This window comes from Xanthomonas protegens (assembly GCF_038442435.1).
Taxonomy (GTDB): domain Bacteria; phylum Pseudomonadota; class Gammaproteobacteria; order Xanthomonadales; family Xanthomonadaceae; genus Xanthomonas_A; species Xanthomonas_A sontii.
The window spans coordinates 56644-114314 of the sequence record NZ_JAQJCQ010000010.1 but is presented as its reverse complement, the minus strand read 5'-3'; the positions used below and the strand labels follow the sequence as shown (position 1 = coordinate 114314).

Genomic DNA, 57671 nt, shown 5'->3' with positions numbered 1-57671 from the left:
AGCTGCACGAGGCTTCGCCCGGACCCTCATCCGCCCCTTCGGGGCACCTTCTCCCGGTGGGAGAAGGGAAGAGCCGGCTTCGGCTGGTTGCTTTAGCCCCTCTCCCCTCGGGAGAGGGGTTGGGGTGAGGGTAGGGAACGCCGCAGATCATCGAATCGCCAGTGACACCAATCCAGCGGGAGACGCCATGGCCGCACAAGGCAAGTTCCACAAGCGCTTGAGCCTGACCGATCTGACCTTCATCGGGTTGGGCTCGATCTTCGGGTCCGGTTGGCTGTTCTCGGCCAGCCACGTCTCGGCGATTGCCGGGCCGGCCGGCATCGTCTCGTGGATCGCCGGCGGCGTGGCGGTGCTGCTGCTGGGCCTGGTGTACTGCGAACTCGGCGCGGCGCTGCCGCGCGCCGGCGGTGTGGTGCGCTACCCGGAGTACTCGCACGGCGTACTGCTGGGCTGGCTGATGGGCTTCATCACCCTGATCGCTTTCTCCAGCCTGATCGCGATCGAAGTGGAAGCGGCACGGCAATACGCCGCGGCGTGGTTCCCCTGGCTCAACCAGGCCGGCAGCACCCATCCCAGCGTCGCCGGCTGGCTGCTGCAATTGGCGCTGCTGGTCGCGTTCTTCCTGCTCAACTACTACAGCGTCAAGACCTTTGCTACCGCCAACAACATCGTCAGCGTGTTCAAGTTTCTGGTGCCGGTGCTGGTGATCGTGCTGCTGATGGCGCACTTCGATGCGCGCAACCTGCACGTGCAGGGCTTCGCGCCGTTCGGTGCGGCCGGAGTGGAAGCGGCGATCTCCGCCGGCGGCATCATCTTCGCCTACCTCGGGTTGACCCCGATCGTGTCGGTGGCCAGCGAGGTGCGCGATCCGCAGCGCAACATCCCGATCGCGCTGATCCTGTCGGTGGCGCTGTCCACGGTGATCTATGTGCTGCTGCAGCTCGCCTTCCTCGGCGGGGTGCCGGCGCAACATCTGGCCAACGGCTGGGGCGGTATCGACAAGGCATTCTCGCTGCCCTACCACGATATCGCCCTGGCGCTGGGCATGGGCTGGCTGGCGGCGCTGGTGATCTGCGACGCGATGATCTCGCCCAGCGGCACCGGCAACATCTACATGAACGCCACGCCGCGGGTGGTCTACGGCTGGGCGCGCAGCGGCGGCTTCCTGCCGGTGCTGACCAAGGTGGACGCCGCCTCCGGCATCCCGCGCCCGGCGCTGTGGCTGAGCCTGGGCCTGTCGGTGTTCTGGACCCTGCCGTTCCCTTCGTGGGAGGCGCTGATCAACGTGGTGTCGGCGGCGCTGGTGCTGAGCTATGCGGTGGCGCCGGTGACCGTGGCCGCGCTGCGGCGCAGTGCGCCGGAGCTGCCGCGGCCGTTCCGGCTGCGCGGCATGGCGCTGCTCGGGCCGCTGTCGTTCATCGTTGCGGGCCTGATCGTGTACTGGTCGACCTGGAACACGCTGTCGTGGCTGCTCGGCCTGCAGATCGCCATGTTCGCGCTGTACGTGCTGTACCGCCTGCCCAACGCCGCCGGCCGTGCGCGACTGTGGCGGCAGGTGCGCGGCGTGCTGTGGCTGATCGTGTTCTTCGCGCTGGTGCTGGTTGTGTCGCGCCTGGGCACCTTCGGCGGCAGCGGCTGGATCGCGCATCCCTGGGACACGCTGTGCGTGGCGGCGATCGCGCTCGGTTGCTATCACTGGGGTTCGCGCAGCGGCCTGCACCCTGAGGAACTGGCGCTGGAAGAGGATGACGGGGAGTAGTCCGTCGCCTGTATGGATGTGTACGTAGGAGCCGCTCTTGTCCCTTTTTTGGGATTAGCTGCGATGGGCTCTCCTGGTAACGCCCGGTCGCGGCTGAAGCCGCTCCTACGAGGAACAAGCGTGCCATCGAAACTCTCGGAAACAGCATGAACAAGTTCGTTGCATCGATCGTCGTTGCCCTGGCCTGCTGCGCCGGCGCCGCCCAGGCAGCGCCCAGCGTCGCCGACTATCAGCGCTCGCTGGGCCTGCGCGAGGCCTGGATCGGCCTGACCGAGAACGTGACCTGGCCGGCGCAGTGGCGCGACGACGACGCGTTCTACTACCGCAAGACCGTGCCGGGCGGTTTCGCCTTCGTGGTCGAGGACGTGGCCAGCCAGCGCAAGCAGCCGGCGTTCGACCAGCAGCAGTTGGCGCGCGCGTTGAGTGCGGCGACCGGCACCACCTATCCGGCGCTGCGGCTGCCGTTCACGCGCTTCGCCTACGTCGCCGAGGGCGGCCAGCCGCAGGCGGCGATCGCCTTCGAGCTCGATGAGACGCCGTGGCGCTGCACCCTCACCACCTACGTCTGCGCGCGCGCCGACAGCGGTCCGCAGCCGCGACCGCGCGGCTTCGGCGTGGTGCGCGATCTCAGCGTACCGGCCGACGCCACCCCGCGGCGCTCGCCGGACGGACGTTGGGAGGCCTATGTCGACGGCAATGCGCTGATGCTGCGCGCGGTGGCGGACGGGCACGTGCTGCGCCTGGCCGACGACGGCCGCAGCGACGATTTCTACGATCCGGAAACGATTGTCTGGTCGCCAGATTCGCAGCGGCTGGCGCTATACCGGGTGAAGCCCGGTTTTCCCCGCCGCGTCACCCGCGTCGAGGCGGCGCCGCCCGGCGGCGGCCAGCCGGTGGTGCGCACCCAGTTGTATCCCAAGCCCGGCGATGCGGTGGACATCGAGCGGCCGGTGCTGTTCGACCTTGGCGCGCTGGCGCGCGGCGGTGCGCCCAAGCGCCTGGCCATCGACGATGCCTTGTTCGCCAACCCCTACCAGCTCTCGCCGATCCAGTGGCGCCGCGACAGCGCCAGCTTCGTGTTCGACTACGTGCAGCGCGGCTTCCAGCGCATGCGCGCCATCGCGGTGGACGCGGCCACGGGCAAGGCGCACGTGGCGGTGGGCGAGGACGCCAAGACCTTCGTGTATGCCGACCGCAGCTACCACCACGATGTCGATGGCCTGGGCCAGGAGATCCTGTGGATCTCCGAGCGCGATGGTTGGCGCCACCTCTACCTGTTCGATGGTGTCAGCGGCCGGATCAAGGCGCAGATCACTAAAGGCGACTGGATCGTGCGCGACGTGCTGCGCGTGGACGATGCGCAGCGGCGCATCTGGTTCACCGCCAGCGGCATGGACGCGGGCAAGGATCCCTACTACCGGCAGCTGTTCGCGGTGGATTTCGACGGCGGCCACCTGACCCGGCTGACCGAGGTCGATGCCGATCACGACGTGGCCATCGCCGACGACGGGCGCCATTACGTGGACGTGTATTCGCGTCCGGACATGGCCCCGGTGATGGAACTGCATGCCATCGACGGGCGCCTGCTGCAGGTGGTGGAGCGCGGCGACATCCGCAAGCTGCAGGCCGCCGGCTGGCGCGCGCCGCAGACCTTCGTCGCCAAGGGGCGCGACGGCAAGACCGACATCTGGGGCATGGTGGTACGCCCGCGCGACTACGACCCGCACAAGAAATACCCGGTGATCGAGAACATCTACGCCGGCCCCCACGATTCGTTCGTGCCCAAGACCTTCTGGCCGTTCGGCTACCACTCCGGCGGCGACAAGCAGATCGGCATGCAGGCGCAGGCCGACCTGGGCTTCATCGTGGTGATGATCGACGGCATGGGCACCGCCAACCGCTCCAAGGCCTTCCACGACGTGGCCTGGAAGAACCTCGGCGATTCCGGCTTCCCCGACCGCATCGCCTGGCACAAGGCGCTGGCGGCGCAGGATCCGTCCTACGACATCGACCGTGTCGGCATCTACGGCGCCTCGGCCGGCGGGCAGAGCACGCTGGGCGCGCTGGAGCGACACCCGGACTTCTACAAGGTTGGTGTGGCCTATGCCGGGTGCTACGACAACCGCATGGACAAGATCAGCTGGAACGAGCAGTGGATGGGCTGGCCGGTAGACGCCAGCTACGCACGTGCCTCCGGCGTGGACAATGCGGCCAAGCTGCGTGGCGACCTGCTGCTGATCGTCGGCGAGCAGGACAGCAACGTCGACCCGGCCTCGACCGGGCAGGTGGTGGATGCGCTGATCAAGGCCAACAAGGACTTCGACCTGCTGGTCGTGCCCGGCGGCGAACATACCGTCGGTCGCTCCACCGGTCCCATCGATTACGTGCAACGGCGCCAGTACGACTTCTTCGTGCGGCATCTGTTGGGGGAGCCGACGCCGGCGTGGAATCGGCTGTAGTTGGGGCCGGGATTTGGGATTGGGGATTGGGGATTCGTAAAGGCGCGGAGATTCCTGGTCCTGCGGAGCCGGGCTTTTCCCTTCTCCCCTCGGGAGAAGGTGCCCCGCAGGGGCGGATGAGGGTACGAGTGGTGCATTGGCGTTTCGGAGGCATCGCGGCGTCCGGACCCTCACCCCAACCTCTCTCCCGGCGGGAGAGGGGCTAGGCTTTTCCCTTCTCCCCTCGGGAGAAGGTGCCCCGCAGGGGCGGATGAGGGTACGGGGGGGGCACTGGCGTTTCGGAGGCATCGCGGCGCCCGGCCCTCACCCCAACCCCTCTCCCGGTGGGAGAGGGGCTAGGCTTTTCCCTTCTCCCCTCGGGAGAAGGTGCCCCGTAGGGGCGGATGAGGGTGCGGGGAGATCCACCAGGTTTTGGGGCATCGCGCGGCCTCCGTGCCCTCACCCCAACCCCTCTCCCGAGGGGAGAGGGGCTTTGGCTACTGGCGCCGGCGCATCCGCTCTTGCCAATCGCCGCTCCCCACTCCCAAATCCCAAACTAAAGCCCCCGCCAAACCAGCCGATAACCCGGCAAGTCTCCCTGCGTCCCAGGCCCGTCATGACCGCCATCGCCCCCAGTTCCTCGATCGCGCTGTCCGGCATGCGCGCGGCGACGTCCGGATTGCAGGTGCGCGCCAACAACATCGCCAATCTCGCCACCGACGGGTTCCAGCGCTCTGTGCCGGTGAACCAGGCGAGTGCCGGCGGTGGCGTAGTCGGGCAGGTGCAGCAGGCCGGTGGGCCGGGCAGCGATCTGGTCGACGACATGGTCGGCACGCTGACAGAACGCACGGCGTTCCAGGCGAATGCGCGGGTCTTGCGCGCGGGCGACGACAGCATCGGCAGCCTGCTCGACGTGCTCGCCTAAGCCGCTCCGGTCCATCGCGCTGCCGCAGCGCAGCACCGCCGCGACCACGCGGCTATGCGATTTTCCGCACCGATCCTCGGCACAGCGCACAAGACGCTGCGGCGCGCGCGGCGCACGATGCGACGATCGCATTGCATCGGGGACGGTAGATGGATCGGAGAGATTTCCTGCGTCAGGGCCTGGCGGTCGGTGCGGTCGCCGGCATGGACGTGCTGGCCGGGCGTGCCGCCGCGGCACCGACAGCGGCCAGCGCCGCGCGTGCGCCGGCACCGCCACAACTGCAGCCGTTGGCGGCCGATGCGCTGGCCGGGCACACCCTGCAATGCCGTTTCGTCGAAGCGGGCGCGACCTGGGAGGTGTACGAAGACCTGCGCCAGCCCGACGGCGACCTGACCCTGCGCGGGCCGAGTGGGGCGCTGGTGCTGGGCAAGCGCACCGAAGTGGTGTACCCGGCCGCGCAGGCGCCGTATTTCGGCATGGCACTGGCCGAAGTGGCGATGGCCGATGCCGATCTGCTCGCCGATCGGCTGTTGCGCGACGGCGACCCGCGCGCCGATGAGGTGCGCGATGTCGCGCCGCCGCCGGCCTCGCAACTGGATCCCAAGGACTACAACGGGCGCCTGCCGTGGACCACCTTCGTCGGCACCCGCGAATGTGCCGACACCATGCCGGTGTACCCGGACGGGCGCACCCGCTGCTATCGCGCCATCCAGGCGTTCCCGGAGCTGGGCAAGGACGAGCTGGTGCGGCGCCGCAGTGAAGGCCTGCTCGGCGGTTGGATGCCGGCGGTGCGCAAGGTGGTGCCGGCCGGCGAGGGCCGCTACTACGACATCCTGCTGTTCGCCGACGTGCTGGCCGAGGACCGCTTCGTGGTGCAGACCTGGCACCGCAGTGCGCTGGTCGAGCACGGCAAGGTCAGCAAGGTGGTGTACGGCTACAGCTATCCCGACTACCCGCCGCGGCGCGGCCCGCGCAGTGCCGAGGATTTCTACCGCGGCCTGCTCGCCTTCGCCGGCTACTGGCAGGCGCAGCTCGCCGACACCGTGCAGGCGCAGACGCCGGACCCGAGCTGGCGCGACATGGCGCGCTTCGCCTTCGCCCGCGAACTGGTGGTGCGTCCGGGCGGCACCTATCCCAAGTACGGCGCGGTGGATCGCGACTACTACGGCAACGAGTACGACGGCTTCCAGGACACCTTCACCAGTTCGCTGTACGCCAACCTGGAGTGGGGCCGCTTCGCGCAGGCCGCAGCGGTGCTGGACGGCTATTTCAGCGACTTCGTGCAGGCCGACGGCATGGTCAACATGCGCGGCCCGGAGACCGGCCAGTTCGGCCTGACCCTGTCGCTGCTGGCGCGCTACCTGCGCTACACCGGCGATGCCGCGCTGCTGCGCAAGCACCGCGACAAGATCGCCGCCACCGCGCAGGTGTTGGCCGAACTGCACGACGCCAGCCTGCGCCTGCCTGCGTCGGCGCCGGGGCACGGCCTGATTCACGGCTGGAACGAATCCGATGCCTGCCTGTTCCCCGATCCGCAGGTGTGGTGGAAGCCGTACTACGCCAACAGCGCGCTGGCCGTGCGCGGGTGGCAGGACCTGGCCGCGGTGTGGAGCGGCATCGCCGGGCCGGGCGGGCAGGCCGCCGCGGCGCAGTGGCAGCGCCGCGCGCAGCAGCTGTCCGCGCAATTGCTGCGCACGTTGCGCGGCAATGTCCGCCGCGACCTGAAGCCGCCCTACATCGGCCCGCTGCCCGGGGCGAAGCTCACCTTCCGCCAGTCCTTGCAGCAGGAACATCCCAGCGAGCAGGGCTGGCCGCACCGCGCCTATGCCGAACTGCTGCAGGCCGACGTGCTGCCCGACGACCTGGCGCACCTGGTCATCGATTGCGTGCGTGGCCACGGCGGCACCAGCCTCGGTGTGGTCGGCAACATCACCGCGCCGACGCCGGAAGCGCGCGACCTGCTCGGTTTCATCTCCTACGGCTACGCGCAGCAGTTGCTGCGCCTGGACCGCATCGAGGAATACCTGCTGTTCCTGTACGCGCACCGCTACCACGTGCATACCCGGGGCAGCTGGACGGCGGGCGAGGTCACCGGCATCACCGGCGGCATGCCGCTGTTCTGCATCCCCGCACAGCTGACCATTCCGCTGCTGCTGCGCTGGATGCTGGTGTTCGAGGACAGCGCCGGCGAAGAGCTGTTCCTGGCGCGGGCAGTGCCGCGCGACTGGTTGGGCAGCGGCGAGGCGATCGCGATCGAGGCGGCGCCGACGCGCTGGGGTAGGGTGTCGCTGGCGCTGCACGCGGATCCGGCGCGCAAGCGCATCGACGGTAGCGTGACGCTGCCGGCACAGCGGCCGGCACGCACCTGGCTGACCCTGCGCGTGCCGGCCGGCACCCGCCTGCAGGAAGTGCGCCTGGACGGGCAGCCGGCGGCGCTGTCCGGGCCGCGCAACGAGCGTGTGCTGATACCGGCCGGCAGTACGGCGACGGTGGCGATTTCCGCCGTCTACGGCTGAGTGGCGAAAAAGTCGGAAACGTCCCGCCGGCCTGCGGGGCAGTGCGGTATTCCGCACGTTTTCCCGATAAATACGACAAGACGCCGCGTGCGTCCTACGCGCACATTGTGACCGTGCAGTGAATGTCCAGGGGGAGATTCGTTGCACGTCACCGGGGACGCAGCGCATGGGTCGTGCGCGTCGCCGTGCAGGCGGCGTCGGGATCGTCCCATCCGGCGGCGCATGCGTGGACACGTCCGTTTTCGTATCCGCCACACGCGCTGGCGACGGGGCGGCCGCCTGGGGAAGGGCGGCGTTCCGGCGATCGCCAGGCTGCCGCTCAGGAGATTTCCGATGCCGTCTTTGCTCGAACGCGTTGCGCCGCTGCTCCCGTGTTCCTGGCGCGCCGCGCCGCAGCCCGGTCCGCTGGCCGCGGCGATCTGCACCGCGCTGGCCCTGCTTGCGCCGGCGGCGCAGGCGCAGGATGCACAGACCCAGGACACCCAGGCGACCACGCTGGAACGCATCAGCGTCACCGGCAGCCATCTGCGCCGGGTCGATGCGGAAACCGCCAGCCCGGTCATCACCATCGACCGCCAGCGCATCGAGGACAGCGGCCAGGACACCCTCGGCCAATTGCTGCAGCAACTGCCGGCGATGGCCGGCAACATGCCCAACGTCGCGCTCAACTCCGGCTTCAGCCACGGCCGCGCGCTGGTGTCGCTGCGCAACCTCGGCCCCGAGCGCACCCTGGTGCTGGTCAACGGCCATCGCATGGCCGGGCCGGCCAGCAGCGTCGCCGCCGCGCCCGGCGTGGACGTCAACGCGATTCCGGCGGCGATGGTCGAGCGCATCGAGGTGCTCACCGATGGTGCCTCGTCGGTGTACGGCTCCGACGCCATCGCCGGCGTGGTCAACATCATCCTCAAGGACAAGTACGACGGCTTCGCCGCCACCGCCGACTACGGCCTGAGCACCCACGGCGACGGCAACCGGCGCTCGCTCGGCCTGGAGTGGGGCAAGACCTGGGACCGTGGCGGGCTGATCCTGGGCGTGAGCCGCAGCTCGATGAATGCGCTGTACGACAGCGACCGCGACTACGCGCGCACCGCGCAGAACTATCTCAACGGCCAGGTGGTGGAGCGCCGCGGCAACGGCACCCGCGCCTTCCTGCGCAATGGCAGCGTGCTGACGCCCAACGCCAACCTGGCGCCGGGCCAGGTCACCGCGGGCGACTTCCACACCTACAGCCAGGCGGTGGAAGGCTACAACTCCTACACCGGGCAGTACCTGATCACCCCGGTGCAGCGCACCAACGCCTCTGCGCACGCCACGTTCGACTTCACCCCGAACGTGCAGGGCTACCTGGACATGTTCTGGACCCGCAGCGAGACCACCTCGCAGCTCACCGCTTACGGCCTGGAACTGCCCAACGCCGCGCAGAACTACTACAACCCCTTCGGCGCCCAGCTCAGCCGCTACCTGCTGCGTTCGGTGCCGGCCAACACCCGCGTCTACACCTCGACGATGTACCAGACCAACATCGTCGCCGGCTTGCGCGGCAAGTTCGGCGACAGCAGCTGGCAGTGGGATGCGGCGGCCGGCTACGCGCACTACAAGGACACCCTGGTGCGCAACGGCTTCTCCATCACCTCGGCGCTGAACAACGCGGTCGGGGCCTCGTTCCGCGACACCGACGGCACCATCAAGTGCGGCACGCCCGGCAACGTGATCGCCGGCTGTACCCCGATCAACGTGTTCAACCCGGACGATCCGGCCACCATCGCCGGCATCAAGGCCACCCAGAGCGCGGTCGACCTGATCGACGAGAGCACGATGAAGTTCGCCGAGGCTAGCGTCAACGGCGACCTGTTCGCGATGCCGGCCGGCGCGGTGCAGGCCGCGTTCGGCCTGTCGTTCCGCAAGAACGGCTTCTCGCAGGGCACCAGCAATCCGGTGGCGGCGGCCGATGCGGAGGGCAACTGCGATTACAACGACGGCTGCATCATGAACCAGGGCCACGACGAGACCGTCAAGGAGGCCTATGCCGAAGTGCTGGTGCCGCTGCTCAAGGGCGTGACCGGCGCGCAGGCGCTGAACCTCAACCTGGGCACGCGCTACTCGCGCTACGACTACTGGGGCAGCACCACCAACAGCAAGGTCGCGCTGGAATGGCGGCCGATCGACAACCTGCTGATCCGCGCCACCGGCTCGCAGGTGTTCCGCGCGCCGGCGCTGGGCGATCTGTACGGCTCGCCGTTCAACGGCGTGGTCGACGACGCCGGCACCTATACCGATCCGTGCAACGGCTACACCGGTGGCGGCAATCCCGCGGCCTGCGCCAACGTGCCGACCAACGGCAGCTTCGTCAACAGCTCGTCCTTCACCGTGCTCACCACCGGCTCGGCCAACGCCGGCTTCGCGATCAAGCCCGAGCAGGGCCGCTCCTACAACATCGGCGCGGTGTACGACCCGGGCTGGGCCGAGGGCCTGTCGTTGAACCTGGACAGCTGGCGCGTCACCCTGGACGACATGATCAACGGCACCGGCCTGGATCAGGTGCTGCAGAACTGCTACGACGGCCAGAGCGCCTACTGTCCGCTGATCAAGCGCGGCCCCACCGGGCAACTGGTCAGCGTGACCGTGCCGTTCGCGATCAACAGCGGCAAGGTCGACATCCGCGGCGACGACCTCGGCATCAAGTACGCCCTGCCGGAGACGGCGTGGGGCCGCTTCCGCGCCGGTGTCGATGCCACCTACCTGTCCAGCTACAAGTTCAGCGGCGATCCGCACAACTACGTGGGCGAGCAATCCAGCTACGGCAACCTGCCGCGCTGGCGCGCCAACTTCACCCTCGACTGGGAGAACGGCCCCTGGCACGCGAGCTGGAACACGCGCCTGATCGGGCGCACCACCGTCGGCAGCGCCTACGAGGACTTCTGCGTCAACACCGCCGCCGACGGCAGTTGCGTGTACTTCCCGGTCGGCACGGTGACCTATCACGATGCCAGCGTGAGCCGGAAGTTCGAGAGCCTGCATACCACCCTGGCGCTGGGCGTGAACAACCTCGGCAACCGCACGCCGCCGCGCTACTACGGCTACGCCAGTGCGGCCAACACCGACGCGTTCACCTACGACACGCTGGGACGCTACTTCTGGGCACGGATCAGGACCGAGTTTTGAGTCGCACGTCTGCACCCGGTGGCGCCGCATCGCGTGTGCGGCGCGGCGCCATCGTGCTCCTGGTTGGCCTGTCGTTCGCTGCGACTGCGGCGTCAGCCGCCGTCAGCGACCTCGACCGCGACGGCGAAGGCCTGCAGCCCAGCAATGCTGCGATCGGCATGCCGCACTTCAAGGGCGATGCGCATCCTTTGCCGGATAGCGGCGTGGCGTTCGCCCCGGGACAGGGCCAGTTGCAGCGGATGTTCGCCGCCGACCTGGCGGCGGGTGCCGGCAGCGCGCCCGGCCGCGATTTCTGGATCGACCGCCTGCTGGCGCGGCAGGGCACCGGCGGCGGTTTCGGCGACAGCAACAACTGGCTGTTCAGCCGTGGCCGTGCGGCCTACCTGTACACGCACAAGCCGGAAGAGCCCGGCTTCGTCGGCGACGTGGCTTACGTGCACAAGACCGGCCATGACGCGCTGTTCCGCCTGCAACTGGAGCGCGACGGCGTGCCGATAGCGCTGGTCGAGGACAGTGCGCAGCGGCGGCAGACGCCGAGCTATTTCAGCAGCGTGTATGCCGGCGAAGGCGTGCGCCTGCAACTGGTCAAGTTCATCAGCGAGCAGAACGTGGCGGTGGCCGAAGCCACGGTGTCCAGTATCGACGGCGTCGCGCATAGCCTGACTTTGCGCGCGGTTTCGCCGATGGCCACGCATGCGCAAGGCGCCGAATTGACCGGCGCCTTCGTCACCCACAACGCCATCACCACCTTGTTCCCGCGCCTGTCCGGCGATGGTTTCGTGGTCGATGGCGCGAGCATCGCGCGGCCATTGGCTGTACCGGCACACGGCACCGCGCCGACGCTGAAGGTGCAACTGGGGCTGGTCACGCGCGAACTGCCGGCCTCGCTGCAGGAATACTGGCGCATCGCCGCGCAGTCGCCGCAGCAGGCCTATCGCGACCATGTCGTCGCCTACAACCGCTGGTGGGCCGACAACCTGCCGTACCTGGACACGCCCGAGGACAATCTCGACAAGACCCTGTTCTACCGCTGGTGGTTGCTGCGCTTCAATTTCCTCGACGCGGCGGTGCCCGGCAACGACTACCAGTTCCCGGTGGCGATCGAGGGCGTGCTCGGCTACGACAACGCCATCGTGCTCACCACAGGCATGTTCATCGACGACCTCAAGTACCTGCGCGATCCGCTCTACGCCTACGGCTCCTGGCTCGGCGCGGGCGAGACCGCGGGCGGCGGCAAGTACGTGGACAACCCCGGTGCGCCGGAGAACTGGTCCAACTCCTACGCCCAGTACCTAAGCGCCGCCGCCTGGCGCGCCTACCAGGTGCATGGCGGTCCGCCGGCGATCGCCGGGCAACTGGCGCGCTACGCCAGCGACGACGTGGACGCGTTGTTGCGCGCCTACGACCGCAACGGCAACGGCCTGATCGAATACGACTGGGCGGCGATGACCGGCAACGACGCCGACGCGGTGTCCTTCGACTGGGCCAAACACCATGGCGCAGCACGCATGGATCGCAGCGAGAGTGCGTACGTGTACGCCAACGCGCTGGCCGCCGCACAGGCGGCGCAGGTGGCCGGCGACGCCGCTACCGCGGTGCGCATGCAGGCGCTGGCGGCGAAGATCCGCCGCGCCGTGCTGGAGGTGCTGTGGCAGGACCGCAGCGCGCAGGCCGATGGCATGGGCCTGCATGGCGACCTGCTCAAGCAGCGCCAGGCCGATGGGCCACGGCTGCCGGTGGACTGGAAGGAAACCAACAACTACTACCCTTTCAGCGTCGGGCTGATGCCCAGGCACGGCGATGCCGACGACGACCCCAAGTACGTGCGCGCGCTGCGCCTGTTCGCCGACGCCCGGCAATTTCCGCTGTTCCCGTTCTACACCGCCAACCAGGCCGATGCGCAGGCGCGCGGGGAGGGCGGCAGCAACAATTTCTCGGTGATCAACTCCACCGTGGCGTTCCGCCTGCTCGGCAGCGTGTTGCGCAATTACCCGAGCCCGTACCTCGATGCGTCCAGCTACCGCAAGCTGCTGTACTGGAACGCGTGGGCGCACTACATCGACGGCGACAACCGCTACCCGGACCAGAACGAATTCTGGGCGCAGGGCAGCGCCGCCGACGGCGGCCGCATCGGCTACCGCTCGTGGATCCACCACACCCAGCTCGGCGCCACCAACTTCACCGTGATCGAGGATGCAATGGGCCTGCGCCCGCGCAGCGACGCCCTGATCGAGCTGTATCCGATCGACATCGGCTGGGACCATTTCGCCGCCGACCGCCTGCGCTACCGCGACCGCGACCTGAGCATCGTCTGGGACCGCGACGGCCACCGCTACGGTGGAGCCGCGCCACAGGGCTATTCGCTGTACCTGGACGGCCACCTGGCCTTCACCGTCGATCGCCTGGCGCACGTGCTGTACGACCCGGCCAGCGGCCGCGTGCAGGCGGTGCCGGATGCGGTCAATGCAGATGCGGCGTCGCTGCGCGTGCTGGCCGCGCATCGGCTGGCGCTGCAGGCGCCGCAACAGGTGCGGTTTCCCGGTACGGCGCGGATCGGTGCGGTCCTCGCCGACGCGGGGCTCGACATCGCGCTGCCGCCCGGCGCGCGCAATCTGGCGCAGGGTGCGGCGGTCAGCGCCAGCCATGCGGCAGACGGATTCCCGGCCACGGCCGCGGTCGACGGCAGCACCGCCAACGAGCCGTTCTGGGGCACGGCCGGTTCGCCCGCTGCCAGCGATTGGCTGGAACTGGATCTGGGCCAGCCGCAGACCCTGGACGAAGTGCGCGTGTACTTCTATCGCAGCTCCTCGCCGCCGGGCGAACAGCATGGTTTCCCGTCGGGCACGCGCGCCGGCTACGCGCCGCCGTGGCTGTACGTGCTGCAGTACTTCGACGCCGGCGTGTGGAAGACCGTGCCCGGCCAGGTACGCGAGACGCCGATCGCACAGGGCAACCGCAACCGCATCCGTTTCCCGCCGCTGCGCGCGCAGCGCTGGCGTTTGCAGGTCACGCATGCCGGCGCACTGCGCACCGGCATCAAGGAACTCCAGGCCTATGCCAGCGGCGCCGCCGTGCCGGTGGCGCACGGCAACCAGGCGCCGCAGGTCGAGGCCTGGCAGGAAGACGGCAGCGCGGCGGGCGGCGTGATGCGCCTGGTCGGCCGGGTCGGCGACGACGCGTTGCCGAACGGCACGCTGGCGCTGCACTGGCGCACGCTGCAGTCACCGCCCGGCGGCGCGGCGCTGTTCGAGCAGCCGCAGGCGGCCACCACCGAGGTGCGCTTCACCGCGCCCGGCGCCTACACCCTGCAACTGCAGGCCGACGATGGCGCCTTGCAGGGGCACGCCGAGGTCGCGGTGATCGCCGCGCCGACGCCGGCCGGGCAGACGCTGCAGGTACAGGGCGAGGCCACGCCGAGCGCGCAGTTCACCGCCGGTCATCACCGCCTGCAGGCGCTCAACGATGGGCTGCTGCCGGCGCCGGACCAGGTCCCGTCCGCCGACCGCCGTTGGGGCAGCTGGGGACGCGCGCAGCCCGCCTCGGTGTGGGTGCAGTATCAGTGGTCGCAAGCGCAGCGGCTGAGCGCGGCGGCGCTGTATTTCTGGGACGACCAGCCGCAGGGCGGGGTGGCGTTGCCGCGCGCGTGGACGCTGCAATACCTCGACGGCACGCAATGGCGCGAGATCGCCGTGCGTGGCGGCTATCCGGTGCACGGCGATGGCGCGCCGAGCCGGGTCGCGTTCGCGCCGGTGGTCACCACCGCCTTGCGCGCGGTGCTGCAGACCGCCGTGCAGGGCGAGGGCCACTACGCCGTGGGCTTGGACGAATGGCAGGTGTTCGCCGAGCGCGCGGTGGCGACCGAAGCGGTAGACGTGCGCATCGCGCCCGGTCAGGCGCCGACGCTGCCGGCACGCATCGCCGGCTACTTCGCCGATGGCAGCTGGGCCTGGCTGGGCGTGCGCTGGTCGCAAGTCGATGTGGGTGCGCTGGCTGGCGAGGGTCGCGTGCAGGTGCAGGGCCTGGCCGATGGCGACGTGCCGGTGACTGCCAGCATCTGGGTCCGCGCGACCGCGCCTGGCCAGCTCACCACCGTGCAGGCGCCACCGCCGCTGCACGTGCGCGTCGCGCAGGCGCCGGCGCTGCCGGAGCGGGTCTCCGTGCAGTACAACGACGGCTCGCGCGAGCGCGTGCCGGTGCAGTGGCCGCCGCTGGCGCCGGCTTCCTATGCGAAGCCGGGTCGCACGAGCGTGGTCGGGCAGGCGCAGGGCCGCGATGGCACCGGGACGCTGCCCGTGCGGCTGGACCTGGTGATCGAGGCGGAGACGACGCCATGAACCGCCATCCCGTGCGCAGTGCCGTCGCCTGTCTGCTGGTGGCCTGTGCTGCCTACATCGGCGTTGCCGCGGCCATCGCCGCCACACCGGCGGTGCCGTGGTCGCGGCAGGTGCACGCGCAGGGCAATCCGATCCTGGCCGATGGCCGCGCCTATTCGGCCGACCCCGCGCCGCTGGTCGCCGACGGCAAGCTCTACATCATCGCCGGCCGCGACGAGGCGGCGCCGGAGGTTAACGACTTCGTGATCGACCGTTGGCAACTGCTGGTCACCGATGATGTCGGTCGTGGCGACTGGACCCATTACCCGACGCTGCTGCGTCCGCAGCAGGTATTCGCCTGGGCGGCGCCCGGCCACGCCTATGCCGCGCAGATCGTGCAGGGCCCGGATAAACGCTACTACCTGTATGCGCCGGTGCAGGAAGCGCAATCGCGCAATACCGATCCGTTCGCGATCGGCGTGGCGGTGGCCGACACTCCGCTGGGGCCGTGGCGCGACGCGCATCCGCAGGGACCGATCCTGTCGCAATCGCTGCCGGTGCCCAACGCGATCCAGAACATCGACCCGACCGTGCTGGTCGACGACGACGGTCGCGTGTATCTGTACTGGGGCACCTTCGGCAAGCTGTTCGGCATCGAACTGGAACGCGACATGGTCACGCCGAAGGGGCAGGCGGTGGCGGTGACCACGCTGGACGGCTACTTCGAGGCGCCGTGGCTGTTCAAGCGCAACGGCACCTACTACATGGCCTACGCCGGCAACCATGCCGGGCCGGAGTCGGAGTGCACGCCCACGCTGTACCACGCGTGCATCGCCTACGGCAGCGCGCCGTCGCCGCTGGGGCCATGGACCTATCGCGCGGTACTGCTGCCGCCGGTGTCCTCGACCACTTCGCATCCGGGCATCGTGCAATTCAAGGGCCAGTGGTACCTGGTCTACCACACCGCCGATGCCAAGGGCGGCGGGCATTTCCGCCGCAGCGTGGCGATCGACCGGCTGCAGTGGGACGACACCCGGCAGCCGGCGCGGATCCTGCCGGTGGTGCCCACGCGGCGGCCGCAGCCGCCGTTGCCGCCGCGTCGCAACCTCGCCCGCTATGCGCAGGCCAGTGCCTCCAACGGCCCGGACATCCCGCACCAGTACTGGATCGCCGCGCTCAACGACGGGCAGGTCAAGCGCAATCCCCTGCCGCCGCAGTTGTGGGGCAGCTGGACTGCGCACAACCCGCCGCAGCAGTGGCTGCAATACAGCTGGGCGCAACCGGTGACGCTGCAGCGCAGCCGCATCCTGTTCTGGGCCGATCATCCGCCTGGCGCCGACACCGGCGTGGCGCCACCGGCACGCTGGCGGCTGGAATACCGCCGCGATGGGCGCTGGTGGCCGCTGGCGCAGAGCACGCGCGCCCCTGCTGCCGGCCGTTGGCAGACGCTGCGCTTTGCGCCGGTGACCACGCGCTGCATGCGCGCGGTGCTGGATGCCGCCGGCGGCGGCGAGCGCTACGCCGCGCTGGCGGTACAGGAGTGGGAGATGCTGGCGCCGCATGCGCAGCGCCTGCCGCAGGCGACCGCTGCGGATGTGCAGCGCTGCGACATGCCTTGAGGCGAGGCGTGCATGCCGATCGAGCCGACCTCATAGACCTTCGCGGGCGCATCAGTTGCAGCACCTGCCGCTGATGTCGGCGGCAGGTGCCGGCCGCATCATGTTCCTGCCGTGACGTCGGTTTGATTTTCGGACTCTGTGCGGAATTATCCCAATTCCATGAGGATAACCGTCGGGTGCATTGCGTTTGAGTGGACTAGTCTGGCGACGCGTTGCCGATGCGCGAGTGGCTGCCGCGCTGCGTTTTCGTGGCGTTTCGCCGGAGGCGAACCTGGATCCGCTTGCCATTGGGTGGTGGCGGATGCCTCAATCACTCAGGCGGGTGCGTCGGAACGCGCGTCGATCGTCCTATTTATCCAATGTCGTCGGACAAGAGGAGTGTAGCGCCGTGAGAATTGCTGCTTCTCGATTCATGCGTCTTATCTTCATGGTCTGCCTGTCGGCCGTTCTGGTCCTGGCTGCGCAGCATGCGCATGCGGCGGTCTGCACTGCCGGCCAATGGATCGCCAATCCCGGCGATACCGACATGCCGGCCGTTCGCTACGAAACGCAACACTTCGCGTTCCGCTGGAAGGATGGACAAGCCGTTTCGCAGGATGACGTCGCCTCGGCAGCCAAGGAACTGGAGTTGATCTGGGCTGCCTACATGGAGCGCGTCGGGTTTCCCGAGCCTTACTGCAATATGGGAACGAAGTACAAGGTCAGCGTCTACCTGGACCACAGCTTCGGCCTGAACGGCGGTACCTCCGCCAGCGGCGGCATGGGCATGTGGATCAACCCGGACCAGTTGGGATACCACTGGGGCCTGGCGCATGAATTGACCCATGGTTTGCAGGGCAGCACCGGCGGCTTGCGTGATTCGCCGTACGTCGGCTGGATCTGGGAATCGCATGCCAACTGGATGGCGCATCAGTATTTCCACGACGATGTGCAGTGCTCGGAGATGTTGGTGAACTACCCGCATCTCTATCTTGGCTCGACCCGCGATCGCTACTGCAACTGGCAGTTCATGGAGTACCTCAAGGATCGCTTCGGTTACGCGATCATCAACGATCTGTGGGCCAAGGCGCCCAAGCCCGGCGATTCCCGCCAGGCCGATGCCGATCCGTTCTCGATCATTCGCGACAACATGGGCTGGAGCCAGTCGCAGCTCAACGACGTGCTCGGCGACTGGGCCATGCACAACGTGCAGTGGGACTACATCGACCCGGACGGTCGCGACCATGGCGCCGTGATGCGCCAGCAATACGGCAGCAATACTGCGTTCGATCCGGAAAACCTGTCCGATGAGACCAATCGCGATCGTGCCCTGCGCCTGACCCAGCTGGATCCGGTGCAGGGCCAGACCGGCGGCTACCAGGTGCCGTTCGGCTGGGCGCCGCAGCGGTGGGGCTACAACCTTGTCAGGCTGATTCCCGCGGCGGGTGCGAATGCGGTCGTGGTGAAGTTCCATGGCAACGTGCAGCAGAAGTCGGCGGTCGACACGTTGCCGGGTCTGGCCAACGATCCCGAGACGATCGGCACGCCGGACTCGGACTGGCGCTGGGGCCTGGTCGCGATCGAGGCGAGCGGCAAGCCGCGCTACAGCGCGTTGCAGAAGGGCGCCGATGCCGCGCTGTCGTTCCAGGTGCGCAGCGATGACAGCGACCTGTATCTGGTGGTGATGGGCGCGCCGAGCAAGATGCAGAAGATCAAGTGGGATCAGTCGTACTACTCGGTCTACCGCTACCCCTGGAGCGTCACGCTGGAGAACGCCTATCCGTCGGGCCAGCAGCCCGGTGCGCCGACGCCGACGCGCGTCGGCAGCCGCCATCCCAACGGCGGTGGCTGGGTCGCGCAGAACGCGTATGTCGCCTCAACCGCCTATGTCGGCCCACAGGCGCGGGTGCTCGGGGGCAAGGTGCTGGGCGATGCGCGGATCGAGGACCACGCGACGATCCTGGGCGGGCAGGTGCAGGACGGCGCCGTGGTCGGCGGGTTGAGCCTGCTGCAGGACGGGGTGACGATCAAGGATCGCGCCCAGCTGCATACGGTGTTCAAGCCGGCAGGCGCGTTCGGTGGGTTCACGCTGTCCGGTTCCGCGCAGATGCGCGGCGACCTCGAGCAGCGCGGTGCGTCGGCCAGCAAGGGCGTGTTCTACGGATACGTCGATGCGGACACGGTGACCAATCCCGACGATGGCGCCGACTTGACCGACGCGGTGCCGGAGGTCACGGCGAAGCCACGCTGATCGACCGGCAGTGACTGGCAGGCGGTGTCGCGGCGGATGCACAGTGCGTTCGCTGGACACCGCCACGGTGTCGCGATGCCGGCATGACGCAACGCGTCGTGCAGGTGGCGCATGAGCCGAAGGGCATCGGCGTGTCGGCCGCGTCGCCTGCGCTGTCCGCAGGGCTAGGTCGCCGGCGCCAGGCCGGCGCGGCGATTCGGCGGAAATCCGCATCTGCACGCATCAGTGGGGACAAGACGCGCTGTCACCCGGATGACACAGTGACCATGGATCCGCTGGTCATTGCCCCGCGGAGTCGGTGTCCCGACATCTCACACAGGAGCAGTCCATGCCTCGATGCGTTTCTTTCCCGCATGCCGCCTTGCACGCGGGAGGCCGGCGATGAGCGGGCAGGGCATGCATCGGCATGGCGCCGCCTGCGCGCACGCATCTTCCGACGCGGCTGGGGCCGCGCTGGATCCCTCGCGACGCCGCTTCCTGCAATGGAGCGCGCTGGCGGTGGCGGCCGGGCTGCTGCGCTTCCCGCTGGACGCCGCCGCGTCCACCCCGGGCCGGGTGCAGGCGTTGCCCTTGCAGCAGGTCACGCTGAAGCCGTCGCTGTTTTTGGATTCGCTGCAGACCAACCGCCGCTACCTGCTGGAACTGGAGCCGGACCGTCTGCTGCACAACTTCCTGCAGTACGCCGGCCTGCCGCCGAAGGGGGCGGTGTACGGCGGTTGGGAGGGCGACACCATCGCCGGCCATACGCTGGGCCACTACCTCAGCGCATTGGCGAAGATGCACGCGCAGACCCGCGATCCCGCACTGCGCGAGCGCATCGACTACATCGTCGCCGAACTGGCGCGCGCGCAGGCGAAGGACCCGGATGGCTACGTCGGCGGGCTCACCCGCAAGAACGACAACGGCGCCATCGACAGCGGCAAGCTGGTGTTCGAGGAAGTGCGCCGCGGCGTCATCAAGGGCAGCAAGTTCAATCTCAACGGCAGTTGGTCGCCGCTGTACACGGTGCACAAACTGTTCGCCGGCTTGCTCGACGCGCAAGAACTGGCCGGCAACGCACAAGCGCTGCAGGTGCTGTTGCCGCTGGCCGGCTATCTTGCCGGTGTGTTCGACGCGCTCGACCACGCGCAGATGCAGACCCTGCTGGACACCGAGTTCGGCGGCCTCAACGAGTCCTACATCGAACTGGGCGCGCGCACCGGCGATGCGCGCTGGGTCGCCATCGGCAAGCGCCTGCGCCACGAGAAGGTGATCGACCCGGCCGCGGCCGGGCGCGACGAACTGCCGCACATCCACGCCAACACCCAGGTGCCCAAGTTCATCGGCGAGGCGCGCCAGTTCGAAGTCGCCGGCGATGCCGATGCGGCCGCGGCGGCGCGTTTCTTCTGGGAGACGGTGACCGCGCACTACAGCTATGTGATCGGCGGCAATGCCGACCGCGAGTATTTCCAGGAGCCGGACACCATCGCCGCCTTCCTGACCGAGCAGACCTGCGAGCATTGCAACAGCTACAACATGCTCAAGCTGACCCGGCACCTGTACCAGTGGACGCCGCAGGCGCGCTACTTCGACTACTACGAGCGCACCCTGCACAACCACACCATGGCCGCGCAGCATCCGGCCACCGGCATGTTCACCTACATGACGCCGATGATCAGCGGCAGCGAGCGCGGCTTCTCCGACAAGTTCGATTCGTTCTGGTGCTGCGTCGGCAGCGGCATGGAAGCGCATGCGCAGTTCGGCGATGCGATCTACTGGCAGGACGACGCATCGCTGTACGTGAATCTCTATATCCCCTCGCGGCTGGACTGGAGCGAGCGCGATCTGGCGCTGGAACTGGACAGTGGCGTGCCCGACAACGGCAAGGTGCGCCTGCAGGTGACGCGCGCCGGCGCACGCGCGCCGCGCCGGCTGCTGTTGCGGGTGCCGGCCTGGTGCGAGGGACGCTATACCCTGCATGTGAACGGCAAGCCCGCGCGCGCGGTATTGACCGATGGCTATCTGGCGCTGGAGCGCGACTGGCGCGCCGGCGACGTCATCGACCTGAACTTGGCCACGCCGCTGCGGCTGGAGCACGCCGCCGGCGATGCGGACACGGTGGTGGTGATGCGCGGGCCGCTGGCGCTGGCCGCCGACCTGGGGCCGGTCAGCACGCCGTACGACGCGCCGGATCCGGCGCTGGTGGCCGCGGCCGATCCGCTGCGCGGCTTCGCCGAGTTGCCGCAGTCCGGCCATTTCCTGGCCAGCAGCACGCAGCCGCCGGGCCTGACCTTCGTGCCGTTCTACGCGCAGTACGAACGCCGCAGCGCGCTGTATTTCAAGCGCATGGATCCTGCGCAGTGGGCGCAGGAAGCGCAGCGGCGCGCGCGGCGCCAGGCCGAGCAGGACGAGCTGCGTGCGATCGCGGTGGACATGATCCAGTTCGGCGACGAGGCCTCCGAGCAGGCGCACCAGCTGCGCAGCGACACCTCCTTCGGCGGCGCCTACCGCCGCCAGCAGTGCCGCGACGTGCGCGGCAAGGGTTTCGTCGAGTTCCGCATGCGCGGCAGCGCGCAGCCGCTGGCGTTGCGCCTGCGCTTCTGGGGCAGCGACAAGGGCCGCTTCAATATCCTGGTCAATGGAAAGCTGGCTGTGGAAGTGGCGGTGGAGCGCGGCCAGGTGATCGATTTCGTCGACCGCGATTACCCGCTACCGCCGGCGCTCACCCGGGATGCGCAGCCGCTGATCGTGCGCATCGAGCCGCAGCACGGCGACACCGCCGGCCCGCTGTTCGGCGGTTGGTTGATCCCGGCGTGACGCGCCATGGCGCGAATCGTTGTCATCGTCGCGCACGGCCGATTGCAGCGTGTGCCTGTCGCGGTCGTGTTCGCGCGACACCGCGCCATGCCGCGGCACGTTGCCACGTGCAGGCGCAGAGCCGCACATGACCATGCATGATTCCGCATGCGAAACCGCGAATCGCGACAAGACGTGGCCGTGCATCCACGGCACAGTGTGACCGCGTGATGAAAATCTGATCGCATCGTCGTACCGGCCGTGGCGCCGGCGCGCGCCACCGGAGCGCCGCCGTCGTCATCGGACGTCATCGCAGTAGCGGGGGAGCCGCGCACCGGCCGTGCGCGCAGGATATCGGCCTCCCCGCGGTGCGCCAGGCCGTCATGGCCCGGCGCAGGCAGGCCACCGCAGGCGCCGCGCAGGCGCCACCGTCTTGCAGGTCCGTCCGTCGGCACAGCGCCGGCGTGGCAGCGTTCGGCCTGCGTTTCTGCACCGTTCCCGTCTCGCCACCGTCCAGGAGTTCGCCCATGTCGTTTTCGCAGCCACGCCCTTCCTTCCGCCATGCCGCGACGCCGCTGGCGCTGGCGGTCGCCACCGCCTTGTCGCTGGGCAGCGCGGCGGCGCAGGCGCAGGAGGCGAGCGCCGACAGCGCCACCCAGACCCTGGACAGCATCGTGGTCACCGGCTCGCGCCTGCGCCGCGTCGACACCGAAACCGCCAACCCGGTGGTGACCATCAGCCGCGCGCAGATCGAAGCCACCGGCAAGGCGACGCTCGGCGATCTGGTGCAGGAACTGCCGTCGATCGCCGGCAACGCCACCAACCCCAACACCAACAACGGCGGCGGCACCGGCGCCTCGGTGATCTCGCTGCGCGGCCTCGGCGACAAGCGCACCCTGGTCCTGGTCAACGGCACGCGCCTGGCCAGCAACGACGTCAACGCGATCCCGGCGACCATGATCGAGCGGGTGGAGGTGCTCAGCGACGGTGCCTCGGCGGTGTACGGCTCGGACGCGATCGGCGGCGTGGTCAACTTCATCCTGCGCAAGGGCTTCGACGGCATCGAGGCCAGCGCCGACTTCGGCACCAGCTCGCGCAGCGACGGCAACCGCCGCAACTTCGCGCTGACCGCCGGCAAGACCGGCGAGCGCGGCAGCATCGTCGCCGGCCTGTCCTACCACGACATCGACCCGGTCTCGGCTGGCGCACGCGCCTACTCCAAGGACGCGCTGTCGCTGATCGACGGCGTCGGGGTGAAGCAGGGCTCCTCGGCCACGCCCACCGGCAGCATCAGCTTCAATGACGGCTCGGCCGCGGCCAAGGCGCTGGCGGCGAGCAACGGCTGTTCGCGGGTCACCTTCAATGGCGGCAGCAGCAGCCCGACCAACGCCAGCCAGTACCACTGCTACGTCGCCTCCACCGATTCCTACAACTACCAGCCGTACAACCTGCTGCAGACCCCGCAGGAGCGCACCAATGCGTTCGTGCTCGGCAGCTATCGCTTCAACGATCACCTGGAAGGCTACGTCAACACCTATTTCAGCAAGACCACTTCGTCCTCGATCATCGCGCCGATCCCGATCTTCGCCAACGGCGATAACTTCCTGGTCTCCTCCGCCAGCTACTACAACCCGTTCGGGGTCAACTTCGGCACTGATCGCAGCACCGGCACCTCGTACAACAACTTCAACACCCGCGCCACGGTGCTGGGCAATCGCCGCTACGAGTACAACACCTACAATTTCCAGATCAATCCCGGCCTGCGCGGCAGCTTCGGCGACAGTTCCTGGCAGTGGGACGCCAGCCTCAACTACGGCAAGGTCAAGCAGAAGTCGATCAACTACGGCTTCCTCGACTACGCCGGCTTCAACGCCGCGGTCGGGCCGTCGTTCCTCGCCGCCGACGGCACGGTCAAGTGCGGCAGCGCCGGCGCGCCGATCGCCGGCTGTACCCCGATCGACGTGTTCAACCTCAACGCCGCCAGCAACAAGGCGGCGCTGGAAGCGCTGGTGGTCAATCCGATCGTCACCAACGTCTATACGGTCAAGCAATTCGAGGCCAACGCCAACGGCGAACTGTTCGCGCTGCCGGCCGGCACCGCGAGCCTGGCCGTGGGTGTCTCCTATCGCAAGGAAAGCACCAGCACCGCCGCCGATCCGTTGTGGACCGGCGACGAGAACGGCATGTGTGGCGTGCTCGAGTACTGCGCCTCGGTGCTCGGCGGCAGCTTCAGCGTCAAGGAAGCCTATGCGGAAGCGCTGTTCCCGCTGCTGGCCGGCCTGCCTGGCGTGCACTCGCTCAACCTGACCGTGGGCAGCCGCTTCTCCGACTACGACACCGTCGGCAGCAAGACCAACAGCAAGATCTCGCTGGAGTACCGCCCGATCGAGAACCTGCTGCTGCGCGGCACCGCCTCGCAGGTGTTCCGCGCGCCCAACATCAGCGAACTGTATGCCGGCGTGGCTGGCGACTCGCCGTCGGTCACCGATCCGTGCAACGGCTACACCGGCGGCCATGCCGCGGCCTGCGCCAACGTGCCGACCGACGGCAGCTACCAGCAGGCCGACAACCAGGTCGGCGCAAAGGCCTCCGGCGCAGCGGTGGCCGGCTACCAGCTCAAGCCGGAGACCGGCATGTCCTACGACTTCGGCGTGGTCTACGACCCGGGCTGGGTCGAAGGCCTGTCGATGAGCGCGGACCTGTGGAAGATCAACCTCAAGGACACCATCACCCAGGTCTCGGCGCAGACCGTGCTCAACCAGTGCTACGCCAACGACGCCAGCGCGTTCTGCGCGCTGATCCACCGCAACGACAACGGCACCGTCAACTACATCGCCGAGCCCACCGTGAACCTGGGCAAGCTGTGGGCCAGCGGCGCGGACTTCAGCCTCAACTACCGCCTGCCGGACACCGCCTGGGGCAGCTTCAGCGCCGGCCTCAACGGCACCTACGTGATCCGCTACGACATCAACCCCGACACGACTGACGCCAGCACGGTCACCATCCACAACGCCGGCAAGTACACCTACGCCTACGGCAACTTCCCGCGTTGGCGCGCACTGGGCACGCTGAACTGGAACCTGGGCGACTGGAGCGCGTCGTGGCGTGTCCGCTACATCGGCCGCACCGAGATCGGCAGCGCCGATACCCGCCAGAGCCTATCGGCCGATGCCGACCAGCCCGCCGTGGTCCGCGACATCGGCGCCTACGTCTACCACAGCGTGCAGGTGGGTTATCAGGTCAAGCCGTGGAACACGCGCTTCGAAGTGGGCGTGGACAACCTGGCCGACCGCCAGCCGCCGCTGTACTACGCCAACAACGTCACCAACGCCAACACCGACGTGGCCACCTACGATCTGCTCGGCCGCTACTACTGGGCGCGGGCGACGGTGAAGTTCTGAGTGGGGGCCTGCTTGCGTGGGCGACCAGGTGACAGTGCCGTGGCGGATGGAGCCCGCCGCGGTATGTTCGGTCAGGCGCGATTCCACCTGCTAGCAGATTCCACGTCGGCGGTAATGCCGTTCCTGCCCGCGTATCGCGCGGGCGGGGCGCTTGCTCACCCGCATCTGGCGCGCGCATCACACGAGTACACGACGCGCGGGAAGCCCACTCGTAGGAGCGGCTTCAGCCGCGACACGGCATTACCGATGATGCCTGTCGCGGCTGAAGCCGCTCCTACGCGACAACGGCATGCCCCGCTGAGCCGCGTTGAAGCGCGCTACCAATAGTCTCCTTCAGTCGAGCAAGGCCAGCAGATCCCGATGCAGGGCCTGCGGAATCCGCACGCCTTCGCTACGGCTGCGTTCCCGCGCCTGGTAACGGCGTTGCGACGGCAGGCGTGCCCCGGTGGCCTCGTAGGCCGCAAAGAAGGCTTCCGCGCGCGCCAGATGCGTGTCCCGGTCGGTGCCAAGAAAGCGCGCCGGATCCAGGGCCAGAATCAGTTCGCCGTGGTAGGGCGAAGCGCCGGCGCCGGCGTCGTGCGCCAGCGATTCGGCGCTGGTCAGGTCGCCGATCAACGGCCCGGCGATCAGTTCGATCATCGCCGACAGCGCCGACCCCTTGTGCCCGCCGAAGGTCAGCATCGCGCCGCCGTCGGCAACCGCGGCCGGATCGGTGGTCGGCGCGCCCGCCGCGTCCACGCCCCAGCCTTCGGGAATCCGCTGGCCGGCGCGGCGACGCAGCTCGATCTCGCCGCGCGCCACCGCGCTGGTGGCGAAATCGAACACGAACGGCGGCGCATCCACGCGCGGCCAGCCGAACGCCAGCGGGTTGGTGCCCAGCAGCGGCGTGCGCCCGCCGGCCGGCGTCACCCAGGCATGGCTGGGATTGCAGATCAGCGCGACCAGCCCGGCATCGGTGATGCGCTCGACTTCCGGCCACAGCGCAGAGAAATGCACGCAATGATTGATCGCGAGCGCGGCCAAGCCATTGGCCCGGGTCTTCTCGATCAACAACGGCAGCCCACGCTCGAACGCCAGCAGCGAGAATCCGCCGCGTGCATCGACCCGCACGATGCCCGGCGCATGGTCGTGCACGACAGGCTCGGCATCGCCCACTACCTTGCCATTGCGCAGCGTCGCCACGCAGCCGAGCGTCCGGTACAGCCCGTGCGAGGCGCAGCCGTCGCGTTCGCCGGCGACGATGGTGTGGGTGAGAGCCTGCACGTGCGCCGGGCTGAAGCCGGCGTGGGTCAGGATGCGCTCGACCAGGGCGGTGGCTTGGTCCAGGGACAGGGTGATGGTGTCGCTGGGGTTCATTGAAATGGGCACGGGGTGGGGGTGCCGGATTCTCGCCCGCGCGAAGGTCAGTGAGAAGCCTCAAGGTAAGTCCGAATTGGACGGATTGATCCGGTCGCAGCGGGGGTGCGTTGATTCGTGGCCGTCCTAGCCATGTCGGATTCGGAGACAGCAGCGCCTGCGGAGCGTCGAAAAATTTTCTTGACAGATATCCCTAAATGGGCTCGATAATCTGGCACGGCCATCGCTTTGGCCCGCAGGGGATTTTTGATCGACCGCTTGCCTCGCGCTTGGCGCGATGGGTTTGTGCTGTTGCGATTTTGGTTATCGCGATATTCGCTGGAGTCTCGCGATCGTTCAGGGAGTTCGGCCCGCAACGGGCTGAAAGGGAAGAGGCAAGCGATGTTCAAGGCGAGGCTGGTGATCGGCATGGTGTTGCTGTGCCTGTGCGCGCGCGTTTACGCGGCGGACGACGTGGCGCCCTACGAGGAATACGAAAAGAAGATCAAGGCATCGCAGGTGGTTGGTCCGCTGAAGGGCGACATCTTCGGCGAAAACATCAGCCTGTACGACCGAAGCGTCAGCTTCCGCGCGACCGATGTCAGCGTGCCTGGCAACAACGCATTGCCAGTCGCGCTCGGACGCGAGTTCAAGGTCATGAACCGTCGCCAGGAGTACGTGGCCAAAGGATTCGGCGACTGGGAAATCGATCTGCCGCGCGTCTACGGCGAGTTCCTGGCCGAGAAGGGCTGGGTGACGACCAGCGGCTCTCCGGCCGCGCGTTGTTCGTTGCCGGGTCGGCCGGATGCGGCGATGACGGTCAACGGCATCACCTATCCTGGTACCGCCGATGACGTCTGGCATGGTTACTACCTGCATGTTCCTGGAGCAGGCGAGCAGGAGTTGCTGGTCGACAATCAGACCAAGACGCCGCGCCCCACCGACGGCGTCAGCCGTCCCTGGATCACCAAGGATGGCTGGCGCCTGGGCTGCCTGGCCAGCGTCAGCAACTATGCGGGTGAAGGGTTTTTGGCGATCTCGCCGAGCGGCGTCAAATATTACTTCGACTACGCGGCCGTAATTACGATCAAGAGCTACAAGCTTCCGATGGCGAGCGTGGCGGCGGGCTTTGTTTACGCGCCTCGCGCGCGCATCGCGCTGATGGCCAGCCGCATCGAGGATCGCTTCGGCAATTGGGTGACGTACAGCTACACCGGCGACAAGCTATCCTCGATCCAATCCAGCGACGGTCGTGCCATCGCGCTGAACTACAACGGCGATCTGATCAGCAGCGTCCAGACCAACGGCCAGACCTGGACCTATGGCTACGAACTCAGTACGGCGTACCCGACGCCGCAGGGCGCCTATCGCCTGAAGACCGTCACCCAGCCCGATGGGTCGCAGTGGATCTACAGCATCGCCAGCGGCAACATGCTGCCAACGCGCGAGCCGCCGGCCGGCGGCGGCGCCAGCAACTGCGCATCCGAGCCAGACCCGATGAATGGCGCGGTATCGTTGCAGGTCACGCATCCGTCGGGCGCTGTCGGCGTTTTTGCCTTCGATTACGAGCGCCAATACCGCAATCACACACCCATCATCCGTTGCGCAGTGCCTGCCGGGCAGCAACCCCCCGTTCCTTATGTGCCTGGCTATTTCGACAACTACGTCCTGACGTCAAAGACGGTGACGGGGCCGGGCCTGGCACAGCAGACCTGGAACTATGCTGCCGATACGCCTGCCACGAAGTTCTACACCTCGGGTCAAGCTACCGACCCCTGTCCGACGTGTGTACCGAGCAAGACGGTCAAAGTCACCAATCCCGACGGTACAGCCACGGCTTACGAGTTCGGCTTCATGTACGGGCTGAACGACGGACGCCTGCTGAGCACCACGGCACTGGATGCCAGCGGCAATACGCTGTCCAAGACCAGCAACAGTTATTTCGCCGATGGCGATGTGGCCGCGCAGCCGTTCCCGGCCGAGATGGGCCAATCCCTGCTCGGCATTCCCAATCCGCTGACCAATGTGCTGCGGCCGCTGCGTATCAGGACCATCGTACAGGACGGTGTCTCCTACAGCTGGACCGCGAATGGCTTCGATGCGTTCGCGCGTACGCTCAGCGTCACTCGCGCCAGCCCATGGCATTCGCGGACGGATGCGGCCGAGTACTACGACGACCTGGGCAAGTGGATCGTCGGCCAGAGCGCCAAGAGCACCAACAGCGATACGGGACTGGTGGAATCGCAGACCAGCTATGACACCAATGCAATGCCGTCTCAACGCTGGTCGTTCGGCAAGTTGCGCCTGAGCCTGAGCTACAACAGCGACGGTACGCTGGCGACGGCGAAGGATGGCAGCGCCAACACCACCACGCTGTCCAACTGGAAGCGCGGCGTTCCGCAGTCGATCCGCTATGCCGACGGCACAACCGAATCGGCCACGGTCAACGACAGCGGCTGGATCACCTCGACCACGGACGAGAACGGCTACACCACCAGCTATGGCTACGACACCATGGGCCGGTTGTCGAGCATTGCCTATCCGGCCAACGACACCGTTTCCTGGAACGCCACCACGCAGTCGTTCGAGCAGGTCGGCGGCAGCGAGTATGGGCTTGCTGCCGGCCATTGGCGGCAGACTGTGGCTACCGGCAACGCGCGCAAGCTGACCTATTTCGATGCGCTATGGCGCCCGGTGCTGACCCGCGAGTTCGATGCCGGCAACGAAGCCGCGACGCAGCGTTTCCAGAAGTTCGCCTACGACTACGACGGTCGCAACACCTTCAGTTCCTATCCCGGCAGCAGCGATACGCTCAGTACGGGGGCCTGGACCGAGTACGACGCCCTGGGCCGTACCACGTCGGTGTCGCAGGACAGCGAATTGGGCCTCTTGACGACACGGACCGAATACTTGAGTGGTATCCGGACCCTGGTGACCAATCCTCGTGGCCAACAGACCACCACAGGCTTCCAGGTGTTCGACCAACCGGACTACAGCAAGCCGGTGTGGATCATGCATCCGGAAGGCGCCGTTACCGAGATTCCGCATGATGTGTTCGGCAAGACGTTGGCGATCCATCGCCGCAATGGCGACAGTTCGCTGGCGGTGACCCGAAACTACGTCTACGACGACTCCCAGCAACTGTGCAAGACCGTCGAACCGGAAACCGGCGCGACGGTGATGGACTACGATGCCGCCGGCAACCTGGCCTGGTCGGCCAGCGGGCAGGGCTACACCTCGACGTCCTCGTGCAATCGCACCGACGTCGCCACCAGCGCCAAGGTCGGCAGAAGCTACGACGCGCGTAACCGCCTGGCCACGCTGGCGTTCCCCGACGGTGTCGGCAACCAGTCCTTCGTCTACACCGCCGATGGCCTGCTGGCACAGGTCACCACCAACAACAGCAACGGCGGCAACGCCGTGGTTAACACGTATACCTACAACAAGCGCCGCCTGCTGCTGAGCGAGAGCATGACGCAACCAGGTTCCAGCGGCTTGAGCCTCGTTTATGCCTATACGGCCGATGGCCATCCGGCCGGGGTCACCTATCCATCGGGACTGGCGTTGAACTATGCGCCCAATGCCCTGGGCCAGGCGACCCAGGCCAATGGCTATGCGCTGGGCGTGAGCTACTACCCCAACGGGGCGATCAAGCAGTTCACCTACGGCAACGGCATCGTGCACACGATGGCGCAGAACGCACGCCAGTTGCCGTCTCGCAGCAGCGACAGCGGCGGCGGCAATCCGCTCGACCTGGGCTATACCTATGACGCCAACGGCAACGTCGGCGCCATCACGGATTACGCGCGTGGGCGGCAAACGCGCAGCATGGGCTACGACGGCCTGGACCGCTTGACCAGCACGCAATCGGCGATGTTCGGTGGCGATAACCTGGCGCGCTACAGCTACAACGTGCTCGACGACCTGACGGCGGTCAAGGTGGGTGGCAGCCGCGACTACAGCTATTTCTACAACGCCAACCGGCAACTGCTGAGCGTGAACAACAGTTCCGACAATTCGGCGGTGATCGGCCTGAGCTACGACGCGCAGGGCAACCTGTCCAACAAGAACGGCGTCAACTACGTGTTCGACAAGGGCAACCGTCTGCGCGAAGTCACCGGCGTGGAAACCTACCGCTACGACGCGCAAGGCCGCCGCGTGCTGGCGAGCAGCCCAAGCCTGGGCGACATCGTCTCGCTGTACGGGCAAGACGGCGTGCTGCGCTATCAGCGCGACGAGCGCGTCGGCAAGATTTCCGAGTACGTCTACCTGGGCGGCAGCCTGCTGGCCAAGGTCAGCAACCTGCCGACGCTGGCATCGCCCAGCGCGACGGTTCCCGGCTATAGCAGCTCCGGCAGCTACACCGTGCAATGGTCCACGGTGGCCTCGGCCAACCGCTACGAATTGCAGGAGCAGGCCAACGGCGGCAGCTGGACGGCGCTTTACTCCGGCGTCGCGACCAGCCAGGCGGTCTCCGGCAAGGCCGCGGGCAGCTATGCCTATCGCGCGCGCGCCTGCCTGGGCAGCTACTGTGGCGCGTGGAGCGCGACCGCAACGGCCGTGGTGCAGTTCGCGCCCAGCGACGCGCCCAGCATCAGCGTGCCCGCCACCGGCGTGGTCGGCAACTACACCATCAGTTGGGGCACGGTCACCGGCGCGGCTACTTACTCCCTGGAGGAAAGCGCCAACGGCGGCAACTGGAGCGTGTCCTACAGCGGCAGCGCGCAGAGCAACGCCTACAGCGGCAAGGCCGCCGGCAGCTACGCCTACCGCGTGCGCGGCTGCAATCCCGCCGGCTGCGGCCCGTATTCGGGGACCGGCACGGTGCAGGCGGTCTATGCGCCGGGCTCGGCGCCGTCGTTGAGTGCGCCAGCGACCAACACCACCGGCAGCTACACGCTCAGCTGGAGCACGGTCGCCACCACGGTCAGCTACAACCTGGAAGAGAGCAGCGACGGCGGCAGCACCTGGAGCGGGATCGCCTCGGTGGGCGGGACCAGCGCAGGCGTCAGCGGTCGCGGCGCCGGCACCTACCTGTACCGGATCAAGGCGTGCAACGCGGCCGGCTGTGGGCCGTACTCGGGCAACGCCTCCACGCAGGTCATCTTCGCCCCTTCCGGCGCCCCCAGCCTGAGCGCTCCGGCCAGTGCCGGCGTCAACGGCTACACGGTGAGCTGGAGCGGCGTGGGCACCGCCAGCAGCTACACGCTGGAAGAAAGCGCCAATGGCGGTGGCTGGACGGCCACGCAGAACGCCAACGCCACCAGCCAGGCCTTCTCCGGCAAGGGCAACGGCAGCTATGCCTACCGGGCCAAGGCCTGCAACGTGGCCGGCTGCGGACCGTACTCCAACACCCAGACCACGGTGGTGAATACCTCGCCCCCGGCGACCCCATCGTTCAACAGCGGCTACCGCTACCTCAATACGTCGCCGGTGAGGTTCGAACTCGACTGGACCGCCAGTGCGCGCGCAACGCGTTACGAGATCACGGGCGCTGTCAGCTATTCCGGCCCCAACACCAACGTGACATTGAACAAGACCGGGTCGGTCAACACCGTGCAGGTACGCGCCTGCAACGACAACGGCTGTTCGGCGTGGTCGGCGGCTTTCACGCCGACGGCTGAAGGGGGGAAGGGCAAGTGAGCATCCGATACAAGAAAGCAGGAAGCGTCATGTCGTGGATCGGATTGCTCTGGGTGCTGGTGCTTGCGCTCCCGGTGCAAGCGCTGGCCGAAACGGTGGAGTACTTCCACACCGATGCGCTTGGCACGCCGATCGCGGTGACCGACACCAGCGGCACCCTGATCGAGACCAGCGAGTACGAGCCTTACGGCAAACTACTCAATCGGCCTGTGACCGATGGGCCTGGATTCACCGGGCACGTGCAGGATGCGGCCACCGGGCTGACATACATGCAGCAGCGGTACTATGATCCGGTGATCGGGCGGTTTTTGTCGGTTGATCCGGTGACTCCATATAAGAGTCCTTCGGTGCAGTTTAATAGATATGGGTATGCTCGAAATAGTCCTTACCGATTTTATGACCCTGATGGGCGTTGTACTGGATCAAGAATTGAGAATGCCGATGGAACTTGTAGGGTTAATGGCGCAAATACAACAGAAGTAATTTCCTTGCATTCTAGTGAGGCGAAACAAGCTTCTGGAGGAGGAGCTTATGGTCGAGAATTACAGAAGACAGATCCATCTTGGACTAGGGATCGCAACGTCCGGAGTCAAATGGAGCAAGCTTGGGATGAGTCAAATCCAAACTCTCGACCGGTACCGCAAAATTCCCAAGGTTCTACGAAGCAAGAGCAAGGTGGGTGGGTTGTTCAGTTTGCAAATGAAGATCATCCGGACTTGGTGCGTCTAGAGCCAGGTACGCGAGATCATATGGGAAAGGACTCCCTGCACAAGCCGTCGGAATTTGAATGTGCTTGTAAAGTGCTCGGTTTTTTCCACGCTCATCCAAATACTAGAGAGGAGGGATATATGCCGCGAGCAAATGGATTTGACTATCAGTTCCAATTGTATATGGGTGTTCCAGGAATGGTCCGAAGCCATGAAGGTTATGAATTTATCTGGATTCCGGAGCAGAAGCAATGAAATTTTATGTTCGAAAAGCTTTCTTGGTGTTGTTCTGTGTTACTTTTTCTTCTTGTTGTAACGCCAATCATCAAGTGGATGGACTGAAAAAGCCCGGTGATTCACGTTCTGATGCTGAGTCGATATGTTTGGCGCAGATCCATAGATACGTGGAGAAGACGCGGAAATGGGGTATAAAAGATTATTCGATTATTCAAGAAAACTCTTCTCCTGGCTTGCGGGGGTTTTCTGTTTTGCATAAAGACGATGTTGGTGCTCTGCTTGCGGACAAGCGAGTCAAGTCATTTCATGTCGATCTTGATGAGAAATGCAAAAAGGTAGTTGAGGAGTTGGCTTATCAATAGTTTCTAGGTTATGTTGCGCTGCTTTTTTGCTAAATTTTAAAATTTCACGAAACTGTAGGGAATCTGCAGTGACGTGTCATGACTTGATTAATCTCTATCAAGTGTGGCGCTTCGAATAATTCATTCAAACAACTTGGCCGGTGTGGGCCGTACTCCAACACCCAGACCACGGTGGTGAATACCTCGCCCCCGGCGACGCCATCGTTCAACAGCGGCTACCGCTACCTCAATACGTCGCCGGTGAGGTTCGAACTCGACTGGACCGCCAGCGCGCGCGCAACGCGTTACGAGATCACGGGTGCTGTCAGCTATTCCGGCCCCAACACCAACGTCACCTTGAACAAGACCGGGTCGGTCAACACCGTGCAGGTGCGCGCCTGCAACGACAACGGCTGTTCGGCGTGGTCGGCGGCTTTCACGCCGACGGCGGAAGGGGGGAAGGGCAAGTGAGCATCCGACACAAGAAAGCAGGAAGCGTCATGTCGTGGATCGGGTTGCTCTGGGTGCTGGTGCTTGCGCTCCCGGTACAAGCGCTGGTCGAAACGGTGGAGTACTTCCACACCGATGCGCTGGGCACGCCGATCGCGGTGACAGACGCCAGCGGCAAACTCATTGAGACAAGCGAGTACGAACCTTACGGCAAGTTGCTCAATCGGCCTGTGACTGATGGGCCTGGATTCACTGGGCATGTACAGGATGCGGCGACCGGGCTGACGTACATGCAGCAGCGGTACTATGATCCCGTGATTGGGCGGTTTTTGTCAGTTGATCCGGTGGCCGCGATACGGGACTTTGTTGCTTTATTTAATAGGTATAAATATTCCAACGATAATCCCTATCGTTTCTCTGATCCAAATGGAATGTGTACTGGTACACACGTATGTAATGAAGACGGTACTGCAGTAAGTACTTCTGAGTACACAACTATGGCAGGGACAGCGCTAATGCCTAAAACGATCACTTCGTCAATGGTTAGTTCTGTTGGGCCTGAACAGGCGTCAAAAAAACAGATTGACACTGCGGTTAAGGACGCAAATTCTGTCGGGAGGACAGCCAAGGCCGCTGGCGACTCGCGCGCTGTTAGGGCGTTTAATAAACTTGATGGAATTGAAATAGACAGCAGTAACTGGGATGTTTCAACTGCACAGGGTGGGACAGTTGAGCAAACAAGTGTCGCATACGTGAATTTTAATTCAAAAAGTGATCGAGGTTCGATTGTGCTCAGCGCTGCAAGATATTTTGATGGCCGATCAACTTTCTATAGGGTGTTTCGCTTTATGCATGAAGTTTTTCATTTTGACACTGAATTTGATAACCAAAAAATTACCCAACTGGCAGCGGGGTGTGTGGGGTGGAACTGCCAGTTTGAAAGGAATGTCGAGGCGGCAGCACGTAAAACAATGAATGCGGGTTGGGATAATAATAGTAAGGAGAATTGATTGTGAGAATTTCATTGGCGCTATTTTTTGGATTGATCGCTTTTCCTTTTTTTTCTTATGGGTCATCGCCTTCAAATAGATCAATAGAAAAGTTATTCAAAAAATCGACTGCAGTGATCGCTGGAGAGGTTGTAGCGATCAATGGCTCGTGTCCTGAGACTGGATATTGCAATAGAATATATGTGGTATCACTTGAGAGAGGAACTGTTTTGGCATTTAAATCGCCTGAAACCTCTTTGGTTAGCTATGACAAATTTTGCTCCAATGTTCAATTGGAGGTTGGTGAGAAATATACATTGTTCTTGGAGGCCGCCAGCCGTTTCAATACCGGTGATTCAAGTAAGTGTCCTCTCGTTGTCGGTATAGATGGCGCTTTTGAAAGAATTGGGTCTGACGTATATAGGGTTGGATCTCCAGAAGGTCAGATAATTGTCAATTTCGATGGCAATAAATATTTGACTAATGCGATTTTGGAGCCTGACTTCGATAATTTAATTAAATCTCTATCGAGCACAAAGGCTTCAAAGTAATTCGTTAGATCATTGGTTTAAGTTTTTATTGGGATTTTTAATGAAGGTTATCGCAATGAGCTCTAGGTGCCCGTGTGTCCCAGGGCTAGTCTAGAGGTTTTCAAGTCTTCGCGGCAATATTCAAATTTTGACGTGTTCGGAATATCGCATGACCGATAAGTAGCGAAATGCATGAATCTTGCTGAGTTCCACTCGAAGTTCCAAGAGGAAGGTAAGTGGGATGAATATATTTTAATGAAAAAGAAGCAGGAGAAAGAGCGCCAAGAGGCTTTTGAATGAGCAAAGAAGTGCTTCTGCTCCTGCGGTGGTTGCGCCAAAAAATAGTGGGTGCTGCAGTTGACTCCATTGGGACTTGCGTGGATATGGGATGAGGTTTGCTCAAGCCGTGCATGTTTTTCTTGACCATTTAAATAATGAGTGCCGAACTCGACTGGACCGCCAGCGCACGCGCAACGCGTTACGAGATCACGGGGGCTGTCAGCTATTCCGGCCCCAACACCAACGTCACCTTGAACAAGACCGGGTCGGTCAACACCGTGCAGGTCCGCGCCTGCAACGACAACGGCTGTTCGGCGTGGTCGGCGGCCTTTACGCCGACGGCTGAAGGGGGGAAGGGCAAGTGAGCATCCGACACCATAAGGCAGGAAGCGTCATGTCGTGGATCGGGTTGCTCTGGGTGCTGCTGCTTGCGCTCCCGCTGCAAGCGCTGGCCGAAACGGTGGAGTACTTCCACACCGATGCGCTGGGCACGCCGATCGCCGTGACCGACGCCAGCGGCAACCTCATTGAGACCAGCGAGTACGAACCTTACGGCAAGCTGCTCAATCGGCCTGTGACTGATGGGCCTGGATTCACTGGGCATGTACAGGATGCGGCGACCGGGCTGACGTACATGCAGCAGCGGTACTATGATCCGGTGATTGGACGGTTTTTGTCGGTTGATCCGGTGACAGTAAACTTAAAATCTGGCAGCGGTTTCAATCGTTATTTTTATGGAAATAATAACCCGTACAGATTTTTTGATCCGGATGGGAGATGCGTAGGATCTCATATTTCAGATCGCGATGGCAGATGTCCCGGCTCGGACAGCTATACAACAACACCTAGGGCTGAGTCAAAAATTTCTAGCTCTCAACAAAAAATTTCAGTCATGGGAAATTGGCAGCAGCCAGCCAGATGGGAGGATTGGTATGGTCGTCCACTGACATTTGGTGAAAAGGAGGCGGCGAAAGATGAGTTTCCAAATATCAATGTTGATCTAATTAAAATTGATTATAATGCGGTAATTGGAGGTTTTACTCCTCGCAATACAATACATTTTCCATCTAACATGGAGTCGTGCAGGGATTTTATTTTGTGCGACGGGGGAAGGCACATCGGTTGGTTCATTCATGAGCTAACTCATGCCTGGCAATATCAAAATGGTGTGAGTCCATTTTGGGGGCATATATTCAGTAAGGACGCCCTTAATTTTGGGGGGTATTTGGGCTTCAAGGGGTATTTGAATACTCGCGACCCTAGTGGTTTGGGTACAGAAAAACAGGCGGACTGGCATATGTATAACTACTTGTGTAGAAATGGATTAATGGCGGGGTGTTGAGATGCTCAAGAGAATATTTTTTTTGTCCGTTACAGCTTTCTTGGTTGCAGGATGTTCGTATGGTGATAAATTATGTAGAGACGTTGAAGTTGAGAGTGTTGGCATTGTTAAGATAAGCAGTAATTTAACTTCATCGCCCATAGATGGGGGGCATGGGCCGAATTCGCCAGCAATTGGAATTTTGCTCGACATTGAAGATGTTTCGCCTGATTTGGCTAGGGACGTTGTTAGGTTGTCTCTATGGCCAAAACATGGTGAAAGTGAGTCTGCAAGTTGCAAAGATAAATTTTTATTAAAAACAAGAGTTATTTCTTGCACTCAAAATCTTGCTAATAAAGAAATGGTTTTGTTGGTGCAGTATAAATTTCCTGATGTTGCCGTAAATTATAATAACTATGAATTATCCTCGCGAAGGGTGGCTGAGATGGTTGATTCATACATGAGTAGTTGTGCAAGGTAGTTTGAGGATTTTATTCCGATTAAATGATAATTCAGGCATGGAATTTTATAATTAAATTATCGGGGAGATTTTTAAAATATTCTGCATTTTTGCAATTTAATGGGCGCGATTGCACTGAATTGAGGGTTGCGTGAATCCGTGGCCACATTTTTCTGCTCGCATTGCCGAGGCTCATCGCGATGTTGTAAACGTGACTGGGCGTAACGGGGTAATATCGAGGATTTTTGTGGTCCTTTCGAAGGTTTTTTGGCTTGATTGTATGAGCAGCCGCAAGCAATGCACGCCGAAACTCTGCGGAGACATTAAGTGCAGGATGCTTCCGATTAGCGTCCGCATGCGCTTAAGGCTACGAGATTGAAGGGTGAGTGGCGCTGCGTTGGGCGGCCAGTGTTTTCACGTTTGAACCACGCCGGTACATTGTTGCCACTGCCATAGCGGCTCTGCGATTAAGAATGCTCTGGCCCGTTCGATAAGCTGCCTGCCGTCCCAGGAAACAACGAAGCCGGCAGGTTGCCCGGCTTCGTTGCTACATGCGCGATGTCTATTGCGGCTTACGCAGACAACTCCAACAACAACTTGTTGAGCCGCCGCACATACGCCGCCGGATCCTTCAGGCTATCGCCCGCCGCCAACGCCGCCTGATCGAACAGCACCTTCGCCAGGTCGCCGAAACGCTCGCCATCGGCTTCTGCGTCCAGCTTCTCGATCAGCGGGTGCGCGGGGTTGAACTCGAACACCGGCTTGCTCTCCGGCAGCTTTTGGCCGCTGGCTTCCAGGATCTGCCGCATCTGCAGGCCGAGGTCGCCCTGGCCGATGGCTAGGATCGCCGGGGAGTCGGTCAGGCGGTGCGAGACGCGCACTTCGGACACCTCGTCCTTGAGCACATTCTGGATGCGCTCGACCAGGCCCTGCTTGGCCTTGGCGGCTTCTTCCTTGGCCTGCTTCTCTTCCTCGCTGTCGAGCTTGCCCAGGTCCAGGTCGCCGCGGGCCACGTCGACGAAGGACTTGCCGTCGAACTCGGTGAGGTAGCTCATCAGCCACTCGTCGATGCGGTCGGTGAGCAGCAGCACTTCGATGCCCTTCTTGCGGAACACCTCCAGGTGCGGGCTGTCCTTGATCTGCGCGTAGCTCTCGCCGGTCAGGTAGTACAGCTTGTCCTGGCCGTCCTGCATCCGCGCCACGTAGTCGGCCAGCGACACGGTCTGCGCGCCGTCGCTGCCATGGGTGGAGGCGAAGCGCAGCAGGCCGGCGATCTTCTCGCGGTTGCCGAAGTCCTCGGCCGGGCCTTCCTTCAGCACCTGGCCGAAGTTCTTCCACACGCCCTGGTAGCGCTCGGCGTCGTCCTTGGCCAGCTTCTCCAGCATGTCCAGGGCGCGCTTGGTCAGCGCCGACTTCATCGAGTCGATCACCGGGCCGGACTGCAGGATTTCGCGCGAGACGTTCAGCGGCAGGTCGCTGGAATCGACGATGCCCTTGATGAAGCGCAGGTACAGCGGCAGGAACTGCTCGGCCTGGTCCATGATGAAGACGCGCTGCACGTACAGCTTGAGCCCGCGCGAGGCATCGCGCTGGTACAGGTCGAACGGCGCGCGGCCGGGCACGTACAGCAGCGAGGTGTACTCCAGCTTGCCCTCGACCTTGTTGTGGCTCCACGCCACCGGGTTCTCGTGGTCGTGGGCGATGTGCTTGTACAGCTCCTGGTATTCCTCGTCCTTGATCTCGGTGCGCGGACGCGTCCACAGCGCGCTGGCGCGGTTGACCGTCTCCCATTCCGGGGTTTCCGGCTTGTCCTTGTCCTCGCCGTAGTGTTCCTTGGGCAGTTCGATCGGCAGGGCGATGTGGTCGGAATACTTGCGCACGATGCCGCGCAGCTTCCAGCCGTCGGCGAAGTCCTTCTCCTCGTCCTTCAGGTGCAGCACGATGCGGGTGCCGCGCTCGGCCTTCTCGACCGTGGCGACCTCGAACTCGCCTTCGCCGCGCGAAGACCAGTGCACGCCTTCGCTGGCCGGCAGCCCGGCGCGGCGGCTGTACACGTCGACCTGGTCGGCGACGATGAAGGCGCTGTAGAAGCCCACGCCGAACTGGCCGATCAGGTGCGAATCCTTCTTCTGGTCGCCGGACAGGTGCTTGAGGAACTCGGACGTGCCGGACTTGGCGATGGTGCCCAGGTGCGCCACGATCTCCTCGCGGCTCATGCCGATGCCGTTGTCGTCGATGGTGACGGTGCCGGCGTCCTTGTCGAAGCCGATGCGGATGCGCAGCTGCGCATCACCGTCCAGCAGCTCCGGCTTGACCAGCGCCTCGAAGCGCAGCTTGTCGGCGGCGTCGGAGGCATTGGAGATCAGTTCGCGCAGGAAGATCTCCTTGTTGGAATACAGCGAATGGATCATCAGCTGCAGCAGCTGCTTGACCTCGGTCTGAAAGCCCAGGGTTTCTTTTTGGGTTTCCACGCTCATCGGTAGGTGCTCCATGAAGGATGGGCGGCCGCGCGGAGGAGGGCGCGGCTCTGCCGGCCGACATGGTGGCGGCCACGGCCGGCTTCAAGCGCCGCGCCGCGCATACGCGCGACACCGCGCTGGTCTATGATCCGGACCCCGTTTCCGCGCCCACCGCCCATGCCGTTCCTGCGTTCCCCGTCTAGCCTGTCCCGGCCCCTGCGAGGCCGCCGATGAGCCGTCCCGGCGGCGGCCAGGTGCGGATCATCGGCGGACGCTGGCGCAATACGCGGCTGCCGGTGCCGGACCTGGCCGGGCTGCGCCCGACCTCCGACCGGGTGCGCGAGACCCTGTTCAACTGGCTGCAGCCGGTGCTGCCCGGGGCGCGTGTGCTGGATTTGTTCGCCGGCAGCGGCGCCCTGGGGCTGGAGGCGGTGTCGCGCGGCGCGGCTGGCGCGGTGCTGGTCGAACGCGATCCGGGCCAAGCGGCGCAGTTGCGCGCCACGGTCGCGCGGCTGCAGGCCCAGGACCAGGTGCAGGTGGTGCAGGGCGATGCGCTGCGCTGGCTGGCCGAGCCATCGGCCTATGCCCCGGCCGACATCGCCTTCGTCGACCCGCCGTTCGCCGCCGGGCTGTGGGACGCGGTGCTGCAACGCCTGCCGGCGCGGCTGGCGGCCGACGCCTGGCTGTACCTGGAGTCGCCGGCCGGGCAGGGGCCGGCACCGCCCGCGCCCTGGGCGCTGTACCGCGAGGGCGGCAGCCGCGAGGTGCGTGCTGCCCTGTACCGGCGCACCGCTGCTACACTTCCCGGCGACCTTCACGCGGTACCCGACGCATGACCGTGGCCCATAGCCGCATCGCCGTCTATCCCGGCACCTTCGATCCGATCACCAACGGCCATATCGATCTGGTCAACCGTGCCGCGCCGCTGTTCGAGCAGGTGATCGTGGGCGTGGCGCAGAGCCCGTCCAAGGGGCCGACCCTGCCGCTGGAACTGCGCGTGTCGCTGGCCCGCGAGGCGCTGGCCGGGCACCGCAACGTGGAAGTGCTGGGCTTCGATACCCTGCTGGCGCATTTCGTGCGTTCGGTCGGCGGCGGCGTGCTGCTGCGCGGCCTGCGCGCGGTGTCGGATTTCGAATACGAGTTCCAGATGGCGAGCATGAACCGGCATCTGATCCCGGAGGTGGAGACGCTGTTCCTCACCCCGGCCGAGCAACACAGCTTCATTTCGTCCTCGTTGGTGCGCGAGATCGCGCGCCTGGGCGGGGACGTCTCCGGCTTCGTGCCGCCGTCGGTGGTGCAGGCGCTGGTCCAGGCCCGCCAGGCCGCCGCGCAGCGCTGAGCCGTCCACCATTCACTGACGACACAGAGGGAGCCGTTCCATGAACACCACCGCACGCGCGTTGCTGATCGCTTCGCTGGCCCTGGGCTTCACCGCCTGCAAGAAGGAAGAAGCCGCCAAGCCGGCCGCCGACGCGCAGCCCGCGCTGACCGCCCCGGCCAAGGACGACGACGCCGGCTGGAAGAAGTACCTGCAGGAAGTGGCGATCCAGAACATGGGCAACGTCACCAACAGCCCGTTCCTGTACTACCTCCCGCCGGAATCGGATCCGGAGTTCCAGGCCAAGTACGAGCGCCAGGTCGAAAGCGCCACCACCGCCATCGGCCGCGGTATCCAGCCGGGCAACATGCTGGCGTTCGGCTCCTCGGCCTCGGCCAAGATGGCCGACCTGATCGCCGCGGCCTTCGCCAAGGTCGAGCCGAACACCATGAAGGGCGTGCGCGTGGTCTACATCGGCGCCCCGGCCGACAACGCCCGCGTCGAAGCCGTGGTCAAGCCGACCGGCGCCGACTACATCTTCGTCGAAGCCAAGTAAGCCCTGCGCGGGCCGGCGCGCCGATGCGCGCCGGTCCTGCCACCCGCGCCGCCCGCAACGGGCGGTTGCGTCGCGCGGACGTGCCGGGGGCCGTCGCGCAGTTTCCGCAGTTCCAGGCAAGGCACAGGCGATGCGGATCTTCATCACCGGCCCCACCGGCGCCGGCAAGACCACCCTGGCGCGCCGGCTCGGCCGCCGTCACCGCATTGCCTGCCACGCGCTGGACGATCTGCATTGGGTCCGCCGTCCCGAAGGCGACGTCCGCCGTCCACTCGAGGAGAAGCTGCCGCTGCTGCAGCGCATCGTCGAGGGCGAGCACTGGATCGTCGAAGGCGTGCAGTTCAAATGGGCCGACGCGGCGCTCGCGCGCGCCGACCACATCGTGGTGATCGATGCGGCACCCTGGCGCACCACCGCGCAGATCGTGCTGCGGCTGGGCCGGCAATGGCTGGGCCTGGAGGCCGCCGCCTACCGGCCGACCCTGGCGCGGTTGCCGCGGATGCTGGCCTGGAGTCGCGACTACCACGGCGAAGAGCGTGTGCTGCTGCTGGCCAAGCTCGCTCCGTTTCGCGCCAAGACCCTCTTGATCCACCACAGCCGCGCGCGGTTGCCGCCGCCGCTGAGCTAGCCGGCGGGCAGGCCGCCCGCTGCCGGGGACGGTGCCAGGAAGGCCTGCCGATGCGCGGCGATCCAGGCGTCGATCGAGCCGGGTTGGAACATCTCCAGTCCAGGCTGTGCCTGCAGCGGCGCGGCCAGCAGTGCATCGGCCTGCTGCGGATGCATGGCGAAGAAGCGGAACTTCGACGCCACCACGCGGCCTTGGCCGGCGCCCAGCGCCGCATCGACATCGCGCTCGAACGCGTCCAGCGGCTGCGCGCGATAGCGCACCGGGCGGCCGAGTCCGGCCGTGAGCCGCTGCACCAGTTCCGCGCCGGTCAGACTCTCGGTGCCGGCGATGCGGTAGCTGCCGCCGTGCGCGCCGTGCCGCAGTAGCGCCAGCGCGGCCTCGGCGCAGGCGTCGGCCGAGGTCCAGGCGATGCGTTGCGTGGCGGCGATCGGCGGTGCGAACACGCCGTGCGCGACGAGGTCGGCGCGCGCCGAGGGCTTCAGCAGGTTGTCCAGGTACAGCGTCGGCCACAGGACCGCGCAGGGTAGGCCGGCGCCATGTGCCAGCGCCGCGAGCGCAGCGTTGCTGCGCAGGCTGGGTTCGGGGCACGGCGCCGGCAGCGGCGCGCTGCTCAGCTTCAGCGCCAGCGAATGCAGTCGCGCCGCGCGCGCGGCGTCCAGGGCGATCCTGGCCCGGGTCAGCGTCGTTTCGCCGGGACCGGCGGGAAACTGCAGCACCGCGTGAGCGACGCCGCGGCTGGCCGCGTGCATGGCGGCGGGGTCGTCCAGGTCGGCTTCCACCACCTCCGCGCCGAGCGCACGCAGCGCCGCGGTGGCGGCGCCTTCGCGGACCAGGGCGCGGACGGCGAGGCCATGCCGGCGCGCGGCACGGACCACGGCGCCGCCCTGCACGCCGTTGCCGAGCAAGACGAGGAGGGGACCAGAAAGGGAAATCGGGGACATGCGTTGGCTCCTGCTGGAGGGATCCGCCGCAGCAAGCCCGGTCGAAGGCGGCCCACGGACAGACCCCGGGACGATGGACACGGGGACTGTCGGGGAATCGCGCGGCACGGCGCGAACAGAGCCTCTCCGCCAGCGCGGAGAAGGGCCTGGGCCTACCGAGACCAGGCCAGCCATTTTCGACGCGGCGACTCTAGGCGCAGCCAATGCTGTCGTCAATCGCCACGGGCGGTTCGCCGCGCTGCTCCGGGCGCGGCGGCGATACAGCGTTCCGCGCCGTGGCGCCGCCTTCGCAGGGCCGTCCCGCCCCGATCCGGTAAACTGCCCCGGTCAGTGCCGAAGTGCGCCACATGTCCCTCAAGATCAACGAGCTCTGCGTCAACTGCGACGTCTGCGAGCCGGCCTGCCCGAACCAGGCCATCGCCATGGGCGAGACGATCTACGTGATCGACCCCGCCCGCTGTACCGAATGCGTCGGCCATTTCGACGAGCCGCAGTGCGTGGTGGTGTGCCCGGTGGAGTGCATCGACCCGGACCCGGCCATCCCGGAGACCCACGCGCAATTGCTGGCCAAGCTGCAGCGTCTGCAGCGCGACCACCCCGAGTTGTACCCACAGGAGCCCCCCGCCGCATGAGAAGCCTCGTCCGCCGTGTCCTGCTGCTCGCCCTGGTCCTGACGCCGTCGGCGTGGGCCGAGGCGCCGGTCGCCGAGGCGACCGCCACCGCTCCGGCCGCGCATCCGCCTGGCGCCGCGATCGCCAGCGGCCACCGCCTGGCCACCGAGGCCGGCCTGCAGATCCTGCGCGAGGGCGGCAATGCCTTCGACGCCGCGGTGGCGGTGTCCTCGACGCTGTCGGTGGTCGAGCCGATCAGTTCCGGCCTCGGCGGTGGCGGCTTCTTCCTGCTGCACGACGCCAGGACCGGCAAGGACGTGATGCTGGATGCGCGCGAGACCGCGCCGGAATCGGCGACGCCGGCTGCGTTCCTGGACGCCAAGGGCGAGCTGGACCGCGACCGCTCGATCAACGGCCCGTGGTCGGCCGGCATCCCCGGGCTGCCGGCGGCGCTGGTGGAACTGGCGACCAAGCATGGCCGGCTGCCGCTGCGGCAATCGCTGGCGCCGGCGATCCACATCGCCCGCGACGGCTTCCCGGTGTATGCGCGCATGGCCGAGGGCTATCAGTCGCGGCGCAAGGTGATGGAGCGCTATCCCGGCACCCGCGAGGTCTACCTGCGCAACGGCCGGCCGATCGCCGTGGGCGACGTGTTCAAGCAGCCGGAACTGGCCAATACGCTGCAGCTGCTGGCCGACAAGGGCTTCGACGGGTTCTACCGCGGCGCCACCGCCAAGAAGCTGCTGGCCGGGGTCAAGCAGGCCGGCGGGCGCTGGACCGCCGAGGAACTGGCCGGCTACACGGTCAAGGAACGCACGCCGATCCGCTTCGACTACAAGGGCTGGACCATCACCACCGCGCCGCCGCCGTCCTCCGGCGGCATCGCCCTGGCCAGCATGCTGCAGATCCTGGAGGGCTACGACCTCAAGACCATGGACCCGGTGCACCGCGTGCACCTGACCGTCGAAGCGATGCGCCGCGCCTACCGCGACCGCACCTTCTTCCTCGGCGATCCGGACTTCACCCACGTGCCGCAGCGCATCCTGCTCAGCAAGGACTATGCGGTGGGCCTGCGCTCGACCATCAATCCGGACAAGGCCACGCCCAGCGACCTGCTGTCGGGCCAGCCGACTCCGCTGGAAGACGACGAGACCACGCATTTCTCGATCATCGATGGCGAAGGCAACCGCGTTGGCGCCACGCAGACGGTCAACCTGCTGTACGGCTCCGGGCTGATTCCGAAGGGCACCGGCGTGCTGCTCAACAACGAGATGGACGATTTCGCGCTGCGTCCGGGCACGCCCAACGCGTTCGGGGTGATGGGCTACGCGGCCAACGCGCCCAAACCGGGCAAGCGCCCGCTCAGCTCGATGTCGCCCACCTTCATGGAGAACGCGGACAAGGCGATCGTGCTCGGCACCCCGGGCGGCAGCCGCATCATCACCATGGTGCTGCTCGGCATCCTCGGCTACGACGACGGCCTCAGCGCGCAGCAGGTCGCCGCGCTGCCGCGCTACCACCACCAGTGGCTGCCGGACGTGATCGAAGCCGAGACCGGCACCTTCGACGCGGCTACCGCGAAGGGCCTGGAAGCGATGGGGCATACGCTCAAGCTGCCCGGCGACAGCGCCGAGGACGGCCACGGCTCCAGCCACGTCTGGGGCAACCTGCAGACGGTGGAATGGGACAAGCGCCGCAACGTGCTCAGCGGCGGCAGCGACCCGCGCAACGAAGTCGGCAGCGCCGAAGTGCTGCAGACCGCGCCGGCGCCCTGACGCGCGTTTTGCGAATCCCCAATCCCGACTCCCGAATCCCCGCCCATGAAACTCTGGTCCATCCAAGGCAACTCGCAGAAACTCGACGGCGGCGCGATGTTCGGCAACGCGCCCAAGGCGATGTGGCAGCAGTGGGCCGCGCCCGACGACGGCAACCGCATCGCGCTGGCCTGCCGCGCGCTGCTGGCCAGCCCGCTGGCCGGCAAGACGGTGCTGTTCGAGACCGGCATCGGCGCGTTCTTCCCGCCGGCGCTGCGCGAGCGCTACGGCGTGCAGGAGGCGCGGCACGTGCTGCTGGATTCGTTGCAGGATGCCGGCTTCGCGCATACCGACATCGACGTGGTGGTGTTGAGCCATCTGCACTTCGATCACGCCGGCGGCCTGCTGGCTGCCTATCGCGAGGGCGCCGCGCCGGAACTGCTGTTCCCCAACGCGCAGTTCCTGGTCGGCGCGGCGCATTGGCAACGCGCGCTGCACCCGCATCCGCGCGACCGCGCCAGCTTCATCCCGGAGCTGCCCGGCCTGCTCGAGGCCAGCGGCCGCCTGGAGCTGGTCGAGGGCGACTACTCGCGCGCGCTCGGCAAGGCGGTGCGGTTCCGTTTCAGCGACGGCCACACGCCGGGGCTGATGCTGGCCGAGATCGTCGGCCCCGTCCACGGCGAGGACGGCCAGGCGCACGGCGGGGTGGCGTTCTGCGCCGACCTGATCCCGGGCCGCTCGTGGGTGCACGTGCCGATCACCATGGGCTACGACCGCAACGCCGAGCTGCTGATCGACGAGAAGCGCGCGTTCCTGGAGGACGCGCTGGCGCGCGACGTGCGCCTGTTCTTCACCCACGATCCGGATTGCGCGCTGGCGCAGTTGCAGCGCGATGCCAAGGGCCGCTTCGTCACCGCGCACGAAGTGCCGGCGCTGCAGGCGCGCGCGCTGGTCGCCTGAGCGCGGCGCTGCGGCTTACCAGCGCAGGGCGGCGTGCGCCGGCACGCCGGCAGCGGTGCTATCCAGCGCCACCGAAAACCCGATCGTGGTGATGCCGTCGCGGTGCTGCGCGAACACGCGCCCGCCGTGCATGCTCGCCACCGCCTTGACGATGGCCAGGCCCAGGCCGTGGCTTTCGCGACTGTTGGCGCGGGCGGCGTCGCCGCGGTAGAAACGATCGAACAGGCGTTCCAGATGCTCCGGCGCCAGCGCCACGCTGGGGTTGGAGAAGGCGATCAGCGCCTCTCCGCCGCGCTGCACGATCTCGACGACGATCGGCGCGGCGCCGGCCGAATGCGTCGAATGCTGGATCGCGTTGTGCAGCAGGTTGGACAGCGCGCGCCGCAGCAGCGATTTCTCGACCGGCGCCACCACATCGCCGCGCAGCTCCACGCGCAAGCCGGCCTCGTCCAGCAGCACCTCGAAGAACTCGACGGTCTTGCCGACTTCCTCGGCCAGCGACGTGTCCTCGCATTGCCGCGCGCGCTGGCCCTGTTCGGCGCGGGCCAGGAACAGCATGTCGGCGACGATCGCGCGCAGCCGCTCCAGTTCCTCCAGGTTCGACTGCAGTACCTGGCGCAACTGCTGCGCGTCGCGGCGGCGGGTCAGCGCCACCTGGGTCTGGCCGATCAGGCTGGCCAACGGCGTGCGCAGTTCGTGGGCGACGTCGGCATTGAAGCTTTCCTGCTGCGCGTAGGCGGCGTCGAGCCGGTCGAAGGCGGCGTTCAACGAGGCGCCCAGGTCCTCCAGTTCGCGCGGCAGCCGCGGCAGGTCCAGGCGCCGCCGGTCGTGCGGACCGATGCGCTGCGCGTCGGCCGACAGCCGCTGCACCGGGCGCAGGCCGAGCTTGGCGGTCCAGTAGCCCAGCGCGCCGACCAGCGCGGTGCCGGCCAGCGTGACCAGCGCCTGGGCGATGTCGAAGCGGCGCCGGGTCAGCGCGAACGGCGCGCTGTCCATCGCCGCGATCAGCTGTACCGGCGGGCGCACCGGCGTGGCCGGCAGCGCCTGGCCGATGGCCTGCCACGCCTGCGGCTGCGCATCGGCGATGCCCAGCGCCTGCGGATCGCCGATGCGCACCAGGCCGCTGCGGCCGCGCGTGGCCGCCGCCATCGCCTCGGCGCCGCGCCCGTAGCGGAACGCCGGGTCCTCGCTCCACAGCCAGAAGCGCAGGTCCGGCGCGCTGGAAACGCTGGTCAGGCGCGTGCGCGCATGTGCGGCCAGCTCCGGCGAGCGGCTGTTGATCAGCATGTACTGCACCGCGTCCATGCGCAAGCGCAGTTCCTCGCGCTGGTGGCGGCGCAGTTCGTGCTCCAGCACCTGGTGCAGCACCAGCCCGATCAGGGCGAAGCCGAGCAGCGCGGTGGCCGCGAACAGGCCGGCCAGGCGCAGCGCGATCGAGGGCCGCGCCGGCGTGCTCACCCGGCCGCGTCCTCGCGTTCTTCCAGCACGTAACCCATGCCGCGCACGGTGTGCAGCAGCGGGGCGTCGAACGGCACGTCGATCTTGGCGCGCAGGCGCTTGATCGCCACTTCCACCACGTTGGTGTTGCTGTCGAAGTTCATGTCCCAGACCATCTCGGCGATCGCGGTCTTGGACAGGATCTCGCCCTGGTGCCGGGCCAGCGTCGCCAGCAGCGCGAACTCCTTGGCGGTCAGGTCCAGCCGCTGCCGGCCGCGCATGGCCTTGCGGCTGATCATGTCGATCTGCAGGTCGCCCACGCGCAGCAGCGTGCTTTCCTGGGCGCGCCCGCGCCGCGCCAGCACCTGCAGCCGCGCCAGCAGTTCGATGAAGGAGAACGGCTTGATCAGGTAGTCGTCGGCGCCCTCGCGCAGGCCCTTGACCCGGTCCTCCACGCTGTCGCGCGCGGTGAGCATGATCACCGGCGTGCTCTTCACCGAACGCAGCGAGCGCAGGATGGCGAAGCCGTCCAGGCCCGGCAGCATCGCGTCGAGCACGATCACGTCGAAATCGTAGTGCAGGGCCAGGTGCTGGCCGTCGATGCCGTCGTAGGCCACGTCGACCGTGCAGCCCTGTTCGCTCAGTCCCTGCTGCAGGTAGTCGGCGGTCTTGCGCTCGTCCTCGACGATCAGCACCTTCATGGCTGCAGCGCCTCCGGCGTGGCGGTGCGTGCGCGGCGCGCCTGGCGCCGCTGCAGGTACCAGCCGTGCAGGCGGTCCAGGTACAGGTACACGATCGGCGTACTGAACAGGGTCAGCAGTTGCGACAGCAGCAGGCCGCCGACCATCGCATAGCCCAGTGGCCGACGCAGTTCCGAACCGGCGCCGTGGCCGAGCATCAGCGGCAGGCCGCCGAGCAGCGCACACAGGGTGGTCATCATGATCGGCCGGAAGCGCATCAGGCAGGCCTCGAAGATCGCATCGCGCGAGGACAGCCCGCGTTCGCGTTCGGCATGCAGGGCGAAGTCCACCATCATGATCCCGTTCTTCTTGACGATGCCGATCAGCAGGATGATGCCGATCATCGCGATCACGCTCAAGTCGTAGCCGCCGGCCATCAGGATCAGCAGTGCGCCGACGCCGGCCGAGGGCAGGGTGGAGAGGATGGTCAGCGGGTGGATGTAGCTCTCGTAGAGCAGGCCGAGCACGATGTAGACCGCGATCAGCGCCGCCAGGATCAGGTACGGCTGGGTGCGCAGCGAGGCGCTGAACGCCTGCGCCGTGCCCTGGAAGCTGCCGCTGAGCGTGGCCGGCACCCGCAGCTGCGCCTGGGCCTGCTGGATCGCGTCCACCGCATCGCCCAGCGCCGCGCCCGGCGCCAGGTTGAAGGAGATGGTCACCGCCGGGAACTGGCCCTGGTGGCTCACCGACAGGTAGCCGGTCTTGCTGGTGTCGAGCGTGGCGAAGGTGGACAGCGGCACCTGCTTGCCGGTCAACGGCGAGGTCAGGTACAGCCGCTGGAACAGCGACGGATCGCCCTGCAGCGCCGGCGTCACCTCCAGCACCACGTGGTAGCTGTTGAGCTGGGTGAAGTACTGCGCGACCTGGCGCTGGCCGATGGCGTCGTTGATGGTGGCGTCGATCTGCTGCGGGGTGATGCCGAAGCTGGCCGCGCGCTGGCGGTCGATGGTCAGGCTGGCGATCGGCGCGGCATTCTGCTGGTCGGAGGCGACGTCGGTCAGTTGCGGCAGCGCCCGGAACGCCTTGAGCAGCTGCGGCGCCCAGGTGTTGAGCTCGTCGAGATTCGCGTCGGTGAGGGTGTATTGGTACTGGGTGCGGGCCAGGCGGCCGCCGACGTTGATGTCCTGCCCGGCCTGCATGAACAGGGTGACGCCCTGCACGTGCGCCAGGCGCTTGCGCAGCCGCGCGATCACCTGGTCCGCGCTGGCGGTGCGTCCTGCGTCCTTGGGCTTGAGCGCGATCGAGAAGGTGCCGGAGTTGAAGGTGCTGGCACCGGTCTGCATGCCGAAGGACAGCACGTCCGGGTCGCGGCGGATGATGTCGGCCAGTTGCAGCATGCGCGTGCGCATCGCCGCCGAGGACGAGTCCTGCGCCGAATCGGCGGTGCCGGAAATGAAACCGGTGTCCTGCTGCGGGAAGAAGCCCTTGGGCATCACCACGAACAGCGCCACGCTGGTGGCCACGGTCAGCAGGAAGCTGGCCAGGGTCAGCCGCGGGTGCCGCAGCACCGTCTCCAGGCCGCGCCGGTAGGCCGCCAGCATCGCGTCGAAGCCGCGCTCGAACGCGCGCGCCAGGCGCCCCTGCGCCTGCTCGGCGTGCGGCTTGAGCAGGCGCGCGCACAGCATCGGGGTCAGGGTCAGCGACACCAGCAACGACACCAGGATGGTCAGGCTCACCGTCACCGCGAACTCGCGGAACAGCCGGCCGACGATGCCGCCCATCAACAGCAGCGGGATGAACACCGCCACCAGCGACACCGAGATCGAGACCAGGGTGAAGCCGATCTCGGCCGCGCCCTGCAGCGCCGCCTGCAGCGGCGCCATGCCGTCCTCGATGTGCCGGTAGATGTTCTCCAGCATCACGATGGCGTCGTCGACCACGAAGCCGACGGCGATGGTCAGGCCCATCAGCGACAGGTTGTCCAGGCTGTAGCCGAGCACGTACATCAGCGCGGCGGTGCCGAGGATCGCCAGCGGCACGGTCAGGCTCGGGATCAGGGTGACCACCGCGCTGCGCAGGAACACGAAGATCACCGCCACCACCAGCACGATCGACAGCAGCAGGGTGAACTCCACGTCCCTGACCGAGGCGCGGATGTTCTGCGTGCGGTCGGCGAGGATCTTGACGCTGACGCTCGGCGGGATCGACGCCATCAGCTTGGGCAGCGCGGCCTTGACCTGTTCCACCGTGTCGATGACGTTGGCGCCGGGCTGCTTGGTGATGGCGATCATGATCGCGCGGCCATCGACGATGCCGCTGTCGGCCGGCGCGGCGGCGCCGGCGAAGCCCCAGGCGGCGATCTTCGCGTTCTCCGGCCCATCCACCGCGGTGCCGACGTCGCGCACGCGGATCGGCGCGCCGTTGCGCCAGGCCAGCACCGCGTCGTTCCAGGCCTGGCTCTGCAGCAGCTGGTCGTTGGTGGAGACGGTGAAAGCCTGGCGCGCGCCATCGATCGAGCCGGTGGCCGCGTTCACCGTGGTGGTGGCGATCACCGAGCGGATGTCCTCCAGGCTCAGGCCCAGCGCCGCCAGCTTGGCCGGATCCACCTGCACGCGCACCGCCGGTTTCTGCGCGCCGTACAGGTTCACGAGGCCGACCCCGGAGATGCGTGAGATCTGCTGCGCCAGCACGTTGTCGGCGTAGTCGTTGACTTGGGTCAGCGGCAGCACTTTCGACTGCACCGCCAGGATCAGCGACGCCGATTCGGCGGGGTTGATCTTGCGGAAGCTCGGTGCGCTCGGCAGCGCGCTCGGCAACTGCCCGGACGCGGCGTTGATCGCGGTCTGCACGTCGAGCGCGGCGGCGTCGATGTTGCGGTCCAGGTCGAACTGCAGCGTCACCTGGGTCGAGCCGAGCGCGCTGGTCGATGTCATCTGGCTCAGGCCGGGGATCAGCGACAGCTGCCGCTCCAGCGGCTGCGCCACGTTCGAGGCCATGGTCCGCGGGCTGGCGCCGGGCAGGCTGGCCGAGACCTGGATGGTGGGGAAATCGACCTGCGGCAGCGGCGCCACCGGCAGCAGCGGCCAGGCCACCAGGCCCAGCAACAGCAGCGCCATGGCCAGCAGCGAGGTGCCGATCGGGCGTTTGATGAAGGCCGCCGAGACGCTCACGCGTGCGCTCCCGCCGTGGCCGGTTTGGTGTGCTTGGCCGGCTTGGCTTCGACCACCTTCGCTCCCGGGTGCAGCCGGTACTGCCCATCCACCACCACCCGCTGGCCGGCCTGCACGCCCTGGCCGAGCACGGTATCGCCATCGGCCTCGTCCAGCACCTGCACCGGCTGGTCGCGCACGCTGCCGTCGGTGCCGACCACGTACACGAACTCGCCGTCCTGGCTGCGCTGCACGGCCGCGCTCGGCACCACCAGCGCGCCGGCGCGCACGCCCAGGGTGATGCGCGCATCCACCGTCTGCCCCGGCCACAGCGTGTGCCCGGGATTGGGAAAGTGCGCCTTCATCGCGATGGTGCCGGTGCTGGTATCGATCTGGTTGTTGAGTAGGGCCAGCGTGCCGTGCGCCAGCACCTGCCCACTGCCGTGGTCCACGGCGTCCACGCCCACGCTGTCTGGGGCGGCATGCAGCGCGCGGTTGATCTGCTGGAACGCGCTTTCCGGCAGGGTGAACTGCACCGCGATCGGGTCGATCTGGTTCAGCACCACCAGGCCGCCGGCATCGCTGGCGTGGACGATGTTGCCCGGATCCACCAGGCGCGCGCCGGCGCGTCCGTCGATCGGGGCGCGGATGGTGGTGAAGTCCAGTTGCACGCGCGCGTTGTCGATCGCCGCCGCATCGCTTTGCAGGGTGGCACGCAGTTGCGTGACTAGCGCCTTCTGCGTGTCCAGGGTCTGGCGGGTGGTGGCGTTGTCCTGCAGCAGTTGCTGGTAGCGCTGCAGGTCGGCCTGCGCATTGCCCAGCTGTGCCTTATCCTTCGCCAACTGCGCGGTGGCCGCGGCCAACTGCGCCTGGTCGATGCGCGGATCCAGCCGCGCCAGCACCTGCCCGGCCTTGACGTCCTGGCCCTCGCCGAAGCCCACGTCGATCAGTTGCCCGTCGATGCGCGAGTGCACGGTCACCGAGGCGATCGGCAGCACCGTGCCGATCCCGGTCTGGCGGATCGGCACGTCCTTGCGCAGCACCGGCGCGCTGGTCACCGGCACCGGCGGCGTGGCCGCGGCCGGCGCGTGGCGGGGGCGCAGCCACAGCACCAGCAGCAGCGCGACCAGCAGCGTGGCGACGACCAATGGCCAGCGTCGCCGCCGCGGGGCACGGCGCGGTGGTGGAGCGGCGGGGCGGGTGGGCGCGGCGGTGGACATGGGTTACTCCGGGACGACAGGAGCCGGCGTGGCGCCCGGCGAGGCGCCACGCACGGCGGGGAGATTGGCGCTGTCCCAGTCGCCGCCCAGCGCGACCAGCAGCGCGACCTGGGCGCCGAACTGGCGCGATTGCACCTGCAGCAGGGTGCGTTGCGCGTCCAGCGCGTTGGCCTGCGCGGTGATGACGGCGCTGTACAGCGCGGTGCCGGCGCGGTACTGGTCCATCAGCACACGCTCGGCCTGTTGCGCGGCGTCGGCGGCGCTGCGCTGTTGCTGCTGTTCGCGCGCCAGTTCGCGTGCGGCGGCTAGCTGGTCCTCCACGCTCTGGAACGCGCTCAACACGGTTTGCCGGTAGCTGGCCGCGGCCGCATCGAAGCTGGCCTGCGCCTGCGCGCGTTGCGCGTGGCGGGCGCCGCCGTCGAACAGCGTGCCGGCCAGCGCCGCGCCCACCGCCCAGACTTGGTTCGGCACGCTCAGCAGCGAGGCCAGCCCGGCGCCGTCGTAGCCGCCGCTGGCGCTCAGCGACAGGGTCGGGAACCACGCCGCCACGGCGATGCCGATGCCGGCGTTGGCCGCGGCCATGCGCCGTTCGGCGCCGGCGATGTCCGGGCGCCGCTGCAGCAGCATCGAGGGCAGCGCCTCCGGCGTCGGCGGCAGCGCCGGCAGCGGTGCGTCGCTGGCCGCCAGCGAGAACTCGGAAGGGGTGCGGCTGAGCAGTACCGCCAGGGCGTGGTCCAGTTGCCGGCGCGACAGCGCCAGGTCGGTCGACGCGGCTTCGGTGCTGTGCAGGGTGGCTTCCGCTGCGGCCACGTCGGCGGCGCTGGCGACTCCCGCGCGCACCCGCGCCTGGGTCAGCCGCAGCGCGTCGCGATCGCCGGCCAGGGTGCGCTGGTACAGCGCCAGGGTCTGGTCATCGAAGCGCAACTGCAGGTAGTCGGCGACCACGGCGGCCTGCAGCGACAGCCGCGCCTGCGCCAGGTCGGCGGCGCTGGCCTGGGCATTGTCGCCAGCCTGTTCGACGCTGCGCCGGACCTTGCCCCAGAAGTCAGGCTCCCAACTGGCGCTGAGCCCCAGCGTATCGGCGGTGCGCAGCCCCGGCTTGGGCGTGACGGTGCGCTCGCGCGTGGTCGCGGCCTGCACGCCCAGGGTCGGCGCCTCGGCCGCCCGCGCGCTGCCGACCAGCGCCTGTGCCTGCCGATAGCGGGCCTCGGCCTGGCGCAGGGTCTGGTTGGCGCGGTCGGCCTGCTCGACCAGGGCATCTAGCTGCGGATCGCCGTAGCGGGTCCACCATGCCTCCGCCGGGTCGGCCGCCGCCGGCGCGGCGGGCGTCCAGTGGCCATCGGCCTCGGCGAAGGGCTGCTGCGCGGCGGCCGGCGGCGCCGGGCGCACGAAGTCCGGGCCGGCCATGCAGCCGCCGAGCAGCAACGCACTCAGCAGCGGTGCGAGCGGCGCCAGGCGGCGGGAAACGGGCGGTGGGGGCAGGGCGGTCACGGGGCGGCGCCGGCAGCGGGGACAGGCCGTCACCGTAGGCGCCGCATGGCGACCCCACGCTGACGCCTCACTGACGGCGCTGTCAGAAACGCAGCATGCGGCCGTCCAGCGCCGCGTCTTGAACCGCTCCCAGCGCGTCCGCAACGTGGCGCTTGCAGCCGTCATCATGGCCGGCCAGTATCGGCGCATGAAGCTGCCCCATGCCCTGTCCTGCCTGTTCCTCGCCTGCCTGTTGCTGGGCGGCTGCACCTCGCATGCCGACACCACCGTGCCGTCGCCGATCCGCCTGAACCAGGTCGGTTTCCTGCCTGCCGCGAGCAAGCTGGCGGTGGTGCCGGATGGGCATGGCGACGCGTTCTCGATCGCGCGCGCCGACAGCGACGAGGTGGTGCTGCGCGGCACCCTCGGCGCCGCCGCGGCGTGGCCGCCGGCGCAGCAGACCGTGCGCATCGCCGATTTCTCCGCATTGCGCACGCCGGGCCGCTACCGCCTGCAGGTCGACGGCCTGCCGCCCTCGGACAGCTTCGCCATCGGCGAAGACGCCTACAACGCGCTGTCGCGCGCCGCGCTCAAGGCCTACTACTACAACCGCGCGAGCACCGCGCTGGACGGTGCCTACGCCGGCCGCCACGCGCGCGCCGCCGGCCATCCCGACGACCACGTGCTGGTGCACGCCTCGGCGGCCTCGCCGGAGCGGCCGGCCGGCACCGTGATCGCCGCGCCCAAGGGCTGGTACGACGCCGGCGACTACAACAAGTACGTGGTCAGCTCCGGCATCACCGTCTATACCCTGCTGGCCGCCTACGAGCAGTTCCCCACCTACTTCAGCACGCACCCCGAAGGCATTCCCGACAGCGGCGGCGACGTGCCGGACATCCTGCGCGAGGTCGACTGGAACCTGCAGTGGCTGCTGGCGATGCAGGACCCGCACGATGGCGGCGTGTACCACAAGCTGACCAACCTGGACTTCGCCGGCATGCAGATGCCGGACCAGGCGCGCGCACCGCGCTACGTGGTGCAGAAGAGCACCGCGGCCACGCTCGACTTCGCCGCGGTGATGGCCCAGGCCAGCCGCATCTACGCGCCGTACGACGCGCAGTTCGGCGGCATCTCCACGCGCATGCTGGAGGCCTCGCGGCGCGCCTGGGCCTGGGCGCAGGCGCATCCGGACGTGGCCTACAAGCAGCCGGCCGACGTGCATACCGGCGCCTACGAGGACACCCGGTTCGACGACGAGTTCGCCTGGGCCGCGACCGAGTTGTACCTGGCCACCGCCGACGACGCGTTCTACGAGGCGGCGATGGCGCGCAATGTGCCGGCCAGCGTGCCCGACTGGCGCCAGGTCGGCGGGCTGGCGTGGATGTCGCTGGCGCAGCACCGCGCGCGGCTGACCCCGCGTGCCGACCAGGCGCGCATCGCCGGCGAGATCGAGGGCCTGGCCGATCATCTGGTGCAGGTGTGGCAGGGCTCGGCCTGGCGGGTGACGATGCGCGACGCCGATTTCCACTGGGGCAGCAACGCCACCGCGATGAACCAGGCGATGATGCTGCTGCAGGCCTACCAGTTGCAGCACAAGCCCGAATACCTGCAGGCCGCGCAGTCGCAGCTGGACTACGTGCTCGGCCGCAACCCGCTGGGCATGTCCTTCGTCACCGGCATCGGCGCGCGCTCACCGATGCACATCCACCATCGCATCTCCATCGCCGACGGCGTGGCCACGCCGGTGCCGGGATGGCTGGTCGGCGGCCCGCAGCCGGGGCAGCAGGACGCCGACGCGTGCAAGCACGCCTACACGTCGTCGCTGCCGGCGCTGTCGTACCTGGACAAGGAATGCAGCTACGCCACCAACGAAGTGGCGATCAACTGGAATGCGCCGCTGGTGTACGTGAGCGCCGCGTTGCAGGTGTTGCAGCGCTGATCCGCAGCCGCGGCGCGGCATGCTCGGGGATTGATGACACGCCCTAGCCCAGGCGGGTGCCGAAGATGCGGTCGCCGGCGTCGCCCAGGCCCGGCAGGATGTAGCCCTTCTCGTTGAGATGGTCGTCGATGGCGGCGGTGTACACCTCCACGTCCGGGTGCGCCGCTTCCAGCGCCTGCAGGCCTTCCGGCGCGGCGACCAGAAAGATGCCCTTGATCCGCCGCGCACCGGCGCGCTTGAGCATGTCCACGGTGGCGATGAGGGTGCCGCCGGTGGCCAGCATCGGATCCAGGATCAGCGCGTCGCGCTCCTCCAGACGGCCGGTGAGACGTTCGAAATAGGGCACCGGCTGCAGCGTCTCCTCGTCGCGCTGCAGGCCGACCACGCTGACCCGCGCGGCGGGAATCAGCGCCAGCACGCCGGGCAGCATGCCCAGTCCCGCGCGCAGGATCGGCACCAGGGTGATCTTGGCGCCGGCGATGCGCTGCACCTGGGTCGGGCCGGCCCAGCCGTCCATGGTGTGGGTCTCGGTCTCCAGGTCGGCGGTGGCCTCGTAGCCGAGCAGGGTGCCCAGCTCGGTGACCAGTTCGCGGAAGCCCTTGGTGCTCAGCGCCGCGTCGCGCAACAGGCCGATCTTGTGCTGTACCAGCGGGTGACGGACTTCGACGATCTTCATGGGCGCGCTCGCAAGGGGGAGGCGCACAGTGTGCCGCAGCCGGCTCCGGCGCCGCCAGGTGTCGGCGCCAGCACGTGCCGCGCAGATGGCCTGCGGCGCCGATCGTGCGCGCCGCAGGCCATGCCGAGACACCACTCAGGCCGCGGGTTCGAGCGCCTCGGCGTGCGCTCGGCTGCGCTGTACGGTGCGCGCCATGCCCGGTGACGCGTTGCCGCCCGCCTCGATCTTGAACAGCGCCACCGTCTGGGTCAGCTGGCCTGCCTGCTCTTCCATGGAGCGCGCGGCGGCGGTGGCTTCCTCCACCAGGGCCGCGTTCTGCTGGGTGGTCTCGTCCATCTGGGTGACGGTCTGGTTGACCTGCTCGATGCCAGCCGACTGTTCCTGCGAAGCGGCGGAAATCTCGCCCATGATGTCGGTGACGCGCTGCACCGAGCTCACGATCT

Annotated in this window: 36 protein-coding genes and 1 pseudogene (1 of these 37 running past the window's edge); 27 read left to right on the top strand and 10 right to left on the bottom strand. The window is 66.8% G+C overall.

Annotated elements, in window-relative coordinates:
- Positions 1-187 precede the first annotated feature (187 nt).
- The 10 genes from PIQ37_RS12840 (at position 188) to PIQ37_RS12795 (ending at position 25138) form a co-directional block, all read left to right on the top strand.
- Positions 188-1759, top strand: coding sequence for an APC family permease (locus PIQ37_RS12840; RefSeq protein WP_342073780.1), 1572 nt, complete (start codon positions 188-190; stop codon positions 1757-1759).
- A gap of 146 nt (positions 1760-1905) precedes the next feature.
- A complete protein-coding gene (locus tag PIQ37_RS12835) occupies positions 1906-4218 on the top strand; it encodes a S9 family peptidase (protein ID WP_342073779.1) in 2313 nt (770 codons plus the stop codon).
- 595 nt (positions 4219-4813) lie between these two features.
- Positions 4814-5122: a flagellar basal body protein gene (locus PIQ37_RS12830; RefSeq protein WP_342073778.1), complete on the top strand. Its 309-nt coding sequence runs from the start codon at positions 4814-4816 to the stop codon at positions 5120-5122.
- A gap of 149 nt (positions 5123-5271) precedes the next feature.
- On the top strand, positions 5272-7638 hold the full coding sequence (locus tag PIQ37_RS12825; RefSeq protein ID WP_342073777.1) for a glucosidase family protein: 2367 nt from the start codon (positions 5272-5274) through the stop codon (positions 7636-7638).
- Positions 7639-7971: 333 nt separating this feature from the next.
- Positions 7972-10800, top strand: a complete 2829-nt coding sequence (locus PIQ37_RS12820; RefSeq protein WP_342073776.1) for a TonB-dependent receptor — start codon at positions 7972-7974, stop codon at positions 10798-10800.
- Positions 10801-10958: 158 nt separating this feature from the next.
- A complete protein-coding gene (locus PIQ37_RS12815) occupies positions 10959-15134 on the top strand; it encodes an Ig-like domain-containing protein (RefSeq protein ID WP_342073826.1) in 4176 nt (1391 codons plus the stop codon).
- Positions 15131-16732 (top strand): family 43 glycosylhydrolase, encoded by a 1602-nt coding sequence (locus tag PIQ37_RS12810; RefSeq protein ID WP_342073775.1) that lies wholly within the window; start codon positions 15131-15133, stop codon positions 16730-16732. The genes PIQ37_RS12815 and PIQ37_RS12810 overlap by 4 nt, the downstream gene beginning before the upstream one ends.
- A 412-nt stretch (positions 16733-17144) precedes the next feature.
- Positions 17145-18962 (top strand): Svx/AvrXca family virulence/avirulence protein, encoded by a 1818-nt coding sequence (locus PIQ37_RS12805; protein WP_407136652.1) that lies wholly within the window; start codon positions 17145-17147, stop codon positions 18960-18962.
- 381 nt (positions 18963-19343) lie between these two features.
- Positions 19344-21758 (top strand): glycoside hydrolase family 127 protein, encoded by a 2415-nt coding sequence (locus PIQ37_RS12800; protein ID WP_342073774.1) that lies wholly within the window; start codon positions 19344-19346, stop codon positions 21756-21758.
- A 506-nt stretch (positions 21759-22264) separates the two neighbouring features.
- On the top strand, positions 22265-25138 hold the full coding sequence (locus PIQ37_RS12795) for a TonB-dependent receptor domain-containing protein (protein ID WP_342073773.1): 2874 nt from the start codon (positions 22265-22267) through the stop codon (positions 25136-25138).
- A 333-nt stretch (positions 25139-25471) separates the two neighbouring features.
- On the opposite strand, the gene PIQ37_RS12790 is transcribed toward PIQ37_RS12795, so the two are convergent.
- Positions 25472-26494 (bottom strand): Ldh family oxidoreductase, encoded by a 1023-nt coding sequence (locus PIQ37_RS12790; RefSeq protein WP_342073772.1) that lies wholly within the window; start codon positions 26492-26494, stop codon positions 25472-25474.
- A gap of 381 nt (positions 26495-26875) precedes the next feature.
- Between PIQ37_RS12790 and PIQ37_RS12785 the strand changes: the two genes are divergently transcribed.
- From PIQ37_RS12785 to PIQ37_RS12745, 9 genes are all read left to right on the top strand, one after another.
- On the top strand, positions 26876-32116 hold the full coding sequence (locus PIQ37_RS12785) for an RHS repeat protein (protein ID WP_342073771.1): 5241 nt from the start codon (positions 26876-26878) through the stop codon (positions 32114-32116).
- A gap of 29 nt (positions 32117-32145) precedes the next feature.
- Positions 32146-33078 carry an RHS repeat domain-containing protein gene (locus tag PIQ37_RS12780; protein WP_342073770.1) on the top strand — a complete coding sequence of 311 codons (933 nt, stop codon included), beginning with the start codon at positions 32146-32148 and terminating at the stop codon, positions 33076-33078.
- Positions 33075-33422 (top strand): hypothetical protein, encoded by a 348-nt coding sequence (locus PIQ37_RS12775; protein WP_342073769.1) that lies wholly within the window; start codon positions 33075-33077, stop codon positions 33420-33422. The genes PIQ37_RS12780 and PIQ37_RS12775 overlap by 4 nt, the downstream gene beginning before the upstream one ends.
- A 174-nt stretch (positions 33423-33596) precedes the next feature.
- On the top strand, positions 33597-33872 hold the full coding sequence (locus tag PIQ37_RS12770) for a hypothetical protein (protein ID WP_342073768.1): 276 nt from the start codon (positions 33597-33599) through the stop codon (positions 33870-33872).
- 29 nt (positions 33873-33901) lie between these two features.
- Entirely contained in the window at positions 33902-34861 is a 960-nt protein-coding gene (locus PIQ37_RS12765) for an RHS repeat domain-containing protein (RefSeq protein ID WP_342073767.1), read from the top strand.
- Positions 34862-34863: 2 nt separating this feature from the next.
- The gene (locus PIQ37_RS12760; RefSeq protein ID WP_342073766.1) at positions 34864-35391 is read left to right on the top strand and encodes a hypothetical protein; all 528 of its coding nucleotides are present in this window, start codon (positions 34864-34866) and stop codon (positions 35389-35391) included.
- A gap of 413 nt (positions 35392-35804) precedes the next feature.
- The gene (locus PIQ37_RS12755) at positions 35805-36014 is read left to right on the top strand and encodes a hypothetical protein (protein WP_342073765.1); all 210 of its coding nucleotides are present in this window, start codon (positions 35805-35807) and stop codon (positions 36012-36014) included.
- A 29-nt stretch (positions 36015-36043) separates the two neighbouring features.
- Positions 36044-36991 carry an RHS repeat domain-containing protein gene (locus PIQ37_RS12750; RefSeq protein WP_342073764.1) on the top strand — a complete coding sequence of 316 codons (948 nt, stop codon included), beginning with the start codon at positions 36044-36046 and terminating at the stop codon, positions 36989-36991.
- 1 nt (position 36992) lies between these two features.
- Positions 36993-37451 carry a hypothetical protein gene (locus tag PIQ37_RS12745; RefSeq protein ID WP_342073763.1) on the top strand — a complete coding sequence of 153 codons (459 nt, stop codon included), beginning with the start codon at positions 36993-36995 and terminating at the stop codon, positions 37449-37451.
- Positions 37452-38002: 551 nt separating this feature from the next.
- On the opposite strand, the gene htpG is transcribed toward PIQ37_RS12745, so the two are convergent.
- On the bottom strand, positions 38003-39907 hold the full coding sequence (gene htpG / locus PIQ37_RS12740) for a molecular chaperone HtpG (RefSeq protein ID WP_342073762.1): 1905 nt from the start codon (positions 39905-39907) through the stop codon (positions 38003-38005).
- 212 nt (positions 39908-40119) lie between these two features.
- Here htpG and rsmD point away from each other — a divergent pair, with 212 nt between their 5' ends.
- From rsmD to PIQ37_RS12720, 4 genes are all read left to right on the top strand, one after another.
- Entirely contained in the window at positions 40120-40725 is a 606-nt protein-coding gene (gene rsmD, locus PIQ37_RS12735; RefSeq protein ID WP_342073761.1) for a 16S rRNA (guanine(966)-N(2))-methyltransferase RsmD, read from the top strand.
- The gene (gene coaD / locus PIQ37_RS12730; RefSeq protein ID WP_019801822.1) at positions 40722-41228 is read left to right on the top strand and encodes a pantetheine-phosphate adenylyltransferase; all 507 of its coding nucleotides are present in this window, start codon (positions 40722-40724) and stop codon (positions 41226-41228) included. The genes rsmD and coaD overlap by 4 nt, the downstream gene beginning before the upstream one ends.
- Before the next feature lie 40 nt (positions 41229-41268).
- Positions 41269-41763: a hypothetical protein gene (locus PIQ37_RS12725; protein ID WP_342073760.1), complete on the top strand. Its 495-nt coding sequence runs from the start codon at positions 41269-41271 to the stop codon at positions 41761-41763.
- Between the two features lie 130 nt (positions 41764-41893).
- Positions 41894-42391: an AAA family ATPase gene (locus PIQ37_RS12720; RefSeq protein WP_342073759.1), complete on the top strand. Its 498-nt coding sequence runs from the start codon at positions 41894-41896 to the stop codon at positions 42389-42391.
- On the opposite strand, the gene PIQ37_RS12715 is transcribed toward PIQ37_RS12720, so the two are convergent.
- Positions 42388-43332 carry an NmrA family NAD(P)-binding protein gene (locus tag PIQ37_RS12715; RefSeq protein WP_342073758.1) on the bottom strand — a complete coding sequence of 315 codons (945 nt, stop codon included), beginning with the start codon at positions 43330-43332 and terminating at the stop codon, positions 42388-42390. The genes PIQ37_RS12720 and PIQ37_RS12715 overlap by 4 nt on opposite strands.
- Positions 43333-43679: 347 nt before the next feature.
- Between PIQ37_RS12715 and PIQ37_RS12710 the strand changes: the two genes are divergently transcribed.
- The 3 genes from PIQ37_RS12710 to PIQ37_RS12700 are packed head-to-tail and all read left to right on the top strand — an operon-like array spanning position 43680 to position 46657.
- Positions 43680-43964 (top strand): YfhL family 4Fe-4S dicluster ferredoxin, encoded by a 285-nt coding sequence (locus PIQ37_RS12710; protein WP_017908325.1) that lies wholly within the window; start codon positions 43680-43682, stop codon positions 43962-43964.
- Complete coding sequence (ggt, locus tag PIQ37_RS12705; protein WP_342073757.1) at positions 43961-45718, top strand: gamma-glutamyltransferase; 1758 nt, start codon at positions 43961-43963, stop codon at positions 45716-45718. The genes PIQ37_RS12710 and ggt overlap by 4 nt, the downstream gene beginning before the upstream one ends.
- Before the next feature lie 45 nt (positions 45719-45763).
- Positions 45764-46657 (top strand): MBL fold metallo-hydrolase, encoded by an 894-nt coding sequence (locus tag PIQ37_RS12700; protein WP_342073756.1) that lies wholly within the window; start codon positions 45764-45766, stop codon positions 46655-46657.
- Between the two features lie 15 nt (positions 46658-46672).
- On the opposite strand, the gene PIQ37_RS12695 is transcribed toward PIQ37_RS12700, so the two are convergent.
- From PIQ37_RS12695 to PIQ37_RS12675, 5 genes are read right to left on the bottom strand one after another with little or no spacing between them, the layout of a single operon-like run.
- Entirely contained in the window at positions 46673-48115 is a 1443-nt protein-coding gene (locus PIQ37_RS12695) for a heavy metal sensor histidine kinase (protein WP_342073755.1), read from the bottom strand.
- Positions 48112-48795 carry a heavy metal response regulator transcription factor gene (locus PIQ37_RS12690; protein ID WP_342073754.1) on the bottom strand — a complete coding sequence of 228 codons (684 nt, stop codon included), beginning with the start codon at positions 48793-48795 and terminating at the stop codon, positions 48112-48114. The genes PIQ37_RS12695 and PIQ37_RS12690 overlap by 4 nt, the downstream gene beginning before the upstream one ends.
- Positions 48792-51944 carry an efflux RND transporter permease subunit gene (locus tag PIQ37_RS12685; RefSeq protein ID WP_342073753.1) on the bottom strand — a complete coding sequence of 1051 codons (3153 nt, stop codon included), beginning with the start codon at positions 51942-51944 and terminating at the stop codon, positions 48792-48794. The genes PIQ37_RS12690 and PIQ37_RS12685 overlap by 4 nt, the downstream gene beginning before the upstream one ends.
- On the bottom strand, positions 51941-53143 hold the full coding sequence (locus PIQ37_RS12680) for an efflux RND transporter periplasmic adaptor subunit (protein WP_342073752.1): 1203 nt from the start codon (positions 53141-53143) through the stop codon (positions 51941-51943). Before PIQ37_RS12680 ends, PIQ37_RS12685 begins: the two co-directional genes overlap by 4 nt.
- Before the next feature lie 3 nt (positions 53144-53146).
- On the bottom strand, positions 53147-54634 hold the full coding sequence (locus PIQ37_RS12675; protein ID WP_342073751.1) for an efflux transporter outer membrane subunit: 1488 nt from the start codon (positions 54632-54634) through the stop codon (positions 53147-53149).
- Between the two features lie 187 nt (positions 54635-54821).
- Between PIQ37_RS12675 and PIQ37_RS12670 the strand changes: the two genes are divergently transcribed.
- Positions 54822-56552 carry a glycoside hydrolase family 9 protein gene (locus PIQ37_RS12670; RefSeq protein WP_342073750.1) on the top strand — a complete coding sequence of 577 codons (1731 nt, stop codon included), beginning with the start codon at positions 54822-54824 and terminating at the stop codon, positions 56550-56552.
- Between the two features lie 43 nt (positions 56553-56595).
- On the opposite strand, the gene upp is transcribed toward PIQ37_RS12670, so the two are convergent.
- Together upp and PIQ37_RS12660 are read right to left on the bottom strand one after the other, a co-directional pair.
- Entirely contained in the window at positions 56596-57228 is a 633-nt protein-coding gene (upp, locus tag PIQ37_RS12665; RefSeq protein ID WP_048489430.1) for a uracil phosphoribosyltransferase, read from the bottom strand.
- 135 nt (positions 57229-57363) lie between these two features.
- Positions 57364-57671: pseudogene (locus tag PIQ37_RS12660) on the bottom strand (methyl-accepting chemotaxis protein) (its annotated part continues 1399 nt past the right edge of the window); the annotation flags it as partial.

Coding starts and splice junctions, on each gene's coding strand:
- PIQ37_RS12810 (WP_342073775.1), top strand. CDS start 15,131: ATGAACCGCCATCCCGTGCGCAGTGCCGTCGCCTGTCTGCTGGTGGCC.
- PIQ37_RS12820 (WP_342073776.1), top strand. CDS start 7,972: ATGCCGTCTTTGCTCGAACGCGTTGCGCCGCTGCTCCCGTGTTCCTGG.
- upp (WP_048489430.1), bottom strand. CDS start 57,228: ATGAAGATCGTCGAAGTCCGTCACCCGCTGGTACAGCACAAGATCGGC.
- PIQ37_RS12720 (WP_342073759.1), top strand. CDS start 41,894: ATGCGGATCTTCATCACCGGCCCCACCGGCGCCGGCAAGACCACCCTG.
- PIQ37_RS12745 (WP_342073763.1), top strand. CDS start 36,993: ATGCTCAAGAGAATATTTTTTTTGTCCGTTACAGCTTTCTTGGTTGCA.
- ggt (WP_342073757.1), top strand. CDS start 43,961: ATGAGAAGCCTCGTCCGCCGTGTCCTGCTGCTCGCCCTGGTCCTGACG.
- PIQ37_RS12800 (WP_342073774.1), top strand. CDS start 19,344: ATGAGCGGGCAGGGCATGCATCGGCATGGCGCCGCCTGCGCGCACGCA.
- PIQ37_RS12840 (WP_342073780.1), top strand. CDS start 188: ATGGCCGCACAAGGCAAGTTCCACAAGCGCTTGAGCCTGACCGATCTG.
- coaD (WP_019801822.1), top strand. CDS start 40,722: ATGACCGTGGCCCATAGCCGCATCGCCGTCTATCCCGGCACCTTCGAT.
- PIQ37_RS12755 (WP_342073765.1), top strand. CDS start 35,805: ATGAGTGCCGAACTCGACTGGACCGCCAGCGCACGCGCAACGCGTTAC.
- PIQ37_RS12700 (WP_342073756.1), top strand. CDS start 45,764: ATGAAACTCTGGTCCATCCAAGGCAACTCGCAGAAACTCGACGGCGGC.
- PIQ37_RS12765 (WP_342073767.1), top strand. CDS start 33,902: ATGTCGTGGATCGGGTTGCTCTGGGTGCTGGTGCTTGCGCTCCCGGTA.
- PIQ37_RS12830 (WP_342073778.1), top strand. CDS start 4,814: ATGACCGCCATCGCCCCCAGTTCCTCGATCGCGCTGTCCGGCATGCGC.
- PIQ37_RS12775 (WP_342073769.1), top strand. CDS start 33,075: ATGAAATTTTATGTTCGAAAAGCTTTCTTGGTGTTGTTCTGTGTTACT.
- rsmD (WP_342073761.1), top strand. CDS start 40,120: ATGAGCCGTCCCGGCGGCGGCCAGGTGCGGATCATCGGCGGACGCTGG.
- PIQ37_RS12790 (WP_342073772.1), bottom strand. CDS start 26,494: ATGAACCCCAGCGACACCATCACCCTGTCCCTGGACCAAGCCACCGCC.
- htpG (WP_342073762.1), bottom strand. CDS start 39,907: ATGAGCGTGGAAACCCAAAAAGAAACCCTGGGCTTTCAGACCGAGGTC.
- PIQ37_RS12690 (WP_342073754.1), bottom strand. CDS start 48,795: ATGAAGGTGCTGATCGTCGAGGACGAGCGCAAGACCGCCGACTACCTG.
- PIQ37_RS12780 (WP_342073770.1), top strand. CDS start 32,146: ATGTCGTGGATCGGATTGCTCTGGGTGCTGGTGCTTGCGCTCCCGGTG.
- PIQ37_RS12815 (WP_342073826.1), top strand. CDS start 10,959: ATGCCGCACTTCAAGGGCGATGCGCATCCTTTGCCGGATAGCGGCGTG.
- PIQ37_RS12715 (WP_342073758.1), bottom strand. CDS start 43,332: ATGTCCCCGATTTCCCTTTCTGGTCCCCTCCTCGTCTTGCTCGGCAAC.
- PIQ37_RS12795 (WP_342073773.1), top strand. CDS start 22,265: ATGTCGTTTTCGCAGCCACGCCCTTCCTTCCGCCATGCCGCGACGCCG.
- PIQ37_RS12825 (WP_342073777.1), top strand. CDS start 5,272: ATGGATCGGAGAGATTTCCTGCGTCAGGGCCTGGCGGTCGGTGCGGTC.
- PIQ37_RS12835 (WP_342073779.1), top strand. CDS start 1,906: ATGAACAAGTTCGTTGCATCGATCGTCGTTGCCCTGGCCTGCTGCGCC.
- PIQ37_RS12785 (WP_342073771.1), top strand. CDS start 26,876: ATGTTCAAGGCGAGGCTGGTGATCGGCATGGTGTTGCTGTGCCTGTGC.
- PIQ37_RS12710 (WP_017908325.1), top strand. CDS start 43,680: ATGTCCCTCAAGATCAACGAGCTCTGCGTCAACTGCGACGTCTGCGAG.
- PIQ37_RS12750 (WP_342073764.1), top strand. CDS start 36,044: ATGTCGTGGATCGGGTTGCTCTGGGTGCTGCTGCTTGCGCTCCCGCTG.
- PIQ37_RS12670 (WP_342073750.1), top strand. CDS start 54,822: ATGAAGCTGCCCCATGCCCTGTCCTGCCTGTTCCTCGCCTGCCTGTTG.
- PIQ37_RS12725 (WP_342073760.1), top strand. CDS start 41,269: ATGAACACCACCGCACGCGCGTTGCTGATCGCTTCGCTGGCCCTGGGC.
- PIQ37_RS12805 (WP_407136652.1), top strand. CDS start 17,145: ATGCGTCTTATCTTCATGGTCTGCCTGTCGGCCGTTCTGGTCCTGGCT.
- PIQ37_RS12680 (WP_342073752.1), bottom strand. CDS start 53,143: ATGTCCACCGCCGCGCCCACCCGCCCCGCCGCTCCACCACCGCGCCGT.